The sequence below is a fragment of the Vibrio sp. ZOR0018 genome (assembly GCF_963865925.1).
Classification (GTDB): Bacteria; Pseudomonadota; Gammaproteobacteria; order Enterobacterales; family Vibrionaceae; genus Vibrio; species Vibrio anguillarum.
In genome coordinates this window covers 84,884-142,554 of sequence record NZ_CAWMCN010000099.1, presented here as the reverse complement: position 1 = coordinate 142,554, position 57,671 = coordinate 84,884, and the positions used below count along the sequence as shown (strand labels likewise).

Below are 57,671 nucleotides of genomic sequence, written 5' to 3'. Positions count from 1 at the left end.
GCGCCAGCGGATTTGGCGCTTCGACGGTTGTTACCGCAACCTTTGGTTTTGTTGCCGTAGCGCGCATTGTTGAAAAGTTAATTCAGAAACATAAGGTGTAACGTTAATGACTCCTTTTCCTGCCTCCCCCTTTGGTCGTGAGATTAGCGCTGATGACATTGTGGCGACCATGCAAAATTTTACTGGCTGGGAAGATCGCTATCGACAAGTGATCCAGTGGGGGAAGTTATTGCCCACGATGCCTGATGCTTTGAAATCGCAGCAAGTCAGTGTTGCAGGCTGCGAGAGTCAAGTATGGTTAGTGGGGCAGGAGCACCAAGGAATATGGTCTTTCTGTGCCGATTCGGATGCGCGGATTGTGCGTGGTTTAATTGCTTTAGTCCTTGCTGCGTACAACGGCAAGACCTACGCACAAATTCAAGCGTTTGATGTGGATGCTTATTTTGAAAAAATAGGCTTGATTGCCCATTTAAGTCCTTCACGTGGTAATGGCCTTAAAGCCATTGTCGATAAGATAAAAAATATCGATCCAAGCTGAGCATCTCCCCCTTTTGATGAAAGGGGGAATTATTACAGCATATCAACCGCTTTAGTGATGGCGGCGATCAACTGTTCAACCTCTTGTTCGGTATTGTAAATACCAAACGAAATTCTCACTGTGCCAGTTAACCCGAGCGCATCCATTAATGGGTGAGCGCAGTGATGGCCAGAGCGAACCGCGATGCCTTGCTGATCGAGTAAGGTGGCTATGTCTTGATGATGAACGCCATCCATCGCAAAACTGAGAATACTGGCATTCGGTTGATAGCCGATCACGCGAATATCATCGAGCTGTTGCAGGGCTTGATAAGTGCGTGCTTGCAATCTATGCAGGTGAGTTTCTACGGCCATTCGATTGCAGTTTTGTAACCATTCGATTGCTTTGGCAAGGGCTATCGCCCCTGCGACATTCGGTGTGCCTGCTTCAAATTTCCCCGGTAGTTCGGCAAATGTTGTGCCTTCAAACGAGACTTTTTCTACCATCTTGCCGCCGCCATGCCATGGAGGCATTGTTTCAAGCAGCGCTAATTTTCCGTACAGAACGCCAATGCCAGCGGGAGCGTAAAGCTTGTGCCCAGAAAAGAGATAAAAGTCGGCGTCGAGTTCGCGCACGTTGACGGTTTCATGCACAATTCCTTGCGCGCCATCAATCACGACCACAGCGCCGACTTGGTGCGCCAGTTTAATCACGGTTTCAATCGGTTGGCGCGTGCCCGTCACGTTGGTGGTATGGGCTAGGGCGACAATTTTGGTTTTACTCGATAATCGTGCTTGAAAAGCCTCAAGATCAAAGTGGCACTCTGGCGTGATGGGGACTTTGACGACGCTTGCTCCGGTTTGAGCCGCGACGATTTGCCAAGGCACTATATTGGCGTGGTGTTCCATTTCACTGACCAGAATCTCATCACCGGCTTGCAATGTATTGCGTGCGTAAGTCTGCGCGATCAGGTTGATCGCTTCGGTCGCTCCGCGAGTCCAAATAATCTCTTTACGAGATGATGCGCCAATAAATTGAGCCATAGTGTCACGCGCCGCTTCAAAATCGCTGGTCGCTTTTGCTGTTAAGCGATGGCTACCACGATGTACATTGGCATTTTGCGTACTGTAGTAATGGCTAATGGCATCTATCACCACTTGCGGCTTTTGCGTGGTAGCGGCGCTGTCTAGATAAATCAGAGTCTCGCCATCCACGGCTTGATTGAGCGCGGGGAATTGGTCGCGAATGGTCTGCACGTCAAACATTATTGCTCACCTAACTTGTGATAATTCAATGCTGCCTGTGTCACCATTGGCTGTGCAACTGACCATGCGTGTGCTTTACCTGAGAGTGATATGATGATCTCCATCGCGAACTCAAGTGCTGTTCCCGGCCCTTGGCTGGTGATTAATTGATGGTTTGTATCGATGGTTACGCGTTGATCCCGCCATAAATCAGTGGGGATATGATCGCGAAAAGCTGGGTGCCCTGTCATGATCGCTTGCGGGAAGAGCTGATGATGTTGCAAAACTAAGGCTGGCGTGGCACAAATAGCCGCCAACCATCGACCATGGTTATGCTGTTGCTTGAGCATTTCGATTAGCACTGGATTGTCACGAAAGATCTCAGCGCCTCCAACGCCACCGGGCAGCGCAATCACGTCAAACTCTTCATCGATCACATCCAGCAGTTTACAGTCTGCGGTTAATGTCACTCCGCGTGAGGCTTTCATCATCAATTGCCCGTCGAGATTAGCACTGGCAACCACGACTTGATAGCCAGCTCTGACCATCATATCAATCACGGTGATCGCTTCCATCTCTTCACAGCCCGTTGCTATCGGGACTAAAATTCGTTTACTCATTGGCTTTTCCAGCTGTGTTCTATCTGTTGAATGGCGTGATATAGCTTACTATTTTCTGGTGTTGCGAGCTGATGTTGCTCTGCTTTCTTCAGTAAATAGCCCGTAATAAAGTCTATCTCAGTCTTACGTTGATAGAAAATATCTTGATGCATTGACGAATAATTCTCTGCTGTGGCTTGAATCACCTGCTTAACCTTAGCAAGCAGTGATGATTGAGTGATCGCAAAGCCTTCAGCGCTCATGACATCGGCGACTTCTGCAACAATATTTTCCAGCGGCCGTTGGAAGCGTTCATCGGCTAACTCACCATTGCGACATTGCTCTAATGCGGTGAGCGGGTTAATCGCGCAGTTAATTGCAAGCTTATGCCACAGTGCTTCTTCAATCGTGTTATTCCACATTACGTCTGGCAATGTATGCTGTAGTACATCCACTAGAAACTGACACTGCTTGCCTTGGGCGTTGTAAGCCCCTAATTGAGTTACGCCTTTGCCAGTATGCAATACTTGATTCATTGACGGCTTGAGTGCACCGTGCGTAGTGGTTGAAAGCACAATAGGAAAGTCATTCAGTTGATCCTGCATCGAATCAAGCGCGCCCATGCCGTTGTGCATCAATAGTAAAATAGTGTCACGATTGAGTGTCTTCAGCTGTGGAGTGAGCGCTTGCTCGACTTGCCAAGCCTTAACAGTAATCAGTAAGAGATCGGCATGGCAGAGCGCGCTGTGATCATTGTAGGGCAGGGTAATAGACGCCTGTTTATCTAAAGCAATGGAAAGTGAAGATTGAGGTTGTCTGCCCCATAATGAAACGCGGTGTCCAGCAGCATGCAGCTTTGTCGCCCAAAGCAACCCAACCGCGCCCGGCCCAAGCACGACGATATTCATAACACCTCTCCATTGTTGACTTTGCGCCAAGGATAATGAGGTAGAAATGGAAAGCAATAAAAATGGCGCTCGAGAGCGCCATTTAGCTAAAAACTTAGGTTCGATTAGAACTTGTAAGTCACAGCTAGGTAGTGACCAAAGCCAGTTGACTTGAAGCCATCAGTATCTTTGATACCGTAGATATCTTTGTAACCTTTTAGACCGTAACCCACAGCAAAGCGGTCTGAGTGCCAGTAGATACCGTTAAACATAGCACCGCCATCGTTAGATGTTGCGTATCCTTTACCTGTTTCCATACCAAATTGGTAATCGATGTAACCTTGGTAAGAGATAAATGAGCCGTTTTCAAAGAAGTAGAAAGGCTTGAACCAGTTGGTTGAGATTTGGAAACCATTCCAATCTTTCTTATTTGAATCGTAAGTACCGTACAGGTTTAAACCTACTTTACCTAGCCAAGGCACATTCACATCAGAGCCAAGGCCCACTTTTTGAGTGTTAACGCCAGACTTACCACCCCATTCCATTAGCGTAGAGACATACAACTCTTGCACTGGCCCGAAAGACAAATCTTTACCTGTAAGTGCATCTAGTGACATACGAGGTGCAAATTTCATAAAGATTTTTTCTTTACCTTCTTTGTCACTGCTTGGGTTGCTTAGCAGGTTAAAGATATCAACGTAACCGTACAGATCAAAAATCCCTGAGCGGCCGCCAAATTCCATCTCTAAGTAATCATGTGATGACTCACCTGGTAATTCATCGATTGCAGCCATTAGGTTAAATTGCATCCATTTGTAATCGTTTTTATGGATGTCGCCATCTGAATAGTCAGCGGCCATAACTGGAGCAGAAGTTGCAGCCATTAGGCCTAGAGCTAGAAGTGATTTACGCATAAGGGGGACTCTCTATGTTTTGTCATAATTCAGCACACGTATATTTCTGATGTGCGTTCAATTGGCCCGAATAATAACGATAAAAATCTCAATTAAAAGTGATTGCGAATGCAAAAGTGAACAAATTTGGTGACTTAAGTCACGATAATGAATATTTGCGCGGAACTAAATTAATATTTCGTTCGTTTGCATCTTTAATGTGATTTTAATCACTTAAACGTTTGCTTTGGTATTGTTTTATGCAAATCGATAAACCAACATTTTTAGTTAGTGATCGTTTTGTAATCTTCAACGTATTTATTGACGGGCATGATGAAGAGTGATGAATGATGAAGAAATTGATGCTGTTTCCTTTAGCTTCAATCGTTTTACCAGAAGGGAAAATGAAGCTACGGATCTTTGAATCAAGGTATAAGAGGATGGTCACTCAATCCAGCCAGTCTGACTCTACATTTGGGATTTGTTTGATTGATAACAAAAAAGGCAATAAAGCAAATCAGTTATCTAAATTTGGGATGTTGGTTAAGATTGTTGATTTTGAAGCGCTCGACAATGGGATGTTAGGATTAACCGTGATGGGAATGGAGCGCTTTAAAATAGAGTCAGTAGTGAGCGAATTTGATGGCCTGCGAGTTGCTCAGGTCACGTTATTGCCCAGTTGGCCAGTAAGAGATTTAGAACCTCACGAATGGTATTTAAGCCACCAGCTGCAAGCGGTTTATCAACAATTCCCTCAGCTTGGCGAGCTCTATTCGCACTGTTTTTTTGATGATGCCAGTTGGGTGGCGCAGCGATGGCTAGAGCTGCTCCCTATCTCGATTCAACAATTTGATGATTTAATGAAGCAGGATGACGCGCACAGTGCGGTTGACTTTTTATTGCAGGTAATCGAAGTCTCACACTAACTTTGAAAGCGTGCAGTAAACTTAAACGAGAAGTCGCTCTGTAGTAGTGGCTTTGTATAAAAAAGAATACGACGAGTGATCGATGTATGCATTACTCACGTATAAAGGTTTATGGCTACTGTATGCCAATAACAACGGTTACTCCTAAAGGAAGAGCGCAGCATGAGCAGTGATTCTCAGCATAGTGTGTCGCTAAGCCCAAGCTACACCAAGCAAGACTGGGCTGAATGCATGGAACGTGTCAAGCAACGTGATAAGCAGGCGTTTGCCTTAGTGTTTCGTTATTTCTCTCCTCGCTTACAACAGTTTGCGTTTAAGCATGTAGGCAGTGAGCAAGTGGCGTTAGAAATGGTGCAAGAAACCATGACCACGGTGTGGCAGAAATCTCACCTATTCGATAACCGAAAAAGTTCGCTTTCGACGTGGGTTTACACGATTGCACGCAATTTGTGTTTTGATCTCCTGCGTAAGCAGCGCGGACGAGAGTTACATGTTTATGCCGATGATATTTGGCCAGCTGACTACTGCCCACCTGATTTGGTTGAACATTATTGTCCTGAACATGACATGTTAAAAGAGCAAATATTAAAGTTTGTGGCGTTGTTGCCTGAAGCTCAGCAAGCCATCGTGAAGGCGGTGTATCTTGAAGAACTGCCCCAGCAGCAGGTTGCGGAGATGTTCAATATTCCTCTCGGTACTGTCAAATCGCGTTTACGACTAGCCGTTGAAAAACTTAGACATTCTATTCAAGCGGAGCAATTATGAGCCACCATCCAAGCAACGAAGTACTGCAGCAGTATGCCAATGGTTCAATTGATGCGGCGCATGGCATTATGATTGCCACTCACCTTGAACTCTGTACTCAGTGTCGTCAACAGGTTCAATACTTAGAAACTCGGGCCGCCGAAGCATTGCTGAGCCAATCGTTGCCGCAACAAAGAATGGCCGTTTCTAATGATGATCATTTAAACCAGATGTTTGAAACGATCACGGCGCTGGATACTCTACACCCATCGACCTTGCGTAAGCCTGAGCCGATAGAAATTAAAGTCAATGATCGCGTTGTGATGCTGCCTAGTACACTGAGCCAACTGATTCGTTTTAAAGGCGAGTGGCGCAGCTATGGTGGTAAAGTTTTTAGTGCCCATCTAGATATTGCTGAAGACTCTCGCATGAACCTGATGTACATCAATCACAACGTGCAGATCCCTCAGCATACACACAAAGGGGTTGAGTCGACCTTGGTGCTCCATGGTGGCTTCAGTGATGAAGATGGGCATTATCAAGTGGGTGATTTCATTCAAAGAGATGCGAGTATTAAACACAGCCCTTTTACCAAAGTGGATGAAGATTGTTTATGCTTAACGGTGCTAACTGAGCCGATGCTGTTTACGCAAGGTGTTGCGAGAGTGTTTAACTTATTTGGTAAAGGTCTCTATCCGTAGTCCATAGCAGGCACATCAAATTAAAAAAGGTCGTATTGTACGACCTTTTTTTCATCTAACGCTTATCAATGCCTTGCTTGGCAATATCATCGATGTCTCTCTGCCGAGCTTTTTGCAGTAAATCAGCAAAATAATGGCGCAGTGAGTAGAGCATGATAAGGCTTGGTACTACCATCAGTGCGGTAATAATAAAGAATAGTGACCAATTATTGAGATAGTCGACCAACTCCCCGCTAAAGGAAGCCAGCGTGGTGCGGCCAAAGTTTCCTAGAGAGGCCAATAGCGCATATTGCGTTGCTGAAAATGCCTGCCCTGTTAACACAGTAAGAAACGAAACAAAGGCCACGGTGGAAAACGCAGTGGTAAAGTTATCGACAATTATGGTCGCCAAGAACAGATGCTCATTAGGGCCAACTTGAGCGATCCACGAAAACATCAAATTACTGGCAGACATCGCGATGCCACCAATCATCAAGCCGCGAACAATACCAAATCGCACGTTAAACATACTGCCAATCAAAGTGAAGAATAGGGTTGCTCCCCAACCAATTAACTTCGAGTAGTGGCCAATTTGTTCGTTGCTAAAGCCAATTTCTTTGTAAAATGGAATCGACATTCGGCCAAGAAAAGCTTCGCCAATCTTGAATAAAAAGACAAACAACAGCAGGGTTAGTGCTACTTGCGCGCCATTGCGTTTGAAGAAATCGAGAAATGGTTCGATTACGGTAACGGTGAACCACGCGACGACTTTCGAACCAACTACTTGATTGTGTCGCAGCTCCGCTTGATGCTGTAGTGCTTCGCGATGTGTTTTTGGTTCGCCCACCAAGAGCGTGAAAAGCATTAACAGCCCGACACAGAGTGCCATGCCATAATAAACGGCATTCCAACCGATACTATCGGCGTTTACAAAAGCGAGATAGCCCGGCAGAGAATATCCAGTCCACCACCCCATGATGGCCATGGCGGAGGCTTGTGGCAGCTTATTGGCTTGTGATTTGGGGAAAGTATCGATACGAAAAGCATCAATCGCGATATCTTGAGTGGCAGAAGCGATCGCAATGCCCAAGGCAAGCATTGAGGTAAACATCAAATTTTGGGCTGGATTGACACCCGCAATCAGCAACGTACAGATCAAAATGATCGATTGGCACAAAAATACCCAACTGCGGCGTTGACCTAATAATGGCGTCAGAATGGGTAATTTGACGCGATCCACCAATGGGGCCCATAGAAAATTAATCGCGTAAACTGCGAAGACACTGCCAAAATAACCAATAGCAGCGGTGGTTAAGCCTGCATCTTTTAGCCATCCTGACATATTTGAACCAATCAAAACCCACGGAAAACCGCTCGAACACCCCATCATAAATACCCACAATAGGCGTTTATCAAGATAGCTACGGATAGTTTCCATCCAAGTGAGAGAGGAGGAGGTTGATGGCATACAGTGAATCCTTGTCAGTAAAGCAGCTTAGGTCGAAAGGCGACCCAATAAAATCAAACGCCGATAAATCGGCGTTGGTATGGTTATTGTTCTAGTGTGACATTCGTAATAACGATTGGTTCGATGGGAACGTCTTGCATTCGCCCTTTCGTGCTGGTCGGCTGTTGAGCCATTTTTTGCACAACATCAAACCCTTGCGTGACTTTACCAAAGACTGCATAACCCGGTGGGCGAGCGTTGTAGTTGAGAAAATCATTATCGACCAAGTTAATAAAGAATTGGCGAGTAGCCGAGTTAGGATCATTGGTACGGGCCATTGCGATCGTCGCGGTGTCATTAGTCAACCCATTGCTCGCTTCATTTTTGATGGGAGCGTAAGTGGTGAGTTGTTTTAAATCCGCATCAAATCCGCCGCCTTGTGCCATAAACCCTGGGATAACGCGGTGGAACTGGCTGCCAACATAACTGCCATCTTCAACATATTTTACGAAGTTTGCGACAGTCGTTGGCGCTTTCTCTGTATTAAGTTCAACAGTAAATGACCCTAAGTTCGTCTCAATTAGGACGTTGGGCGCCGAAAACGCAGTGCAACTGACGAGCGCTAATGTCGTAACGAGAGAACGTAACATTAAAATCGCTCCTGTAAATAACCATTAAGTTCGCTGTCATTGGCAATTTCTTTAAGTACCAAGTTCATGACATCGTTGAGTACCATTTCAATCTCATCATTTGAAGCGCTGAGTGTACCGGAACGTTTTGCCGTTCCGTTGAACGTTTTCACCAATTTGCCTTTTGGTGTTTCCGCGGTGATTTCAAGCGTGACACTGCCATCCATTTCATTCGACATGACGCTGTGTTTTACCGTCACTAGTGCTTCTGCAATTTCAACGGTGACATTGTTTTCGCTGTTCACTGTTAAGCGATAGCCTTGAGAGCTAAATTGTTCTGCCAACGCATTCTCAACCGCAATGCGAACATTTTGTTTGGCATGAATTGGCTCAATATTAGAGCGGCCACTATCCACTAAAGCCACATATTGCGCCGATCGAACATCTTTGCTAACCAGAGTAAAGGCTTTATTGTTGACGACCGTATTTTTGCTGGTCGTTGCAGTAGGCATAAAGTTGATTTGCTGTTGCTGAGGTGCGGCACAAGCGGTGAGTAATGCGATTGAGGCTGCGAGAACCAGTTTTTTCATGGTCATTTCCTTTCTTATCCTTGCCTATTTAGTTGCTTGTAAGATAACAAATTTATGGTTGGTCGCGACAGTTTTTACCTGCCCTTGGCCAAATAATCTTGCTAGTTTTACATCGTAGCCGAGGTGGCGATTGCCGATCACTAATAATCGTCCCCCTTTTTTAAGAACATGCTTTGCATCACAGAACATCTGCCAAGCAATGTGATCCGTGATAGCTTGTTGTTGATGGAATGGTGGGTTGCACAATACTAAACAGCTACTCTCTTGTTGAAAACCATCTAAGCAGTTATTCGCAATGCATTGAATATTGCGATCTTCTCCTAAATTCCCCAGCAAATTTAGCTTTGCAGACTCGACGGCCATCAAGCTTTCATCAACGCAGGTCATGCGTACTTGAGGATTGAGTTGGCCCATCTTGATTGATAACACCCCGTTGCCGCATCCAAGGTCGATGATGTGCTGTAACTTAGGATCTTGTGGAAGATGCTGTAGAAAAAAGCGTGCGCCGAGATCCAATCCCTCACCTGAGTAGACATTCGGCAGATTTTTTAGACGGATGGATTCGCTTTCTACGGCCCATTCAGTTATGGGTTCCACCGTTTCAATCGGTGATACGTTCGGTGCTGAAAAAACGAGGCGGTGTTTTTTCCATGCAAGAGAAGTGCTTGTTGAACCTAAATACTTTTCAAATAAGTTTAAGGTTGATGTGTGGATCTCTTTCGCTTTGTTGACCGCTATCACAGGGCAATCTTGGGCAAGGGACTGACGGAGTTGGCTTAATTGCCAAACCAAGTGGCGATTGCTCTTGGGCAATTGAAAAAGCACCAGATCGACCGATTCAGGGATGGCATCCATTGTTGAGAGCAATTGCACGTTGCGGCACTGATTGCGCTGAAGATTGTTTAACGTACCTTGTTGCGAAATAAAAGAGTCGCTCATCATGGTGACGTGATGCTTATCTGCAAACCAACACGATAGAGCGCCAAAGTGATCGTTTAAAATAAGGATGCGTTTGCCTATTGCTAAATTCAACGCTTCAATATGATTAATCATATATTCATCGCCCGCATCCCAAGCTTGTAATGTTTCGTTTGAACGATGTGGGAAACGGTGCAAGCTCAACGTTCGATCATGCAGTGCCAACTCTGTTTTCATAATTTTTTATAGGTCGTAGTGAGAATTACGGATGCATTGTCTCAAATGGCGTAGAAACAAGGAACCAAAACCTTTCGCTATTCTATAAGGCTAGTTAAACTTAAATCTCTTTACACTCGTATATGTTCTCATGCTCTTATTTGAGGAAGAAAGGCAACGGTATGATCCAACCCATAATCGAACAAAAATTGCATCAAGCATTTCACCCTGATTATTTGAAAGTCGAAAATGAAAGCTACATGCACAATGTGCCTTCAGGATCGGAAAGCCATTTTAAAGTCATTGTGGTGAGTGACAGTTTTGAAGGAATGCGTTTGATTGGCCGTCACCGACAGGTTAACCAAGTGTTGGCAGAAGAGTTAGCGAACCACATTCATGCACTCTCGATTCATACCTACACACCACAAGAGTGGCAGGCGCAAATTAGTGGCGTACCTGATAGTCCTATGTGTATGGGCGGTGGAAAATAACTCGTTCAGAGCCGTCTGAATATGCTGTTCTCTTGTTCTGTTTTTGAGCGGAATGTTAACAGTATTTAAACAAATTGACGAGATGAACAAGTTGAGAGAAATTGTTTTAGGTAGTGAATAAAAATAAATACTCATAAGGGGTAAGGAATAGGTTATTTGTGCGATGCTTCAAAGTTATGACTATTCGCTAGCCTTTATGATTCAAATCCTTCCAAATAAAACGACTTATCAGAGGATTGGTCATGGCATCAGGTTCCGAAAAAATGCTAGACTATTGCACCTAATGGATCTCATACCATACTTGTGATGAGGTTATTAAAAGGATGTTGCGGTTCTGGCGTTTAAAACAAGCCAAAATCGGACACAGAAATGTCGTGTCTAAGGCTGGTTTAACTTTCATTTGGCCTCTTATCAAGAACGACCATGAAAGATAAACAAGCCTTGAACTTACGCAATTAAAAGAATCTTTTTCCCGATAAAATAGTGCAAGTGCGTATGATTACAATAAAAAGGGGTTTGGACCTTCCTATTGCAGGAACTCCTTCCCAGGTGATTAATGATGGTAAGACCATCACTAAAGTCGCCTTGCTTGGCGAAGAGTACGTTGGCATGCGTCCTACCATGCATGTTCGCGTAGGCGATGAAGTAAAGAAAGCTCAAATTCTTTTTGAAGATAAAAAGAATCCGGGTGTTAAATTTACTTCACCAGCAAGCGGTAAGGTTATCGAAGTCAATCGTGGCGCCAAACGTGTCCTACAATCCGTTGTGATTGAAGTGGCAGGTGATGAGCAAATCACGTTCGATAGCTTTGAAGCTAGCCAACTAGCAAGTATTGACCGTCAAACGGTTAAAACTCAGTTAGTTGAGTCTGGTCTTTGGACTGCGTTGCGTACTCGTCCGTTTAGCAAGGTTCCAGCAATTGAGTCTTCAACTCAGGCTATTTTTGTGACAGCAATGGATACCAATCCATTAGCGGCAAAACCTGAGACGATCATTAATGAGCAATCTGAAGCATTCGTCGCTGGTCTCGATATCCTTTCAACTCTGACTGAGGGCAAGGTTTACGTCTGTAAATCTGGTACTAGCTTACCACGCTCTTCACAGCCAAACGTTGAAGAACATGTGTTTGATGGCCCACACCCTGCTGGTCTTGTAGGGACTCACATGCATTTCCTCTATCCAGTAAATGCAGTCAATGTGGCGTGGAGCATCAATTACCAAGACGTGATTGCGTTTGGTCAATTGTTCTTAACCGGTGAGCTATACACACAACGAGTGGTGTCGCTTGCAGGACCCGTGGTCAACAAACCTCGTCTTGTCCGTACTCAGATTGGTGCTAGCCTAGAAGAGTTAACGGATAACGAATTGATGCCGGGCGAAGTTCGTGTCATCTCTGGTTCTGTACTTTCTGGTGTGAAAGCGGCGGGGCCTGTAGCTTATCTTGGTCGTTACCACCTCCAAGTATCGGTTCTGCGTGAAGGTCGTGACAAAGATTTTCTTGGTTGGGCAATGCCTGGCAAGAACAAATTTTCAGTCACTCGCTCTTTCCTTGGTCATCTATTCACAGGTCAGTTGTTCAACATGACAACCACAACCAATGGTAGTGATCGTGCGATGGTACCTATTGGTAACTATGAAAAAGTGTTGCCACTAGATATGGAACCAACGCTCCTACTTCGTGACCTATGTGCAGGTGACATCGATAGCGCTCAACGTCTCGGTGCCCTTGAACTGGACGAAGAAGATCTCGCATTGTGTACCTTTGTATGTCCTGGTAAATACGAATATGGTCAGCTACTTCGTGAGTGCCTAGACAAGATTGAGAAGGAAGGGTAATTTTCATGGGCCTTAAAAAGTTTCTTGAAGACATCGAGCATCATTTTGAACCTGGCGGCAAACATGAAAAATGGTTTGCCTTGTATGAAGCAGCCGCAACGCTTTTTTATACGCCTGGTTTAGTTACAAAACGAAGCTCACACGTTCGTGATAGCGTTGACCTCAAACGCATCATGATCATGGTTTGGCTAGCGGTATTCCCAGCGATGTTCTGGGGTATGTATAACGTTGGTCACCAATCGATTACTGCACTTAACCATCTGTATTCTGGCGCTGAATTGGCGACAGTCATCAGTGGTAACTGGCACTATTGGCTAACTGAAATGCTTGGCGGTACATTAAGTACGCAAGCCGGTTGGGCAAGTATGATGCTGCTCGGTGCGACTTACTTCCTACCTATCTACGCCACGGTATTCTTGGTCGGTGGTTTTTGGGAAGTGCTGTTTTGTATGGTGCGTAAGCATGAAGTTAACGAAGGTTTCTTTGTAACTTCAATTTTGTTTGCTCTGATTGTTCCACCCACACTGCCTTTATGGCAAGCCGCTCTAGGGATTACCTTTGGCGTGGTTGTTGCCAAAGAAATCTTTGGTGGTACTGGGCGTAACTTCCTAAACCCAGCATTAGCCGGTCGTGCTTTTCTATTCTTCGCCTACCCAGCACAGATCTCTGGTGACGTTGTTTGGACAGCTGCAGATGGTTTTTCTGGTGCAACGGCGCTAAGCCAATGGGCTCAAGGTGGTAACGGTGCTCTGATCAATAAGGTCACTGGCGAAGCCATTACTTGGATGGACGCATTTGTTGGTAACATTCCTGGCTCTATCGGTGAAGTATCGACGTTAGCACTGGCGATTGGCGCGGCATTTATTGTCTACATGGGCATTGCTTCATGGCGCATTATTGCAGGTGTTATGGTAGGTATGATTGCCATATCAACGCTGTTCAATGTTATTGGTTCAGACACAAATGCAATGTTTAATATGCCTTGGCATTGGCACCTAGTACTTGGTGGCTTTGCGTTTGGTATGTTCTTCATGGCAACCGACCCAGTATCGGCTTCATTTACTAACAAAGGTAAATGGGCATACGGTATTTTGATTGGTGCAATGTGTGTGATGATTCGTGTGGTTAACCCAGCTTACCCAGAAGGTATGATGCTGGCGATCTTATTTGCGAACCTATTTGCACCTTTGTTTGACCATATTGTGATTGAGAAGAACATCAAGCGGAGACTAGCACGCTATGGCAAGTAATAACGATAGCATTAAAAAAACGCTGTTTGTTGTTATCGCATTGAGCTTAGTGTGCTCAATCATCGTATCGACAGCAGCGGTTGGCCTGCGTGACAAGCAAAGAGAAAATGCGGCGCTGGACAAGCAGAGCAAAATTCTGCAAGTCGCTGGCATTGAAGCGAAAGGCAGTAAACAAATCGTTGAGTTGTTCAATAAAAGTATTGAACCACGTCTGGTTGACTTCAAGACGGGTGACTTTGTTGAAGGCGATGCAGCTAACTACGATCAACGCAAAGCAGCGAAAGAAGCCTCTGAATCGATCAAGCTGAGCGCTGAACAAGATAAAGCGAAGATCCAACGTCGTGCGAATGTTGGTGTGGTTTATCTGGTGAACGACGGCGATAAAACCAGCAAGGTGATTCTGCCTGTACACGGTAATGGTTTGTGGTCAATGATGTACGCATTTGTGGCTGTAGAAACCGATGGTAATACCGTTTCCGGCATTACTTACTACGAACAAGGTGAAACTCCGGGATTGGGTGGTGAAGTTGAAAACCCATCATGGCGTGCTCAATTTGTTGGCAAGAAATTGTTTGATGACAACCACCAACCTGCAATTAAAGTTGTGAAAGGTGGCGCTCCTGCCGGATCTGAGCATGGCGTTGATGGACTTTCTGGCGCAACACTGACCAGTAACGGTGTTCAACACACTTTCGACTTCTGGTTAGGTGATATGGGCTTTGGTCCATTCCTAGCAAAAGTTCGTGACGGAGGTTTGAACTAATGTCTAGCGCAAAAGAGATTAAAAAGAGCATTCTAGCGCCAGTGTTGGATAACAACCCAATTGCACTCCAAGTGCTTGGTGTCTGTTCTGCCCTTGCGGTAACCACTAAGTTGGAAACGGCGTTTGTTATGACGCTAGCCGTTATGTTTGTAACGGCTTTCTCTAACTTATTCGTTTCGTTAATTCGTCACCACATACCTAACAGTGTGCGTATTATCGTTCAGATGGCGATCATTGCTTCATTGGTTATTGTTGTTGACCAGATCCTACGTGCTTACTTATACGATATCTCGAAACAGCTATCGGTATTCGTAGGGTTGATCATTACTAACTGTATCGTAATGGGCCGTGCTGAAGCATTTGCAATGAAGTCGGCACCGATTCCTTCCTTTATCGATGGTATCGGTAATGGTCTGGGTTATGGTTTTGTATTGATCACTGTTGGTTTCTTCCGCGAACTTCTTGGTTCAGGCAAGCTATTTGGAATGGAAGTTCTACCTCTTGTGAAAGATGGTGGCTGGTATCAACCTAACGGTTTGATGCTGCTAGCACCTTCGGCATTCTTCCTAATTGGCTTCATGATTTGGGCGATTCGCACGTTCAAACCTGAACAACTAGAAGCGAAGGAGTAAGGGCGTTATGGAACATTATATCAGTTTGCTTGTTCGATCGATTTTTATCGAAAACATGGCACTCTCTTTCTTCTTGGGTATGTGTACATTTCTTGCTGTATCTAAGAAAGTAAAGACATCGTTTGGTTTAGGAATTGCGGTTACGGTTGTTCTGACCATTTCAGTACCAGTAAATAACTTGGTTTATAACTTGTTACTTAAACCAGGTGCATTGGGTGAAAATATTGATCTTACATTTCTAAATTTCATTACCTTTATCGGTGTTATTGCCGCATTGGTACAGATCTTAGAGATGATATTGGATCGTTTTTTCCCACCTTTGTATAACGCGCTGGGCATTTTCTTACCTTTAATCACAGTGAACTGCGCCATTTTTGGTGGTGTATCTTTCATGGTTCAGCGTGATTATAACTTTGCTGAATCCGTCGTTTACGGTTTCGGTTCGGGTGTGGGGTGGATGTTAGCGATTGTCGCTCTTGCCGGTATCCGTGAGAAAATGAAATATTCAGATGTACCTCCGGGTTTACGTGGTTTAGGGATTACCTTCATCACTGCGGGTCTAATGGCGTTAGGCTTTATGTCTTTCTCTGGTGTTCAACTGTAAGTCGGGTAAACCGCAACAATTAAGGAATAGTCAATGGACATTATTCTTGGTGTAGTGATGTTTACCCTGATTGTTCTAGCACTCGTTTTGGTAATTCTATTTGCTAAATCTAAGCTAGTTCCAACAGGCGACATTACAATTTCAATTAACGGTGATGCAGATAAGTCTATTGTGACTAATCCAGGTGGCAAGCTACTGAGCGTACTTGCAGGTTCTGGTGTCTTTGTATCATCGGCGTGTGGTGGTGGCGGCTCTTGTGGTCAATGCCGTGTAAAAGTGAAATCTGGTGGTGGTGATATTCTTCCTACTGAACTTGATCACATTACTAAAGGTGAAGCTCGTGAGGGTGAACGTTTAGCGTGTCAAGTGGCTGTGAAAACAGACATGGATATTGAACTTCCTGAAGAAATTTTTGGTGTTAAAAAGTGGGAATGTACCGTTATCTCTAACGACAACAAAGCCACCTTCATTAAAGAGCTTAAACTTCAGATCCCTGATGGCGAGTCAGTACCTTTCCGTGCTGGTGGTTACATTCAGATCGAAGCGCCAGCACACCACATCAAATATTCAGATTTTGACGTGCCAGAAGAGTATCGTGGCGATTGGGACAAATTTAACCTGTTCCGCTACGAGTCAAAAGTTGATGAAGATATTATTCGTGCTTACTCAATGGCGAATTACCCTGAAGAGTTCGGTATTATTATGCTAAACGTGCGTATTGCTACGCCGCCGCCTAATAATCCCAATGTGCCACCGGGTCAGATGTCTTCTTACATTTGGTCACTGAAAGAAGGTGATAAATGTACTATTTCTGGTCCATTTGGTGAGTTCTTTGCCAAAGATACGGATGCAGAAATGGTCTTTATCGGTGGTGGTGCGGGCATGGCTCCAATGCGCTCACACATCTTCGATCAGCTTAAGCGTTTAAAATCTACCCGTAAGATGTCTTATTGGTATGGTGCGCGCTCTAAGCGTGAGATGTTCTACGTTGAAGATTTTGACGGCCTTGCAGCTGAAAACTCGAATTTCGTATGGCATTGTGCGCTTTCTGATCCAATGCCTGAAGATAACTGGGATGGATACACAGGTTTCATCCACAATGTATTGTATGAAAACTATCTGAAAGACCATGAAGCGCCTGAAGATTGTGAATACTACATGTGTGGTCCACCGATGATGAATGCGGCTGTGATTGGCATGCTGAAGAACCTTGGTGTAGAAGATGAGAACATCCTTCTTGATGACTTCGGTGGTTAATTCACTGAAGTAAGTAAAACCCATGGCTGGCTCTGATGAGTCAGCCATTGTTTTTTTAGTTTTAGTTTTAGTTTTAGTTTTGCCTTGTGGCTTTGAATTCCAACTCAGTTAACATAGAAAATAGGTGTAGGAATTTCTTTTCTATAACCACTTCTTTTCTATATTCACTTTCATTTTTAGGAGTAAACAAGTGAAAAAATGGCTTGTTGCGTTAGCTTCTCTATTCATCTTGGCGGGTTGTGAAAAATCGGTTGAGCAAGTTCATCTCAGTGGCCCTACTATGGGCACGACTTACAATATTAAGTACCTGAAAGCTGAAGGTATCCCTAGCTCGGAGGCTCTTCAAAAGGAAGTTGATCGGTTATTGGAAGAAGTGAACGATCAAATGTCGACCTATCGTAAAGATTCCGAGCTCAGCCGTTTTAATCAATATCAAGGAACGGAACCTTTTACGGTTTCTTCTCAAACCGCAACCGTGGTGAAAGAAGCGCTGCGTCTTAACGGTCTTACTTTAGGTGCATTGGATGTCACTGTTGGTCCTTTGGTTAACCTATGGGGTTTTGGCCCTGAAGCTCGTCCTGATGTGGTGCCAAGCGATGCAGAATTGGCTGAGCGTAAAACCAACATAGGCATTGAGCATCTTCGCGCAACCGACACTACGTTAAGTAAAGATCTTCCTAATCTCTATGTGGACCTTTCAACTATTGCGAAAGGATGGGGAGTCGACGTGGTCGCTGACTACATTCAATCACAAGGCATTGCCAATTACATGGTTGAAGTCGGTGGTGAGATGCGCTTAAAAGGCGTAAATCGAGAAGGCGTAGCTTGGCGAATCGCCATAGAAAAACCGACAGTTGATGAACGTACCGCTCAAGAGATCATTGAACCTGGAGATCTGGCAATTGCCACTTCAGGTGATTACCGCAATTATTTTGAGCAAGATGGTGTGCGTTATTCTCACATTATCAATCCAATCACTGGAAAACCCATCCATAATAAAGTGGTATCAGTTACCGTTTTGGATGCATCTTCAATGACGGCAGATGGCCTAGCGACTGGATTAATGGTACTAGGAGAGACGAAAGGTATTGAGGTTGCAGAGCAATACAATATTCCTGTGTTCATGATTGTGAAAACAGAACAAGGTTTTGAAGAGATTGCCTCCAGCGCATTTAAGCCATTTCTAAATAAAAAGTGAGTTAAGTTATGAATACTTTTTTCATTACATTCAGTGTATTTCTGTGTGTCATTGCCGCGATGGCCGTTGGCTATGTCTTTCAAAAGAAAGTAGTCAAAGGCAGCTGTGGTGGATTAGGTGCTGTTGGCATTGAAAAAGTGTGCAATTGCCCAGAGCCTTGTGATGCACGTAAAAAACGCGAAGCTAAGGCCGCAGCAAGAGCTGAAAAGTTAGCGCATTGGGAAAAAGATCGTATCGCCTGAGCTACGATTAAAGAGCCTGTTTTGTGCAGGCTCTTTAATTTTTAAAAGCAATTCATTTCAATCCATAGAAACCAAGAATATACTGTTCATGTATACAGTTCTTTGATGGTTTTGAATTGGAAAATAAAATCAAAAAAATTATCCATATTGATATGGATTGTTTCTAAACTCTGATGTGTTAACTTAAAGAAAAATTTGTAAGTATTTTTATTGTTTACTACCTTTTACTTGTGGGTGGTAACGTAATGGTAAAAATGTATGCAAAGAACAAATGATGAAACTCATAACCAGCACTGGATTTATCTTGATGATAACGACGTGCCACTTCTGTTACCTTGCCTTTATAATCGTTACACCACCTTGAATGGACTTTCTGTTGTCCATGAGAAAGTAAAGAACCCTGAGACCGAACAATATGACTTCCAATTCAAGGAGGTTGAAATTGGTGAGGATGCTCAAAATGTCAGAGGGGAAAAATTGGGCGTTTTCCTTGAGTGGTTAGAAGATTATGGGAAAGGAACAGATCACCCCCTACTTACACTCGATAACCATACTGCTCTTCCCGCTGAATATATGAATACATTCATTAATGACCATCTAGTTCATACGATGGAAGCTAGTGAAGTTGTCGTTAAACGAGCGGTAATGTCATTAGAGAGTTATTACAACTGGCTGTCTTACTTCTTTGATATGTCATATAAAAAAATCTTTATATATTCAGAGAATAGAGAATTAGTTCGCTCCAATAGCAAATCAAAACTCATCATAAAATACCTACTTCCAGCAACGAGAGAATTGCTTTACGCCAATACCGATACTCTTTTGGAGGGCATTGTTCTACGCAATGGTGGAGAGCTTGGTTGTCGAACCAAAGAGAACCAAGGGTTTTACTTAGAAGACTTTAAGGCTGATGGCTCTATTCAAAAAGGCTTATTGAGCCTTTTCAAAGATATGATGACTAATCCTGATAAAGAGGAATTTGAGTACCACCTAGCTTCTTTTCACGCAAAATATGGTTCAAAGAGAAAGCTTTACATTGAACGCTCTCACCTTAATTTAATGAAGCGTTATTATGATTTGGAGCGACCAAAAACTGAGAGTAATCAGTTATTGGTATCCAACTCTACTAATGACACTTTTGGTAAGCCCGTAGGTAAGCAATACGGCACTCAACTTTTTTCTAGGGTGTTAGAGAAAGTTCGCAAATTAATGCAAGAGAATCCAGAAGCTTACTCAGGCTACCAAGAGTTGGGTAAAGCGCTGAGTTACCACCACCTAAGACACTCATTTGGCACTGATATTTTCTATGAAGGTTGCCAAAAAGCAAGGAAATCATACGAATCGATTACCACGGAATCTGCGGTGTATATTGAAACTGCAAGACGCTTAGGACATAAAGTAGATAGCAAGTATTCAAACCAAACCACTAAAGTGTACATTCATGCTTGTGGGCAGAGAGAGAAGTTACTAAGGGAGGTGGTTCATGGATGATTTAGAGGAATTTTCAAGCGCTGAGATAGAAAAGGCGTTATCAAGTGAATTTAAGAAAAATCAACCTATCACATCACTAGAGTTGCCTTTCTCTGTTAGATCTATTTCTATCCCTAAACTAGAGCAAGGTAGTGCTGCCTATATTCTATCCATGACCGATACCGAGGACTCCGATAAATCGATTATCTACAAGGCAATGATTGCGGCTTATAACTACGCCTTTTTTGATAAAAGCGCTGCGCTTTCTGCAAAATATTACTTTTCGAGCACAGTCAAACCATTTATTGCATGGATTAATGCCTACAAAATTGAAAATCGTTACGAAATACTAAAGCGTTACGAAACCGACCGAATGGATGAGTTGGAGAATCATGGGGGGGTAAGCCCAATATCAAAGTTAAAGAGTGTATTGGGTTATGCCATTGAGTCTGAATCATTAAGAGAGGAGTTAAGTAGTGATGAGTATGGTTATCTTATTGAACTTCGTAAAACAAAACAGACCCCTAATTTGAATAAGTCTCAAAAATCCATTGCCAGTTATTTCGGTGCATTAGACTGGTTAAGAAGAGACGATATTGGTATTGGAATTGAGCTTTATTCCGCTCTCGCTTCCCCAAAACTGGCGGTGAGTTCATTAAGCTTAACCGCAGCTACTGTCATTCTTGAACTGAAAACCTATAAAGATGAACTACAAACGCTGATTAGGAGTATTAAACCGCAGTTAAGTCCTTGGTTAGTTATTGAGTCAAAGGATAAAACTAGTGAGAAGCGTAAAGCAGTCGGTAATATCATTTATTTGATGTTGTCTGCTTACCACAAGCAAGATAATCCATCGAATGCACTTAAAGCAGCACTGGGGACTTTCATTCTTTCTAATTCAAATAGTTTAGCTGCCTACAGTACTATTTCTTCTGCATTAAAGAGTCAGGATGAGTGTGATAGCCTTTTTCTGAATAAAGAACGTGACAAAGCGAAAGTTAATGCGAATTTCATAAAATTGCATTCTTCTGCATTACTAGATGGCCCTCTTCTCTCTCTCGAATGGATAAAGAGGGTCTTAAAGGATGATTCATCAAAAGCACTGACTAATGTAGAGAGGTTAATGTTTGCTTGGCTGATGGCAAGCTTAACTGTGCAACCGACAGACATACCTAAGCTGACGCATTCTGGTTTTAGATTGATGAAAATTGGCGGGAGAGTGACCAATATTGAGTGTGAGTATTTTAAGGGGCGGTCTAAAGTGTTTCATACAACCCGTTCTTTATCCGCTCGAACACCAGAAGGTAAGGCGCTTTTAGCACTACTAGAGCAGCAAGATGAAGGCTTACCTTTCTTTGTTAACCAAGTCTTGGTGATTAGTAACACAAACAACTCACTTTTAGGTGTTTTTAATGAGCTACTGCAAATAAGCGATTTGTCTGAAAAGCTTGAAGCTGCACACGAAAAACAGCAGCTACCCAATTTAACGCCTCAAGCAATTTGCGCCCTGATTTCCCACGGTATCCATCCTGAAAATGTTATTGAGAACCCAAAAAAAATAACGATAGGAGAGAGGCGTAAACTAGTCGCTCAATCGCAATCACCTTGTCAGAAACATATTTTTGGTCTTCAAGCTATTAAAAATAGTGCGGTTCATGCATTTAGTGACCCATACACCTTGAATTATCTCATTAATCGTAATTCCCATTCGAACCAAACTGAGAAAGTAAGCTACTTAACCGAAGAGAATGAAGAGTGGATGAATAGCTCTGGTCGAATCACTCGTGAGGTGATGCTGGATTTGATTCATAATGTTTTTAACTTAAATTTTAAGCCTGAGAATGAAAAGCAAGTTGCAGCATTTAATAGTGAGTTCATGGCGGTCACAGATTTGATTGCATACAAGCATGAGGAAATGAATGCAAGGCTTAGAGTTGTCACAGGGCAAGAAAAAGGGCGCGTTAATGAAGTGGGCGTAATGGCGTTGAGTGACCAAAAAGAAAACGAAGCATTGTCGCCTATTTATGTTTCAGATGACCCTATTACTGTGTTGAAGATGCATAATTATCTCCATGAATTCAAAAAGAATTATAAGAAGCTCCTTTCTCATAACCCTGACCACTTATTTAAAACCGTGATACCGACTGTGGAATGGTTAGAAGATACCCTACCTAAGATGAGTAAAGCGTCACAACGTAAAGGTCGGGAGCAGTTTGACTTAATGATAAAAAATGATGTGGTAATGAGCGTCTTTCATTCAATGTAGGGGGAGTTATGGCACCAACAGTATTAAAAAATCCAATTGATAGTTTTTGGTATGACCAGAGTTTAAAGCTGACCGCTAACCCATTTTTCATAAGTGATAAAGGCGATGTTTATTCTGACACTTGGCAATTCAAAGCTAAACGCAATGGCAGCACCACAACGTTAGATTTCTCATGGTTTGATTTGCCTGCTTTTAACCATGAATCCATATTAACCTATTTAAAGGATGGGTATGACTCCCCTTTAAATGCGAAGGAATATGCAAAATTAGTATGTCTGAGTGTTATTAGTCCTACGAGTTTTGAATACGCTCTTCCTGCTTATCAAATGATGTTGCATCTTTTCGCCTTCCTTAAAGAGAATGGCGAAACAAGCCTTACTGCATCGTTGTTGGAATCTTTTTGGACATCGTTTATGGCGAGAACGGTCAACCAGTATGGATTTGTGAACCGTATATCTACGCCTTCTTATCGAGGGTCACTAGCACCATTTCGGTTTCATACAATAAGAAACAATCTCAAAGCTCTGGGTGTGGTTGGTGTTATTGATTTCTCTCTAACACAAAAGAAAATAGATAAAAGCTTAGATGAAATTTGTCAATCACAATACAGCACAACGCTCTCTGAGTTTAAAAAAGGCGGTAGCTTGAACTTTCTTGGGCTTGAGTTGGGGCAGTATTACGTTGACTATCTTAAACAGGTTTATCAAAACGACTTTCTGTACACCACCGTATGTAGGTTGGTATTTGAGAGTATCGGCACTAAATATGGGATGAAGAGCTTAGATAGTAGTCCATCGAATTCCCTTCGTGAAGTCATGCTAACAGCAGTATTAGAGAGTGTTGAATACAAGTCGACAGCCCATAGGGCAGGGGTTAACTTTAATGCTCTTACAGTGGAAGTGAAAGATGCGCTCTTTGAAGAGTACTCGAAGCGATTTGAATTGGTAACGTCTTTAAAAGACCAATCCATTGAAGCGTTAGTTATTGAGTTAGGGTTATCCTCTCGAAGTGATTCAGTGGAATTAATTCGAATATTAATGCTGCAAAAATACTTAGGTTTGGAGGGACATAAGACCCCGAATGAGGTATGGCAGGGCTACTTGCTTTCATTAGATAAAACCTTTTTAGAAGCTGAATCGTTAAGCCAATTATCCGTAGATGATGTATACGGAAAAATGCAAGCAATTGTATCTGAAAAAATATTGGGGAGAGGGCAGTTTCTTACTGATATTGGCGCTTGGGCAAATAAACAATTGTCTAATTCAGAGTTAAAAACGTATGAAAGCTTTAAAGTAATTTTGAATATTCCACTTTATGCGATGACTAACCTTGTTGTGGCTTGGACAGGCTACCGACAATCGGAGTTTGGTTTTCCATTGAAGTCCATACAGTCTGAAGCAAACTTGGATATTCTCGATAATGCTCACGTTCCATTTCGCTTCAAGCTTAAGTGGTTTGTCCCTAAAACGGGCGGTTCGACAAAAATCAATCGAGAAGTTACCTCTCAATGTTATCAAGTTGCTGCGCAATTAAATGAGGTGTTTGGGCATGAAGGTGATGAGCCGTGTCTGTATTCTTACGCAGGAAACGCTAAAAAAGATAGAATTAATCAATCAGGGACATACATTAATAATAGAGTGAGTGCTAATTGGGAAGGCTTTGTCAGAGCGTATCAACCTTTTAATGATGTGATTAAGCTCGATACCTTAAATAGCAAGCACACTACTCAGTTGACGATTGATGAGCAAAAAGAATTAGAATTGCTGTCAGCCAAATACAGTATTGGCAGTGCGCGTTATAAGAACTTGCTTTCTTGTGCTCAAGAGGTGAAAACAGATTGGTTGCGCCTTTCTTGCTCATCACTTAATGGAGGTAAAGCTCAAAAAGCACTGAAAGCCTCTCTTATTTTATTCTCTAAAGGTAAGCCTCTTGAAAATACAAAGCATCAAGAAATTATCGAAACTTATCTTTCCGATGAAACTAAAGCACTACTAACTAGTGGCTCAGTGGATTTGAAGGATAAGAAAACAATGATGGATATTTGCTCTGAGTTATTAGAAGGTGTGCGCTATCCTTCTCCTCACGCTTTTCGTCATATATGGGCTGAGTCAGTTCTCACACGCTATCAGGGTGACGTGGGCGCGGTCATACGCCACCAGTTTGCTCACCTAGATAATTCTTTCTTCATGGCGTATCTAAGAGATAAAAATGCTAGAGGGTTAATGCAATCAGCGAAGCAGCGTTACCTAAACTCATTGGTCGAGTTGCTGATTATAGAGTCAGAGCAAGTTGGTGAAAAATACGTAGGCGGTCTGGCACAGTTCGTGAAAAAAGCGACATCATTAACGCAAGTGAAAGATGATAATGGAATACTTGCTCTAAGAGAGGCGTTAAGTGGTCGTCTCATTGATATTCAGGTGAATACTTTCGCTACTTGTATTCCTCGTGATGGTGCGGATTCTAGAGCTAAATGTTCGAAAATGGGGTCGTTAAACCCACAAGAAGCCAAGCCTGAGTTTTGTCTGAATTGCACCAATGCACTTATCACTGAGGGTAATATCAAAGGGATATGGCAAGTGATTCAACCAATGGTAAAAGAGGCGTTACAGGAACACGCTTTTGGTTTTTTGTTAGAGGCACACCTACCAACACTCAAATCAAGCTGGAAGCGCATTAAAGAGCTGAGAAGTGAAGAGAACGCTGTAAATGTCGATAAGATTTTAGCTGCAATTACCAAAGCAATGAATGCTATAGAAAGTAAGGTTAAGGAAGAGGAAGAACTCTATGCATAATTATGTTGATTTAGATGAACTTATGTCGGATGAGTTTCTGGACTCGTTAGATGATGCCTCTACCGAACCAGTTCAGAATGAACAACCAGCATGGGTTATTGATGATCCAGAGCATACAACCCACAAAGCTTACCATGCCATTCTTGATTTGAAGAAGGAAGCTGAAGAAGCGATTTCAAGCTTTGGTGAGGTAGCAACAAATAAGACTAAGAAATTCTACCAAATTAAAAAGTCTAACGTAGCCAAAGTCGTTGGTCGGTCAGCACAAAGTATTTTTAATGCGTCCTCATTCAGTAAAGACATTGATGCCTTCTTTGATGATGTTAATCAAGAACTTTTAGAGATGCATGAGCTTGAGCAAAAGAAGCAATTAAAAAGAAAGAAAACGGGCATCAGAGTTAATAAAAAAGAAGTTATTGTTCAAAGTCACCAATCTTTAGAAAAAAAGTACAACGAACTTAAAGCTCGAAGCGTCAAAGAAACATTGGATTTAGCCGTTGCCAAGATGCCTTTGGATTTGAAAGCAAAAATGGGACTTATGTAAGTTGCAAGTCGTCAAAAAGCAACATCTGCATTACAAATTGATGTATCTGTCTTGGGCTTAATCTTCATCTGGAATCAAATCATAGATAGAACATTTGAGTGCTTTAGATATCGTAAACACCTTCTCTAAAGTCACGTTTTTTTCACCGCGTTCAAGCACACCAATATAGTTCAAACTAAAGCCGCACTGCGCAGCCAGTTCTTTCTGTAAAAGACCTGTTTTTTTTCTTTGTTTTGCGAGTTTTTCACCAAACTCAATCGCAATCTTATTCTTCATTCATTCTTGTAGAAAAGAACAAAACACACTATAGTGTGTTTTGTGATTGTATTGTCACACGGTCAAGCCAGTTTGCCGCTGATACCTTGACTGTATACCTACCCACTGGCAACTGATGGGAGTCAGACCAGTGGGTTTTCATTTCAAACACTATACTGCACTATACACGTAATGATGAAACAAGTTGATTTTATAAGGCTCATTTCGAGTCATCTACCATCTACTTTTTCAACAAAAGAACTTTTGTTGGTACTCACGAAGCTATTTCCAGAAAAAAGCGAACGAGACATGCGTAAATGCATGCATAACCACCTGTATCGTTTAGAAAAACAAAGATTGGTGAAGCGTCTTAACCCGAAAGGTACGGTCAATGCTTCTTTCGAACCCCTTTTTCCATTTGAACTACAAAAATCCATTGACCTAGAAGATGTTGGTGAGATCCTTAGTAGCATTGATTCGCACCGTGAAAGGTTAGAAAAAGACAAAGTTCTTATATTGAAAAAGCAGGAAATCCTAGAGCGACTAAAACGAGAACACCACTCGTTCAACCCCCAGATAAACAGTAAGCTATTGGCATTAACTTCAGATTTAACAGAGAAAAGTCTTGAGCTAGAAATCATTGGTGAATTATTGAATGAGAGTGAAACTCAGATCATTCAAGAGCTGTCACCAGCCAATAAATGTTGTTATGAACCTCTGAAGGTGTAACACATATAACGATGACCATATAAGACATAGTTAAAGCTCTTATCAATGCCAGCTTTGAGAATCAAGGTGGCATCGTCACTAATGCCCACAGAGCAAGCTTTGTTTCAAGACTGATGTCAAAGCACTACAAAGCGATTGGTAGCGCAAACACGACCATAGTAGACAGAATGGTGACTTCTATACTGATACATTGCCTCACTCAATTGACTCATTGCGTCATTTAAGTGGGCTGGTCATGAGAAAACTGATTATTTATCAGTACCTTAAGTGTGGTGGTGTGGTGGGGGTTAAATTCCACCTCTTTGAAAACCTATATATTAAGTTCTTGTGTTTTCTAATGTTCTTACCTAGTCAACTAAACCTCTTAATCCTAGCTATGACTGATTACCCCTTTGCGCGGGTAAAATTAACTTTAACCCCCTAAGGGGTTAAAGTGCTAATATCCTCTGTAGGGGTTAATTGACATGGTAGGTAGATATGCTCATAACAAGTCCTAAGCAATTAGGAATATATTTACGTGATGTGCGCAGGAATCAAAGGCGCAACCAAACCAAAGTCGGAGATATCGTCGGTCTAAAACAGACAACTGTATCGAAGCTTGAACGTGATCCTGCCTCGTCCAGTATCGAAAGTCTGATGCGCCTGCTGTCTTCACTAGATCTTGAGCTACATATTAAAGACAAAGCTGTAAGCCGTGAAAAGGCAAAGCTTCGTGATCCTGATGATTGGTAAAATCCTATAAAACAAAGCCAACTGTATAACTAAGTTGTTCTCTCACAATCATCATCGAATTAGCAAATCGATGGTCACGCGACCAGTTTATTTTTGCCTAAAAATGTGTCGGCATCGCTGGTTACTCAGATTTGAACACGTGATTTCGAAATACTTGAACTAGTGATGGGCAAATGACAAAATCAGCGCCTGAGCGGCGCGTTCTTAGTCCACGCTAATAAGTCAATGAATTTGTTTATAATTCATAAAAGTGTGATATAGTTAACGTAGTTGACTAGAGCATATTGGTCTGAAAGCGCTACCGATGGTCGCATCTGTGCCACTTACGAAATCACTGACTACGTAAAGGCAGAGGCTTGTCTGACAGCAAGCTACCCATTGACTAGCAAGACCCAAAGAGAAGGCACTTCAACATCAACTACAACCAAGAAGGAATCGAGCATGAAGAAATCATCTAAATCTCTGAAAAAACTTGGTGCAGTTGCTGGCTTATCTTCAGCGTTACTAGGGGGTTTTGAACTACAGGTTCAGACCAATGTGTTTTAGTCTTCATCTACCGAGATAAAAATCCTGTCTGCATTCCATAATTCAATGACTTTCTGAGTGTTCCAGAAGCACTTGCCAAATAAGATGAATCTCGCACCCCCTAGATCACGTCTTTCAGTTATCTTAAAAGTGTTTGAGAGCTTATCTTTTATTCTGTGCATACAGAAAACACGGGTTTACCCGTGGATGAATGCCAATTCCAAAATTACAGCGTAAGTTGTTTGTAATTTTGGTCAACGCTTTAGCGTTGTAATAGTAAGTTCCACGGGCATGCCCGTGGGTATCTACGTCTTTTGATCGGAATTCCCACATCATCACAGTCGGTAGGGTTTAACCATTCAAGGTCACTAGCTCATTTCTGTCCATCAGCGTGCTGGCGAGACCTAGTTAACAAAGGTTTGCCCCTTTTCGTGCTGGCAACTAGGAAGGGATCCTTCTCGGTTGCTTTCCAGTTCTAAGAAACACTTAGTCATTGCGTCCTCAGTAGCTCTAACGAGCCTATGCCCCATTCTGAACTAGGACTGCTCTGTACCTCATTTCTATATGAGATTCTTTGACCTATTCTTTCTTATGCTACAAAGTGTCTATGGCTTTGGTGGCAATCCATTTCTCATTGGTTTAAGGAGTACGGGGTGAAGATTACAAAATTGACGTTGAAAAATTTTCGTGGTTACAGGGATGTGTCTGTCGATTTTGATGAAAATTTTAATGTGATAATTGGTAAAAATGACATTGGTAAATCTACGATTCTCGAAGCATTAGAGATATTTTTCAATAATGATACGGTGAAAATAGATATTAACGACCACAACGTTCATGCGGCTGGTCAAGACTTCATGTCAATTCAAGTCTCCTTCAAGCCTGAAGGTAAGGAATACACGATAGATACCGTACCAACAGACCTGAAAAAGGAACATCTTCTAGATAGTGACAACAACCTATCTATAAAGAAAGTATGGGATTGTTCAAAAGATAAACTAACGGCATCATCCCTAAAAACGTATCTAGTTGCCAACTACCCAACAGCATTTGACTCACCTCTGATAAACCAGAAAATTGCAGATTTAAAGAAACTTCTAGATGGCTATAAAGACCAGCTTGATGTCAACGAAGTCAAGAAGCATAAAAGCTCTTCCATCCGTCAAGCAATATACGGTGTTGAAAATCTGAATGATTTTTCTGTTATAGAAATCCCAATTGATAAAGAGGATGGGAAGAAAATTTGGGAGTCATTAAAGTTAGACTTGCCGCTGTTCTTTATTTTTCAATCTGATCGTGCAAACAAAGACTCAGATAAAGAAGTTCAAGACCCTCTTAAAGCAATAACAAAAACAGCTATTAGTCAATTAGAGGCTGAGCTTGAGGATGTAAAAGAGCAAATTAGAATCAAAGCTGAACAATTAGGACACAATACATTGGCAAAGCTCAAGGAAATGAGTCCAGAGATTGCCGATGTTCTTTCTCCTGAGATGACCCACAAACCTTGGGAGTCATTATTTTCGTTCTCATTCAACTGTGACGATGGCATTCCGATCAATAAAAGAGGGAGTGGTGTAAGGCGGTTAATTTTGCTTAATTACTTCCGTGCGGAAGCTGAGCGTAAGAACTCAGAAGAGCGTAACGTTATCTACGCAATTGAAGAGCCCGAAACATCACAGCACCCAACATGGCAGGTTGAACTTTTTAATGCTCTTGTAGATCTATCGGAAAATTCTAATACTCAAGTGCTGATTACTACGCATAGCCCGTCTCTGGCGGGGCTGGTGAATACAGATAAAATCCGATTTGTTGATCGAGTAGACGGCTCCACTATCGTTCGTAAAGGGAGTCAAGAAAACTTGGAGGATATTGCCAATACGTTAGGTATGTTACCTGACGTATCGCTCTCAATAGATAACTTAGGAGTGCAAACGATCCTTTGTCTGGAAGGGCCAACTGATGTTGAGTTCTTTAGTCATATGGGCAAACTATTCGATCTAGACTTGAAAAATGATGACCGCATATTAACGATATTCTTAGGCGGTGGCACTTTAATGCATTGGGTTAATAACAACTACTTAGCTAAATTGAATAAGCCCGAAGTTCATATATATGATAATGATGTATCTAAGTACCAGCTTGCTGTCGATCAAGTTAACCAGAGAGAAGGCTCTTGGGCTACATTAACCAATATGCTAGAGGTAGAAAATTATATTCATCCTCGCTTGTTTAAAGAAGTTTACCCTATTGACGATGACTTCATTGACTTAGTGGATGGTTGGGAAAATGAATGGAAACATAAGAATATTCCAAAGGATTTATCGATATTTTTGAAGGAGCTAAAGGCTGCGGGCAATAATGAAATAGCTGGTGAAGGCGCAGGATCGATAAAAAGGATTCTATCCGAAAAAGCAGCCCCGCTTGTCACTGTCGAGGATCTCAGACAGCTTGGAGCTTATGAAGAGGTCTATGGTTGGTTTGATAGGATAAAAGAGAACCTCCAATAGATACTAGCGTTAAGGCTTCAAGATACTTTTTCTTACCCTAAATAAATACGTTAGTTCATTTGCACTAACGTATTTCTGCCCCATTTCACGTTAAAGTATTTACTCAGTCCAGAGCAGGCTCGTAGTTTTTCCTTAGAATATGTAATGTGACCTGCCATAGATTCAGGCAATATCAATTTATAGGATCTCATCGTCATCCCAATCCCAGTCAATTTGGGAAATATCACGGGAGACTTTGTGTAAATACCACCAGATCAAACCGACAATAGAAAGGATTAAAACTATAAATAAAAGCATATCATACCCTTAGAACTTGCATGTGACGTAACTACAGGGCTTACCACGGCAATTGAGTGCCATCGTAGACAAAAAATGAACCTGAATGCTTAAGTTTTAAATTGTCGATAACATTAAGCATGCCTTTAACACTCTCTTCTACTGTTACCTTGCCATCCTTTCCGCCCATATCGGTTTGTACCCAACCAGGATGAATTGCCATAGTCTTCACTCCCACTTCGGATAGCTCACAAGCCAGAGATTTAATTATTTGGTTGAGGGCGGCTTTTGATGCGCGATAGCTGTATCGACCACCAGAGCGGTTGTCATCGATGCTAGCGAGTATTGAAGTCATCCCAATGATGGTTTTATCTTCACCCGCAAGAATGTTATTAAGCAAAGCCTGCGTGATTAACATGGGCGCAATGGTGTTGACGTTTAATACATTTATCCACTCCTTTTGCCCCATGTTGCCTAGGCTTTCACATTCATCTCCGCTCACTCCTGCGTTATGAATAAGTACATCAATGGCGATGCCCGCAAATTTTTCTGTCAAAGCGAGAATATGGGACTCATTACTCACGTCGAGCGGATGAATACAAATGGTTGGATAAGTTTGTGCCAAGAGAGACAATGCCTGAGCTGTGTTGATGTCGCGGCAGCATGCAATCACACACCACCCACGCTGAGCGTATTGTTTAACAAGCTCTAGGCCTAAGCCTCGATTGGCGCCAGTGATAAAAACCGTTTTCATTGTGAGCTACCTAAGTTGATTATAAGTAAGAGTTAGCTGGTCAATGCCGAGCCTTGACCAGCTTTTAACCATTGTCGTGATACTTACTTCACAAGTACGTTTGCTTCCGACAAATGAACTTCTGTACGTTTATCAAGACGTCCACTCATTCGAGTAAGAGTGAGCGCAACGATCACTATCACGGCTCCAATCCAAGGGGTATGCATTAAGCCCATTTCTGACACAATCATACCGCCTCCCCAAGAGCCAAGCGCAATACCCACGTTAAACGCCGCAATGTTTAGACCAGAAGCGACGTCTACCGCATCAGGAGTGTATTTTTCAGCTAGTTTAACCACATAGACTTGTAAACCAGGAACATTACCGAATGCAAAGGCCCCCCAAACTAAAATAGTCGCTACCGCTGCTATAGGGTTAATGGCCGTAAAGTTAAATACAACTAATACGGTGGCGAGTCCTGCAAAAATAATCGTCAGTGCTTTTATTGGCCCCATCTTATCGGCCATTTTGCCGCCCCAAATATTACCAATCGCTACTGATACGCCGTATACCAACATAATTAGGCTGATTGCATTGGCGCTGAATCCTGTTTCCTGTTGCAAAATCGGCGCAAGAAAAGTGAAAGCGGTAAAGGTACCACCGTAACCGAGTGCTGTGATGGCATAAACCAGTAGTAGTCTTGGTTGCGTTAACACTTTTAGTTGTGATGACAGTTTAGCGGCAGCAGGCTGTTTTAGGTTGCTTGGCACCAATAAAGCACTACCAATCAAGGCAATCAGTCCTAACAGCGCTACAATCAAAAACGTCGATTGCCAACCAAAGGTTTGGCCGATGTAAGTACCAAGCGGCACGCCCGTTACTAATGCAACGGTTAATCCTGTGAACATAATCGCAATCGCGCTGGCTGCTTTTTCTTTAGGTACTAGGCCAGTCGCAATTGTGGAGCCGATTGAGAAGAACACACCATGGGCTAAACCAGTCAAAATACGAGCAACGATAAGGGTGTTGTAACCAGGTGCTTGCCATGCCAATAAGTTGCCAATCACAAACAGTGACATAACAGTAATGAGCACGTGCTTACGGTTCCACTTTCCCGTTAGCGCGGTTAAAACAGGTGCGCCAATCGCAACACCGAGTGCATAAAGGCTCACCAGCAGCCCTGCGGATGGTAGTGAGACATTTAAGTCAGAAGCCATGGTCGGGATCAATCCCACGATCACAAACTCCGTTGTTCCGATAGCAAAGGCGCTGAGCGTCAATGCGAGAAGTGCTAATGGCATATCATTTACTCTCTTTTGTTAGGTTCTAGTACACAGCAGCGAATGTGCTTATTAACGTGTCGCGCTGTCGTGATTTGATGGAGGGATTTTGCGTGGAAATGTCGTTGCAAAAAATAGGTTATTTAACAAATAATATTTGTTATAAATGCAATAATTAAAGCGAAACTGTAGAGTAAATGGTAGGCAAGCATGCGCACGAAATCGGACGATTTAGAAATTCTACTTACTGTCGTTGATGCTGGCGGATTTACTTCGGCAGCAGAAAGTCTCGATATACAGGTGGCACGCGTATCACGAGCGGTGAGTAAGGTAGAAAGCCAACTTGGCGTGACGATATTAAACCGAACCACAAGACGGATTGAATTAACGGATGAGGGGCGGCAATTCGTTGAGTCGGTAAGAATAGGGCTGATGCAGTTGCAGCAAGCGGAAGACGAGATCATATCCCGTGGGGAATTACCCAAAGGGCGGCTGCGTGTTGATGCCGCCAGTCCATTTGTGTTTCACCAGTTAGTTCCACTCGTTCAGCCATTTAATCAAGCCTATCCTGATATTGAGTTGGAGTTAACTTCTAATGAAGGTTTTGTTGATTTGCTAGAAAAGAAAACCGATATCGCTATTCGTATCGGTGCATTAAATGATTCAACTTTACATGCAAGGCCTCTTGGCCGAAGTTTACTTTACATTGTTGCTTCACCTGATTATTTATCAAAGCGCGGCTTTCCGAGTAAGAGCAGTGATTTGGAACATCACGATACCATCGGATTTTCAACACCAAAAACACTCAACGAATGGCCTCTGAAAGGATTTTCAGGGCTGACACCCACGCTGACCTCAAGTAACGGTGAAACGGTGAGACAGCTAGCATTGATGGGAAATGGAATCGCCTGCCTATCAGGCTTTATGGTGAAAAAAGATATTGCGGAAGGAAGATTAATTGCGTTGTTAGAAGGTGAAAAAATCGGCAACTCAGGCAGGGAGCAAATTAATGCGGTCTACTATAAGTCTTCTTCTGTTGCCAAGCGGATTTCTGCTTTTATCGATTTTATTCAGCCGAAACTGGATCTGTAAATCGTTCCAAGCGAGGTCGTTGCCGACCTCGCTTTTATATCGATTTTATTGTATCGGTTGACCAGTATGCAGCTCTAAGCCACCAGAAATAGGTAGGTTGATACCATTGCATGAGCTTGATGCATCAGAGGCCAAGAAGTACATTGCTTCAGCGACTTCCTCTGGCGTGCAGATCCTGCCTAGAGGGTTGGCCTGATTAAATGTGTCAATCACTTCTTTGGCGTTGGCAAGAAACATTGGAGTAGCGCAAGCGGCAGGACATACATTGTTTACTCTAATGTTATATTTTCCATAATCGAGTGCCATCGCTCGGACTAAGTTAACAACTGCTCCTTTTGCTGCATTGTAGGCTGCCATCTGATGATCCCCATTCAGCCCTGATACTGAAGCAGTATTTACAATGGTCCCTCCACCTTGTGCAATCATGTATGGCACAAAGTACTTACTCATCAAAAATATCGATTTCACATCAACATCAAACAATAAGTCCCAATCTGTCTCTGTTGTTTGATGTAGTTCACCACCACGCCAAACTCCAGCATTGTTGATCACGCTGTCAACTTGTCCAAAGTTGTCAATTGCAAACTCGGCGACCTGCGAGACCTGTGATGCTTGAGTGATATCACACTGTTGAAAATAAACCTCAGTAAAACCTTGGCTTTGAAGTTTCAAACATTGCTGTTGCCCGTGCTCCTCATTGGAGTCTATCATCAGAACGCGCCAATGCTTTTCTAGAAACAACTTACTAGCCGCTAACCCCATGCCAGAAGCTGCGCCAGTAATCACCACCGTTTTCATCTGGGTCTCCTTATTGACGAGCTGCAAGTTGTGCAATGGCTTCATCGGCTTCAACGGTCGCTCCTGCAACCCCGATAGCCCCAATGACATTACCTTGCTCGTTACGAAGTATCACACCACCACCAAAGGAAATAAGTCCTCCATTCGTGGCTTCAAGTGTATAAATCGCACCTCCAGGTTGTGCGATCGCACCAAGCTCAGCACTATTGGTTTGGAAAAGCGCTGCTGTTCTGGCCTTTTTTATTGCCACATCAATCGCGCCGAGCAACGCATTATCCATGCGTTCAAAATGGACTAATAATCCAGCCTGATCAACGACACTGACACAGATGTTAAATTCTTGTTGTTTCGCTTGTTGTATAGCTACCGCAGCGATCTGTTTTGCTAAGTTGAGAGAAATCACAGGCGTCTCCTAATTATGATCGTGAATGACGGGATTAGTTTAATTAGATAAATCCTAGGAGGGATGCGATTCGTGGGAAAAGTAGATAAGATTCGATAATGTCGAATTACTTCAGAAATACTTGAGCGAAATGACGCAATTTTGCCTCCGTGAGTTCATCAGCAGCACCACTTAAACCCGCAGCCGCGACAAGATCACCATTCATATAAAGAGGAATAGCCAAACAGTGCAGCCCAGGCTCTGCTTGTTCTAGATCCAATGAAAATCCTTGTTGGCAAATCTGCTCAATTTCCATCTCTAAGCATGGTGTTAACGCACCTTGCATTCTTAGTATTCTTTTTAGTTGAGGGTTAAAAGAAACAAATATTTTGCCAATGGCAGACTCAATTAAACTTTCTCGGCGTCCTCTTGGGCTGCGTATCGTCAAGGGATTATCTTTTTCTATTGCGTCGATATAAAGGTACTCATCAGCCCCACTTTGGATTGCGAGATAAGCTGTGTTATTGGAAAGCAGTGCCATTTTCTTTAGAAGTGGGTAAAAATGGCGACGAACAAGTTCGTCCCGTTGTTCGAGTGGCTTAGATAGCTCTCTCAGTCTTAAACCGAGTTGGTATGTTTGTTTGGTACGTTCTACATAGCCTAGTTTGACTAACGTTGCGAGCAGCCCATATACGGTTGTTTTCGCTAATTTTACTGATTGGGTAATGTCTTGCAGAGACAGTGGCGATTCTGCGAAAGAGAGTGTTTCTAAAATCATGAAACCGCGCTCCAACGACTGAATGGTTTTGCCCTTAGTATCCATATTTCTCCTTAACAACAGTGATAAGTGAAGGTGCCTATAACTCGTTTTAGACAAACATATTCGCCAATGTCCCATAACACAAGGCAATGGAAGCATGCTTTATAGTGAAGCTATATTCAGTTATCTCTTTTTCATTGATCCAAATTATTGCAATTTTAACAACTATCATTTGTCTTTGTTGCTATCAATGTAATGCGTTGAGTTTGTTAGTATCCCTCTCAAGAAATAAGAGGGCTTATTATGTCTAAATCACTTTTTCAACCTATCCAATTGGGGTCCTTGACACTCAAAAACCGCATCGTCATGCCACCGATGACACGCTCCAGAGCAACTCAACCTGGGGATGTCGCTAATGACATGATGGCGACTTATTACGCTCAGAGAGCCAGTGCAGGTTTAATTGTCTCCGAAGGAACACAAATTTCCCCAAATGCAAAAGGCTATGCGTGGACGCCAGGTATATACACACCTGAGCAGATTGAAGGCTGGCGTAAAGTAACTCAAGCAGTGCATGCAGAAAATGGCGCAATTTTTGCTCAGCTGTGGCATGTAGGTAGAGTCACTCACCCAGATAACATTGGTGGTGATCAACCGATTTCTTCATCAGCGTTAAAAGCGGAAAACGTAAAAGTATTCGTTGATAATGGCAGTGATGAACCTGGTTTTGTTGACGTCGTCCAGCCTAGATCAATGACAAAAGCGGATATTCAACAAGTCATCGCAGATTATCGTCAAGCGGCATTGAATGCTGTTGAGGCAGGCTTTGATGGTATTGAACTGCATGCGGCGAATGGTTATTTGATCAACCAATTCATAGACTCCGAAGCTAACAGCCGCAGTGATGAATACGGTGGTAGCCTGGAAAATCGTCTTCGTTTTCTTGATGAAGTTGTTGCAGCATTAGTTGAAGCGATTGGCGCTGACCGTGTTGGGGTGCGTCTGGCTCCTTTGACTACCTTAAATGGTACGGTAGATTCGAACCCTATCGAAACTTATACCGCTGCCGCTGCGGTACTAAATAAGCACGGTATCGTTTATCTGCATATCGCTGAAGTCGATTGGGATGACGCCCCTGATACGCCAGTTTCTTTCAAACGTGCCTTACGTGAGGCTTATCAAGGCATTTTGATTTACGCAGGTCGTTATAATGCGGAAAAAGCGGAGCAAGCCATTGATGACGGACTGGCTGATATGATCGGCTTTGGTCGCCCTTTTGTTGCGAATCCTGATCTTCCTGAACGTCTACTTCATGGTTACCCGTTCGCAGAGCACGATCCAAACACCTTGTTTGGTGGCGGTGAAAAAGGGCTTATTGATTACCCAACGTATAAAGCTTAAGGGGGAAGTATGTTTAAGGTATTTAAAGGTCACGGACTCGAGACTAGCAACCGTATCGCTATGGCGCCGATGACTCGTTCACGCACGTCTCAACCTGGTGATGTACCAAACGAGATGATGGCAACCTACTACCGTCAACGTGCTAGTGCTGGCTTGATTGTCACAGAAGGCGCACCTGTCTCAGCCGTTGGTCGGGGCTACTCTATGACGCCAGGCATTTACACAGAAGAACACATTGAAGGCTGGAAGAAAGTGACTCAGGCTGTTCATGAGGAAGGGGGTAAGATATTTATCCAACTCTGGCATGTTGGCCGTCGTAGTCATTCCGATATTTCAGGTTCACAACCCCTGGCACCATCAGCGATAAAGATTCCAGATCAGGTCTTCGGCCCATTACCTGAAGGCGGGTTTGGCATGGTGGAGACCCAGCAGCCAAAAACAATGAGTGCAGATGAAATCCAAGCAACCATTGCCGACTTTGTTCAAGCTGCAAGAAATGCTGTTGAAGCAGGGTTTGATGGTGTTGAAGTACATGCTGCGCATGGTTACTTGTTTGATACCTTTTTACGCTTAGAAAGCAACCAAAGAAGTGATCAATATGGTGGCAGCCAAGAGAATCGTATGCGCTTTCTGGTTGATACGTTACAAGCACTTACCGAGGAAATTGGTGGGGAAAGAGTAGCGGTTCGTCTGTCTCCTCATATCGGAGAGGGTTTTGCTGGGGATGATGTTGAAATTGTTCCACTAACGTTAGCATTGCTGGAAAAACTACAACCGATGAACCTTGCGTATGTGCATTTTTCAGAAAACATATCACGCTATGTAGAGGTGCCTGAAGAGTTTCGCCAGCAAGTACGCCGAATATACTCTAATCCAATCATGGTTGCAGGAAAGTTGGCCAAGCAATCTGCCCAACAGTTGCTAGATAAGCAGTATGCTGATTTCGTTGCCTTTGGTACTCCTTTTGTAACGAATCCAGATTTAGTCGCCCGATTTGCTCATGATTTACCATTGGCCGAGTTTGATGCCGATGCTAGGTTAACCTTGTATGGAGGCGGAGCCGAAGGCTACACCGATTATCCAACTTATCAGGCCTAATACACTAGGTACCAAGGACGATAACTCTTTGGTGCCTAACCTTTTCATTAAGCGAGTGGAAGTGATATGGAACCCTATCGAATTTGGCAATATCAAACTGAGACACACAGTCTTGTTTTAGGTAAGGCTGAAATACCAGCTTTAGATGACAGCGAGATCTTAGTACAAAACAAAGCGATTGGTATTAACCCTGTCGATTGGAAATTTATTAAAGCCAACCCTTTAAATTGGCCGAATGGTCATGTTCCAGGTGTTGATGGTGCAGGCGTCGTCGTACAAGTAGGGTCTAAAGTTGACACAAGTTTGATTGGCCGTCGAGTGGCATATCATGGTTCACTAAATCGCCATGGTAGCTTCGCTGAATATACGGTTTTGAACGTTGAGCGAGTGATGACACTGCCTGAGGGCCTATCTTTTGAACTTGCTGCGGCACTGCCTTGTCCGATGCTGACTGCATGGCAGGCATTTGAAAAAATTCCATTAACCCGACAAAGAGAAGTGCTTGTCGTTGGTTTTGGCGCGGTGAATAATTTGTTATCCCAGTTCCTTGTCAATGCTGGTTATGTGGTTGATGTTGTCTCAACTAGTCTGGGCGAAGAGCGAGCCAAAAGGTTAGGTATTCGCCACGTTTATCGAGAGCAATCTCAAATCGACATGAAATACTTAGCCATTTTTGATGCGGTGAGTGGGGAAAATGCCGCCCATTTAGTGCCACTGTTAAGAGCGAATGGACATATTGTCTGCATTCAAGATCGTATTGCTAAACCCATTGACCCTCCATTTACACGCACTATTTCTTACCACGAAATAGCCCTTGGAGCGTTACATAATTTTGGTGATAAAGATGATTGGCATGCATTAATGCAAAATGGTGAAGCGCTGCTTGAGCGTATTTCAAAAGGCAGTTTTGACGTTAGTTTACCCGTATATTTTAAATTCGAACAGATGGCCGAAGCGTTGGAGCACAGCGAACTTATGAAAACAAAAACGGTCATCGCCTAGTCGTATTTTATATCCAAATAGCTTCACATTAAATGAAGCTATTTGACTAAAACTCATTCTCAATCGCTTAAAATCATGATTTCATAATCGGACTTTGAAAAATGAGCATTTTGATAAGCTCTAACAGCCGTTCTGTTGTCTTTGTGAACATATAGGCGCAGCTCTAAGCCATTTTGTTCCTTCATTTCATGTTTTACCGCATCCAAAAGCAATGACATATGACCCTTGCCTCGCTGTGATTTGGATAAGAACATGCTTTGAATCCACCAGTAATAACCAGCGTTCCAGTCGCTCCACTCGCGAACCGCAGAGACACTCCCTACGGGAGTGTTGTTCTCATCAACTAAAACCCAATAGGTAGCAATTGAAGGGTCACGAAGCGCGACTAGAATGCCCTTTTCAAGTGTTTCTGGGATCTTAATGCTCCCCTCTGCCTCTCTTGCTTCTTCAGCAGTGAAGTTAACAAGGTAGGGTAAGTCATCTAAAACGGCTTTTCTTACTTTCATCATAGCCCTCAAATTTATCAGTGGTTTCTACAGGTTATCAAAGAATAATTGCTTAGAACATACACGGTATGTCCGTTGTGACTAGGTGAGCATGGTAAGAGCGCCGCTTAGAAAATAGCGTTTAAGCATAGCCATCTAAATTCAGAAACGAAGGGGTTTTCACGCCAATTAACTACCAATAATAAGGATTGTCGATAGCAGGTAAGCATGTTGGTTTGCCCACAACGTGAGGGATTACTTCACCAACCAAAGATTGGGCAATCCATCCTTCAGGGTAGGATAAGCCTAGCGGAGCTTGAACTACGTCCTGACTGATTGGAGCGAATCCTATTTTTGAGTAAAAGTTGATATCCCCGTAAGTAATGGCAACGGTGACGCCTTTTTCTTTCAGTGTCGCTAACCCAAATTTGATCAATCCTTGACCTACACCTTGCCCATGGCAATCTGTTGCAACGGCCACGGGAGCTAAAAGGAATATGTTTTCACCATTTGGAAACGATAGGCGAGAGAAAATAATGCTACCGACAATGCGTTCACTTTCATCTTGAGCAATAAAAACATAAAGATCCTCATCTTTGGTTGGTAAAGTGAGAAAGTCTTCCACGAGTTTCGCAATTAATGCACCTTCTTCTTTACCTTCTGAATCCGAAAATGTGTTATTGAACAGTGTAATGATTTCTTGAGCTTGTTCTTGTTTGTACAAAGCGTATTTCATATATCTATCTCTAGTTTGCAATTTTTTAAAATAAAGTACTGATAGGTAAAGTCTTTTGCGGCACTGCGCTCGTAAACTGAAATCTCTTTCTTAATGTCCAGTAACGCTTGGGACGCAGGCATAACAGCTTGTAATTCCTCAACTCGGCTTTGCAGCGGTTGCCAGTAGTTTTGCCATGCATCGACGCCTAATGAGAAGTGTTCGATCATTTCGTAGCCATGCTTTTTGAACAGAGCGAGCCGTTTAGGTATCGATTGAATGTCTGGGTAGTCTGCCAGCCAAAACTGTTTTGTCTCTTCGTCGGGAGAGTCAGTGAGCCAAACCAAATCACTCACCATCAAGACGCCATTGTCTTTCAACAGAGGCTTCCATTGTTTTAGTGCGTTCTCCATTCCCATAATGTAGACGCAGCCTTCCGCCCAAATGGCATCAAAACTCTTTGCCTGAAATGGCAGTTCCGTCATAGAGGCACAAACAGGAGAAATCCGCTCATGTAACTGTGCATTTTGGATTTTTTTATTGAGCTGTTCGATGGCAATAGGCTCATTATCCACGGCGGTAATGTGCGCGGTACTGTTATCGGCTAGCAGTAATGTTGAGGTGCCAGTGCCGCAACCAATGTCTAAAATATCGGTCATTGTCTGAGGAGACATTAATGAAATCGCTTTTAAAGAGTCCTTGTGACTCCCTGTCCCCCATCTTTCTAATGTTGCAAAGACAGTCATAAAGTCTTTCATGTAACTCTCGTGTTCGTTCATATCTTTTGATAGCCACTTTAATCGGAGCGCTTCTTTTTCACTGTAACCCTGCGTACTTAACCAGTTTAAGTAAGCGCTAGGCGCACTTTGACTAAGAGAGTAATGTAACTCTCTTTGTGGACGCTCCCCAAGTAACGCCAGTAGCAACTCACGAGCCTGGATTTTTTTATCAATTTCATGGTTGAGTTGCGTCAGCCGATTTTCTAATAAGCTTCTACTTAACTTCGCGACTAAGCACTGTTCGCACTCTTTCAATGAGAGTCCTGCGCTTTGAAGTTGCTGAATCAAAAACAGTCGTTGCAAATCGTTTTCGTTGTAATAGCGATATCCATTGTCAAGACGCTGACCGTTAATCAGCCCTAACTTCTCGTAATAGAGTAAGGTGGTGCGAGAGATGCCAGCCTTTGCTGCCAATTCCGAAATCAAGTACATGTGAGATTTGACCCAAGTGTTCTTAGTATTTGGATAGTATGAACTGTAGAGTATTAGACAGGTCAAGTAGACTTGTTCGAATTTTTCACCCACAGTGGCAGAAGTGAGATGATGGTGGTGAGGACTGCGGATGATTTTGAGATATTAGTCGGTAGCTAGTAGCCAGTTTTCAATACCAGAACTTATTTATGAATAGCTAAATTAGCAAACTCCCTAAAACAGAATTGTCCAAAAAAGAGTTAGTTTCTATGTAGAGCAAGTTACTAAGATCTAATGTTTAATACTTGAGCTAATGGATAGACAAAAAGCAATGTAGGCCCCAGCCTCAAGATTTGCAATGAGCTAACTGATGGTGAAGTTAGGTTAATTGAATAGGCTAGTTTAGTTGAGAGCCAGTGTAACTATGTGGAGACACACCCATTAGTTGAGTGTGTCTCCATATTAATGATTCAGGTTATGATAACGCAGCTTTTTGATAAAGAGGCATAATCTCTTGATAAACCTGATTGTAAAGCTCTGGTTTTAACAGACTGTATTTGTCAGTCATAGTCAGCGTTTTAAACTGATTCGTTTCTCTTTCTAATGAAACAGAGCCGATAATTAGTTGACAACTAGTTGATAGACCATCAATACATAAATCGAATAGCTTTTTCGTTGTGCGCGGATCTGGATCTTGCTGTTTAGGCGAGTCAATTACCACTGGAAGCATAGGGCTTGTCGATTTGTCTTCTATTGTTTTGAGAAGAGCATAGTGATAAGCCAATATTGCTCTTGGAGCACGACTGCCTGTTTCGCTCTTAGAAATCGGACCATATTGAAGAATAGTTCCAACTTTAGGATCTTTGATACCTAACTCAGTTTGTGCAAACTTCAGTGACTCTTTAAACTTGTCATTGATTTCTTTTGCTCGTTTCTTATCTTCGAACTTTGCTATTTCTTTTGAAAGCTTAGTTCTAACAACATCCAATTCACCAATTTTTTGCAGCAATTCATTAATTTGCTCATCGAAAGTCACCTCAACCTGCTTACTTGCCTGAGAGTTAATAACGTCCTGAAGAGACAATTGCTCTTTGACTTCCTGAAGCATCTCTTTGAGTTCTGAGCTTAGTCTTTTAGCATTTTTCAAATCTTCTTTTATTTTAGTGATTTGATCATCATATACAGACTTTTGCTCATACAACTCTGGTATGATTTGCAATAGCTTGTCTCTGTGTTCAAGTACCGCATACCTCGCTTCTAAGCCTGCTGATGGTGGCAAGGAATCTATATTATTTTCGTCGAGCTGTCTTTTCGACTCTTCGATTTCTGCTACTAGTTCATCCCGTAGAGACAATACTTCAATAAGCTTAATTCTGTATTCTGTCTCTTCTTTATGTAGGTCTTGGCACTTGTGAAGAAAGCGCTCAAGCAGCTCTTCATAATATTGTACATCCACATCAAAAAGTACTCTTCCAAATGACTCTTCGAATCTCTTCTTAGCTGCCTCTAGAGCTTTTAACGTCGCTCGGATTTCAACAAGATCGATATCAATTAAATTAATCTTTCCTTGTAAAGTGTAATATTCCTTTGGCTTTACACCAGTATGAAAATTCAAGATATTATTTTGCCAGTCCTTATACATTGCCAAGCTGCTAAATGAATCTAAAACTTTTCCCCAACCGTTATCTTGATCAATATAGTAAGGAAGATAGAGACTTGCTGGTTGTGCTTGTCCCTGAACCAAATTACTTTTTGTCACAAGTTCCAAATTGAAATCAAAAATATCACGTACAGTTAAAGCAATATCTGTGCGAGAACTAGAGGTCACTAAGTGATGCTCTTGTCCTTCTGTTATATCGAAGATGGAAATACGTTTTTCGTGGCGAAGAAACGCGTAGTCACGATTACTGACACAAATAACAACTTTTGAAACAAAGTCATCTTCTTTCCACTTTTTATCCAGTCGAATATCGGCACCTAATGTATGATATAGACTCTTAATAAAGCTAGATTTACCTGTGTCGTTCTCACCTGTAATGATATTTATGTCAGGTGAGAACTTGAAAGAAAACCCTTTCTTATCGCGAAGGGATAATATATGAGCACTTTTGAAGTAGATGCTTTTCATTCTTCACCTCCCTCAAATAGCTTCTGGATCACTGAGTAAACAACGATACATTCTTTCTTCCCTGACTTTAGAGTCAATGCATAATCTGGACAAAGTGCATCAATTTTGTGCATAGTTTCAGTCACGTATAGTTTCAAATCCGAGTGGACACTCGCCTCATCGTAAAGGCTAATTGCATACTCTAGATATACGGTCGATGGATTTTTTGTGTTTTGGTTAAGTTCGATGCAAACTTGTGAGAAAGTGGCTTGCAGTATAATAAGCTGGAGCGATGTTTTGCCAAGATCAGTGAATAGGGGACTCGCTTTGTTCCAATCGGGCTTTAAACTATTACTTACATTCAAGGAATCAAGTACACCGTTCAACGCTTCTGATGAGAAACCTTTTCGAGAGATAAGATCTGAAAAATCAATAATATCTGCGGATTTTACCTTGGATTTGTCTCGACACGCCTGTTCAAGCAAAGATGCTAATGCATTGACACTCAGGTTAGTACTATCGCCAAACTTCTTGCTAAGGAAATCGCATAGTTTACCTTTTAGATGTGTAATGTGGTCATCTAGGCTTAATGAGGATTGGACAAATCGCATGACAGAAAGATCGATACTGGAGTCATCAAGCTCTACTTGATCTTTGATTGCTTTCTTAAAGCTCGTCTGATGCTCTTTTTTGACTTCATTTGCACCAAAACAAGACTTACCACCGTTTTCCTCACACAGATTGAAAGAGGCATTAGTAACAAAAAGTAGCTTAGGTGAATATTCGGCGAAATTCTTATAATGAATAAATAACTTACCAATGATCGATACGGGTTTCTTCTTAGTACTACTACTCAGAATTGATGCAGTCCAGTGTTTTTCTCTTGTTTTTACTTGAGCAAATGTGAGGTCTGTTGGGGAAACTTCGTCATCAAGAATAAGAACATCATCATGATATTCGAAGATAAACACATAGTTCTTTTCATCTAGTTCATATTCCAGCATTTGAGACAACGCCCAGCAAGTTTGATAGTCAAACCCACGTTGAGCAATCTCACCGCCTCTTTCAGACTGTGGAATACTAATCAAAGCTTCAGCTAAACCCATATACTCCCTTATGTTTAGTTCAATGGACTCACGTAATCACATCATTAATTCGATTGAATGCAAATAGTAGCATTAGCACGAACTATTAGGTAACAAATTCTGATAGTTACGAATATGTGAACTGCAACATCAAAACAGGAAAGCTAAGTAAGCGACTTTGTTTATACTTAAGTTGATTCATGCTTTATTAATTTAAGCTATGACTCTAAACGATTTCTGTCCAAAACGAGTTTGTATGCCCCCAGTTTTTGTGTGATCAGTTTTTGGGTTAGCAAGGAAACGCATAACCCTCGTCTTCTAGTATGTTGCCATATGAGAGAGCCAAACAAGCCTCAGATTCCCATTAAGCGTAATACCTCTAGTAATTCCCGCTCTTTGCTGTTGGTTGAAGAAAGTAACGGCTCGAATGTTACTTGGGGAAGTAACGCTGCCCGTGTCTATGAAGACGGTTTCGGAGGGAGTCTAAGAGTATTTGATGAGCTTCGGCTTGGGGCATTTAGGAAAAGGATTGTTTCGGCTTTTTCATCTATATAGTTGAATAACTGCATCGTCAGATTCTTTTGCTAGAACTGGATTTGAATTGCTATAATGCTGTGCAAATATACAGTTAAAGGTGTTGAAAAAGGTTTATGCACTTAAACCATTCAAAAACATCGATTAAAGTATGCGAAAAATAATTCACATTGACCTCGACAGTTACTATGTCTCTGTAGAAGCAAGGGACAACCCCTCTTTACGTGGAATTCCTCTAGCTGTTGGAGGGAAAAATGGTCGCGGCGTTATTGCAACTTGTAGCTATGAGGCGAGAGCTTTTGGTGTGCGTTCGGCTATGTCTACAGCAAAAGCGTTACAACTTTGCCCAAGCTTAACGGTAGTGCCTGGAAATATGGAAAAGTATAAGGCGGTATCTAGGCAAATCCATGAAATATTTAGACGGTATACTGATGTAATAGAGCCACTATCCTTAGACGAGGCGTATTTAGATGTCACTGGTTCTAAGCTGTTTCAAGGTTCAGCAACTTTAATTGCAGAAGACATACGTAAATCTATTCAAACTGAATTGAACTTAACGGCTTCGGCAGGAGTTTCCCCATTGAAGTTTGTTTCTAAAGTCGCTTCAGATGTGAATAAACCTAATGGTATATGTATTGTCCCACCTTCTGAAATCCAAACTTTTATAGACGAATTAGAATTAGGGAAAATAAATGGTGTTGGGAAGGTGACGTTAGAGAAATTAAACAAACTCGGCTTGTATAAAGGGGAGGATGTTAAAAAATTCGATAAAAACACTTTAATTTCAAAATTTGGCAAATTCGGGCATACACTTTGGCAAAGGTGCAATGGTATTGATGATAGAGATATTGTTGTCGAAAGGATAAAAAAGTCAGTAGGGGTTGAACGGACATATTTAAATGATATTCATAATTTGGATGAATGCATACTTGCAATAAAGCCTTTGTATGTCGAATTAGAGCAAAGGTTAGAAAAAGCGCTTGCAGATAAAGTGATCACGAAACTTGGTGTAAAGTTAAAGTTCAATGATTTTCAACAAACAACGGTTGAACATAAGCATGATGAAATGGATATGCAGTTTTTTATCAACTTATGTGAAGAAGCCGTTGCTAGAAGTCATGGACGAAGTATACGTTTAGTCGGATTAAGTGTTGGTATTGAACCCAAGAAATCAACCGATCAATTACAACTCCCTTTGTGATTTTTGTAAGTGAATTTTTGGACGAAATGCCCATTTTTTACATAAATTTGTCAGATTTTTTTGTAAGGGGCTTTTGTAAGTGAAAATTTGCATCTAAACCTTCGTCATAAAAGCGCTTTCACTCACTCAGTCAGTCAAACTTACATTTTTCACCTAAGGGTTGGATGCCGCTGCGGTAGAAATGCGTGATAACCCCGAATATAGGCATCGCCCTCTAGCCGTTGGTGGTCATGAAAAGCAGCGTGGTGTGTTAAGTACTTGCAATTATGAAGCGAGGAAATTTGGCGTTCGTTCCGCCATGCCGACCGCTCAAGCTTTAAAATTATGCCCCAATCTGCTGGTCGTTCCGGGGCGGATGTCGGTATACAAAGCTATTTCCATTCAAATCCGACAGATATTCGAACGTTATACTTCCATTATTGAGCCGTTATCATTAGATGAAGCATTTCTTGATGTGAGTGATTCACCGCTATGTCAAGGAAGCGCAACATTGATAGCTCAAGCCATTCGCCATGATATTCACAACGAACTTCAACTGACCGCCTCTGCAGGTGTAGCACCTGTAAAATTTTTGGCTAAAGTGGCCTCTGATATGAATAAGCCTAACGGCCAATTTGTAATACCACCCGATAAAGTACAGCAGGTGGTCGATTCATTGCCGCTAGAGAAAATACCCGGTGTCGGTAAGGTTAGTCTGGAAAAGTTGCACCAAGCGGGTTTTTATAAGTGTGAAGATATCAAGCTAACGAACTATCGAGAGCTACTTCGTAACTTTGGCAGATTAGGCGCTTCACTATGGAAGAAAAGTCATGGAATTGATAATCGCGAAGTCGTGACAGAGAGGGAGCGCAAATCATTAGGTGTCGAAAGAACATTTAGTCAAAATATCTCAAGTTATGAAGAGTGCTGGCAGGTGATTGAACATCATCTCTATCCAGAGATAAAAGCGAGGTTAGACAGAGCGAGTGTTGATGGTTCGATTGTCAAACAAGGGATCAAAGTCAAGTTTGCCGATTTTCAACTTACGACGATTGAGCATCTTCATCCACAGTTAGAGCTCAATGATTTTCGAACCCTTTTGGAGAATATTTTGTTGCGGCAAAATGGGCGAGAAATTCGCTTACTTGGTTTACAGGTGATGTTAAAGCCAGAAATGCTCAATAAGCAGCTCAGTTTTTTTTAAATTAGTGAAACAAACTAACATTTATGTCATTAAATTGACGGTTTTTAGGTTGAAATCATTTATATTGCTAGCGAGAAATACTAACTCATCAAATATCCACGCCTGATATGGTTAGTCATAAAACGATCGATGAGAGAAAACAATGAAAAAAGTAGTGTTAGTCACTTTAATGTTGTTGAGCTCCCCTTTGTGGGCAGCGCAGTGCCGAGTTGATGTGAACCATGAAGTTCACCTTGATGGTGATAAGGTTGAAATTCTCAAAACGAGCACCGACACTGTTTTGATGGATACACAGAACAATCTTTATATCCGTGGTGAAAAGATGGAGCTCGACAGTGACCAGAAAACGGCCCTTGAGCAGTATAGAGAAAGCATGAATGCTTCATTGCCTAAAGTAAAACAGATGGCGAGTGATGGCTTAGCGTTGGCGAATGATATTTTGGATGATGTTGCGAAAAGTATTGAATCTCCCAACGCCTTCGATAGCGCCAAGCAATCCATAGCCGCTTTTTTTGCCAATATTGAATCTCGTTATTACAAAGATGGTGAGCTGGTTCTCCCTGCGCAGACTTTTGAATCAATGACGCAAACTTGGGCCGATGATTTTGAAAAAGCGAAAGCTTTATTTAACAAAGAGTTTATATCCGGTGCCTTCGATGCCCTTTCACTGAAAATGAGAGAAGAGGGTGGCTTAAACATCACAAAATTGACCGATACAATGGCGGACTTAAAAGTTAAGTTAGCCGAGCGAATTCAAGAAAACGCCGCCACAATTCAAAAAGAGAGTCGTGATTTTTGTGAGTCTCTTAATGATATGGTTGAGCAGGAACAACAACTGCACCAAAAAATACCAGTATTAAAAGATTATCAAGTCTTTACCATCTAAACTTAAAGAGCACATTCGGTGCTCTTTATTTGTGTCTATGATGTTAAGTTAATTTACTGGTATGGATGTTGTTTAATAATTTTAGTTTGAGACGGTTAACAGCATTAGTTTCAATAGCCTTCGTTGTGCTGTTTATTTTGTGTTATCTGCTATTTAAGTTTATGTGGTCTTATGATCGCGCCGTTGAAGATGCTCTTTCCTTGCAACGAGGTGAGGTTAACCGAGTTCGAACTGTTCTTAATATGCAAAAAACGGACATGGGGGCATCATTGGCTGATTATGCCGCATGGAATGAAATGGCCGATTTTATTGCTAAGCCTAATGATGATTTTATTCGCGACAGTATTGGTACTCACACCTTTGAATCCAAGTCATTAGACGGTATTTTTATTTTTAATCCAGATGTGCAATTAGTTTGGGGCCAGCGCTACGACTATGAGACTGGCCATGAAGCCAGTTATGATGCGATTCGATATAATTTTGGTGATATTTTAGCGGACGCGATGAAAGCACCAAAAGATTTCATCAAACCGAATCTCAGTTTTATCGTGATAGACGACAAACCTTTTATCGTTGCAACATCTCGGGTTTGTAATAGTGACGCAAAGGAATGCGACAAAGGTTATTTACTTTTTTTAAAAAGGATCAGTGGACAGTTTATCAATGAGCTTGTGATTGCAACTGGGGTGAATGTGGAAGTGATGCTGATCAAAAGTCTTAATGATCAAACCGTTGCCGCGCCAAATGAAGATAATATCTCTTACCTTGAAATGCTTGATTATCGCAATCGTCTTACTGTGTTGATTAAAGTAAGTCATACCGTTAAAGTCCCACCGTTTATTCAATGGCAGGAGCTGTCTGGGCTTGCTTCATTCTCTATCCTAATGTTTTTCTTGAACTTAGTTGTAGCGAATAAAGTAGTCAAGCCAATCAATGATGCCAATCAAGTACTGGATCAATTTAAAGCATCGGGTGGAAAGATGCCTAGTGAGCGATCCTTCATATCGAAGGAAATGAAAGAGTTTTCTCGTACGATGAACCAAATAGTATGGGAGCTGGAAACCAGTCGGCGTGAACTAAAATGGCAATCAGAGCACGATCCACTCACACGTATTGCGAACCGCCGTCGTTTAGAAAAGGTCTTTAAAAGCTATATCGTTGATTATCAATTTAGATATATCGTATTGTTTTTGATCGATATTGACTATTTTAAATTGTTCAATGATCACTACGGCCACTTAGAGGGTGATGAAGCATTGAAATCTGTTGCGACCAGCTTAAAAAAATTGGATTTTGGCGGTGAAAAACTGGTTGCTCGCTTTGGTGGAGAAGAGTTTTGTGTAGTTTTGGCGAGCGACATCGAAATTGATGGTCAAGCTTATGCTAAACGACTGATCGAATCGGTTGAATCACTGCGCATTACCCACCAATTTTCCCCGGCTAAGAAGACGCTTTCAATTAGTGTTGGAGGGGTTGAAATTGATACCCCACAGTTGAATCACTATCTAGATTTCTTTCATGTGGCTGATAGAGCACTTTATGCAGTCAAAGCACAAGGAAGAGGTCGTTATCTCGTGCAAAAATTCACCTCTAATCTCCCGTTAACATTGCCTGTTCAATAATCTTTACGCAGTAAATTCTGTTTATTTTTGCAATGCTTGTTTAATAAATAAGCAGTGGAATTGCTCTATTTGATTGCCTGTATTACCGTACTAGCTAACTAGTCTATTGATATTTGTGTGAGTGGTATGACACAGTCTGATTCTCGTGAACATTTTGGTTCACGTCTTGGTTTTATTCTTGCGGCGGCGGGTGCGGCAGTTGGCCTAGGTAATATTTGGGGCTTTCCAACCCAAGCGGCAAGCAACGGCGGCGGCGCATTCTTATTGGTTTATTTGGTGATGATCATGGTCGTTGCCTTCCCTATGTTAGTGGTTGAAATGGCGATAGGCCGTTTTGGGCAAGCAAACCCTGTTGATAGCATGCGCTCATTAACGCCTCATCCACTAGGTAAAATGGTCGGTGGCTTTGTCGGTTGGATTGGTTTGAGTGTTCCGAGTGCGGTACTGGCGTTTTACAGCATCGTCGGGGGCTGGCTAATCTGCTTTTTACTCGGTGCGATGACAGAGTTATTGGGTTTTGTGGAAATCACAGCTTGGTTGAAAGGGTTTAGTGTTGAGCGTAACTTATTCGGAACCTTAGTGTTTTATATTTTGACGATTCTAATCGTGCAAGGTGGTGTTAAAGACGGGATTGAAAAATGGTCAACGCGTTTAATGCCTGCATTGTTTGTACTGTTTGGTGTGCTGTTTGTTTACATCATGATGCAAACTGGAGCGATGGAAGGTTTACAACACTATTTAGTCCCTGATTTTTCAAAGGTGTTTGACAGACATCTCTTACTGGCGGCAATGGGGCAAGGTTTCTTCTCATTAACCATTGGTGGCTGCTCGATGTTGATTTACGGATCTTATCTGAGTAAGCAAGAAAACCTGCCGAAGATGGCACTAAATGTGACTTTAGTTGATACCGCCGTGGCTTTCATTGCTGGCCTTGTTGTGTTGCCTGCGATGTTTGTTGCGATGCATAAAGGGGTGGAAATCTATGCCGCTGACGGTTCTTTACTAAATTCAGATACGCTCGTTTTTACCGTGTTGCCATTGATGTTTGATAGCCTTGGTTGGATGGGGCAGGTGTTTGCTATCGTATTTTTCACTTTACTGACGATCGCCGCGTTAACCTCTTCTATCTCTATGCTGGAATGCCCTGTAGCCTTAGTCAGCGAGCGTTTTAATACGAAACGCGCACCAACAAGCTGGGTATTAGGCGCGTTAATTGCGCTAGTCAGTGTCGTTATTGTTTATAATTTTGGTGCGCTATTTGGCTTAGTGGCAACGGTTGCGACGCAATATTTGCAGCCGACAGCAGCGCTGATGTTCTGCCTATTTGGCGGTTGGGTATGGCGTCGTCACGCGAAAGTCAAAGAGTTAGAACAAGGTTTCCCTGAGTTCCAATTGGGTTGGTTTGGTAAAATCTGGCCTTGGTATGTGAAATTTGTCTGCCCTGTATTAGTGGCTACGGTGATTTGGGCTTCGTTCGGTTAATGAGTTACTTTCTTCATCCCACTCATGCTTAAACATAATAAAGCCCTTTGAATAAGGGCTTTATTATTGAACTTATGTGTCTCTATTGTTTAGACTTATCGACTATTTAGACCATCGACGGTGGCATCAAGTGTCCCGTGGTCAGAGGTTCTAAATCGCTGTCTGCGACCTCTTCAATAAAATCGCCCACGACTTGCTCAACCATCTCATCGCTTTGCGAGAAGTAGGCGAGATGGAATACGGCATCTCCTTCATTAACAAGAGGCAGAGTTTGTTGGCCAATCACAATACCACCCTTATTGGCTCTTAATTCGACTTCGACATGACCAAGCGGTGAGTTGATATAGGCAAGCACTTGTCCTTTTTCGACCTTGTCGCCAAGCGTCACTACAGTGCGCAAGATGCCATCGCTTTCGGCTCTTAGCCAACTGGTTGATTTTGCGATGATCGATGTCGGTACTGCCTTGCGACTTTTGCGCATCATACCAATGGCTTGCATGGTGCGTTTCACACCGACAATACCCGCATTGATGGCAATAGGTTCAAATTTTAGCGCTTCACCTGCTTCATAAGTTAATACAGTGATGCCTGATTTCTCTGCTTCACTTCTGAGCGAGCCATTACGCAGTGGAGAGTCGATGATCACTGGGGTTGCAAATGCTTGGGCAATACGCAAGGTTTCAGGATTAGTGAGATCGGCGCGGATTTGTGGCAAATTCGTGCGATGAATAGCACCAGTATGCAGGTCGATGATGTAATCACAACGTAAAGCGACTTGGGAAAAGAAAGTATGTGCAATGCGAGAGGCGAGGGAGCCAGTTTCACTTCCAGGGAAACAGCGATTGAGATCGCGTCGATCAGGAAGGTAGCGAGATTTATGAATAAAGCCAAAGGCATTGACGATGGGGACAACAATCAGTGTCCCTTTTAGTTTTTGCGGGTCGATGGAGTTGATCAGTTGACGGACTATTTCAACGCCGTTCAGTTCATCACCATGGATGGCGGCATTGACCATTAAGGTTGGGCCAGTGGATATTCCATTAATGATTTCGATAGGGATAGAGAGTGGCGAGTGTGTATAAAGCTTAGCCGCTTCTAGCTCCATTGCCTTGCGCGTTCCTGGGGGAACTGAATCCCCCAGGAAATGAAATGCTGTGTTTTTCCTAACCTTTGCCACGTGTTTTTGTCCCTTTCGTTGCCGCATTTTTTTCAATAAATTCGACAATCAACCCGGCGATATCTTTACCAGTAGCGGCTTCAATACCTTCAAGACCTGGCGATGAATTGACTTCCATCACTAATGGGCCACGTTCCGATCGCAAAAGATCCACACCCGCAACATTGAGACCCATAATCTTCGCCGCATCGATAGCCGTCTTACGTTCTAGAGGGGTGATTTTTACCAAAGAGGCCGTTCCGCCGCGGTGTAGGTTAGAGCGAAACTCACCATCGGCACCTTGCCGTTTCATGGCTGCGATAACTTTGTCGCCAATAACGAAACAGCGAATATCGGCGCCACCAGCCTCTTTGATGTACTCTTGCACCATGATATTGGCTTTCAAGCCCATGAACGCTTCGATCACACTTTCTGCTGCTTTGCGTGTTTCCGCTAACACTACACCGATGCCTTGAGTTCCTTCAAGTAATTTAATTACTACCGGTGCTCCTCCGACCATGTCGAGTAAGTCTTTGACATCATCGGGTTTGCTGGCGAAACCAGTAATTGGCATACCAATGCCGCGACGAGACAATAGCTGCATTGAGCGAAGTTTATCTCTGGAACGGCTAATAGCCACAGATTCATTGACGGGATAAACCCCCATCATTTCAAATTGGCGTAATACCGCAGTACCGTAAAACGTAACGGATGCACCAATACGAGGAATGACTGCATCAAAACCCGCTAACTCTTCACCTTTAAAGTGAATTTCGGGTTTTTCAGAATTGATATTCATATAGCAACGCAGCCCATCAATCACTTTGACTTGGTGGCCACGGCTTTTACACGCTTCAATCAGACGCTTGGTTGAATACAACGAAGCATTACGTGACAGAATACCAATTTTCATTATTTGCTCTCCTCGAAAGCGATTAAAAACGATTTAGTTGGATTAACTAAAATTCGACGGTGCATTGCGGTGCGACCTAATAGCATACGAAAACCCATATTTTCGCGATTGGTTAACGTTATTTCAATGGGCCAAGTTTGGCCGCCCAAACTGACGTCTGATTGAATAACGTAACGTGACTCTTCATGGCCACCGGAATCACGGACGATTCGTTCATCAATGACTTTAGCTTCGCACACTGTGACCTTGTCATTATTGCGCTGCACAGGGTGGATCCAAAAGCGAACCCAAAGAGTCTCTTCCTTGATGAAGCTCTCTACCTTAAATGCGTGTAAGCACGACGTGCGGGCTCCGGTATCGACTTTGGCATTAATTTGCTCAATACCTAACCCTGGAAGGCTGAGAGTTTCTCGCCATCCGACAATCATTTCTTCTTTCATCGCAGTTTCAATATTTTTGGAGAATGTAAGACGCCGCTAAGGAGTAGCCGCATCCCCGATACAACTTTTAAATGGTGTTATCGCTTGAAGAGAGTGTGCTGAATAACTCTAGGAACTTCAAGGGGGCGAACTCTAGCAGTCACAAAAAATGTGCGCTAATGAAATTAATTTGCCTTATCGATAAAATTAATTGATAGAAAAAGAGGTAAGGATTGATGCCGAATTCCGCTGTCAAAGCAAGATATTCATCAACTTGCTATTACACGCTGGTTGAAGAATTCGACATCAGAGTGGGTTAAACTTTCGCTGGAATATGCTCTAGTAGGGCAACCATTTGCTCCCAGAAAAGGTCGACTGTGTCGATCTTCACTTTCTCATCCGGTGAGTGAGGGAATTTAATGGTTGGGCCAAACGAAACCATATCCATTTCTGGGTACGGTTTTTTGAAAAGACCACATTCTAGACCAGCATGGATCACCATGATATTCGGTTTATGACCGTAAATACCTTGGTACATGTCTCTGAAAATAGCCATGATCTCTGAATCGGCATCTGGTTTCCAGCCCGGATAAGCACCAGTAAAGGCAATTTCCGCATTCGCTAGCTCAGCAACGGATTTGAGCATGCTTTCAACCTGTTGGCGACCTGAATCAATCAGAGAACGAATAAGGCATAACACAGTCACAGAGTTTTCTTGTGTGGTAATCACACCGACGTTCAATGAGGTTTCAACCACGCCTTCAATTTCATCGCTCATCCGGATCACACCGTTTGGACACGCATTTAATGCGGCAATAAAACGTTGTTGATCAACAAGAGCGAAGACATTTTCCGCATTGTCTTGCGGGTTGTTGAAAGTGACAATTCCCGTTTCGACGCGTCCAAGCTCTTCTTTCACTAGCTGGGTATAGGTGCTAAATAGCTCATCCAGTTTTACCCCATTTTCGGCAGGAATGGCCACGGTGACAAACGCTTCTCGAGGAATGGCGTTACGTAGGCTACCACCGCGAAACTCGATCAAACGTAAATCAAGTTCTTGTGCGTGACTAGCAAGAAAGCGAGCCAGTAGCTTGTTAGCATTCCCACGGCCAGTATGGACGTCACACCCAGAGTGACCTCCTTTTAACCCTTTCAAAATCAATTGATGTGTTACGTAACCAGCAGGCATGGCTTGTCGTTGGATATTAAAAGTCATTGCGCCATCAATACCACCAGCACAGCCCATATATACTTCGCCCTCTTGTTCTGAATCAGTATTGAGCAGGATCTCTCCTTCTAACCAACCCGCTTCAAGGCCGAAAGCACCTGTCATACCCGCTTCTTCATCAATCGTCAGCAACACCTCAATAGGACCGTGCTTGAGCTCTTTTGACGCGAGAACAGCCAAACATGCTGCCATACCCATACCGTTATCGGCACCTAAAGTGGTTCCTTTGGCTGTTACCCATTCGCCATCGATATACGGTTGGATAGGATCCTTAGCAAAGTCGTGCTGCGTGTCTTCGTTTTTTTGCGGCACCATATCAATATGAGCTTGTAGAACCACACCTTTCTTATGTTCCATGCCAGCTGTCGCTGGTTTTTTTATGAAAACGTTGCCGGTTGGATCTCGGCGTACCGCTAAACCCTGCTCTGTCGCCCACTGGATGATGTGTTGGGCTAAGGCTTCTTCATGCTTAGACGGGTGAGGAATGGAACAGATTTTATCGAAAAATTGCCATACGGGTGCCGATGACAATTTACTGATTTCAGAATAGAACTCAGACACGGAATACTCCTTTTATTCGAGCTTGCCAGATCATGAACAGGCGAAATGTTTCTTTGGTAGCGATATCGACTAGATCTGAGCATGACTTGTAGTGGTGGACAGCATACCACTCTCGACAATCAGCGAGTAGCCTCACCGCTTGAGAATTGTTTTATTGGTGTCACATTAAATCGACTGTAGCGTATAGAAGAGATGACACAATCGGCGATGAGATTCTTCCCCTTACCGCCTAATAATCATTTTTTGCTGATATTTGTGTAATTTAATTACCTAAATCTGTTGATGCAGATCATTAAAATAAAATTATGTGATTTTTATCACGCTAAATATTGTAATTTAATTTCTTGGTGGTATATTTGTAACCAACTTCGAAAGCGAAGAAAAAATGCTCAAAGGATGAGTCCGTTTATCGCCTCCATGGAACCGAGAAATCAAATTTATGTTCAATTGATTTTATAAGGTGATAGTTATGAAAGGTTTACCATCAGCAATGTTCTGGACAAACAAGTCTGTTTACACTGGCAACTTTGCTTACCCAACAAGCTTTGGTTATTAAGACTTTAAGCATGTTATTTGAACTGTATGTTCACCCCCTAGATATTGGAATTTTTTTGTAGTCAGTTTGGCTAAAATGATTCGCCGCCACCTCAGATGAGGTGGCGTTTTTTTATCTCAATGTTCAGCACTTCCTTTACGGCTACGGCTCAACGGCAACACGATATGGAAATCCGCTTTTTCTTTTTGAAGAAATGAAGCGCGACTAGGTTCATAAGCCATTAATAAAAGCATATTACAGCCTTAATTCTATCTGGAATTTGTGATCTGATCTCTCTATAATCCACAGCCAATCGATTACGCAACCGTTTACTTTTTACCCTTATAGGACTCGATCATGCTCGAAAGGCTATTTAAACTTAGTGAATATGGCACAAACGTGCGCACTGAGGTTATCGCAGGAATAACGACATTTCTCACGATGGCATACATTATCTTTGTTAACCCTGCGATCTTAGCGGATGCCGGCATGGACCGTGGTGCAGTATTTGTTGCTACGTGTCTTGCGGCGGCTATTGGCTGTTTCATCATGGGCTTTGTCGCCAACTACCCAATTGCGCAGGCTCCGGGTATGGGGTTAAACGCATTTTTTACTTACGCCGTTGTGCTCGGCATGGGATATACATGGCAAGTTGCGCTGGCGGCGGTATTCGTTTCTGGTGTGCTGTTCATTTTTCTTAGTATCTTTAAAATCCGTGAGTGGATCATCGGTTCGATCCCGATGTCATTACGAACGGGGATCTCGGCCGGTATTGGACTTTTTCTTGCCTTTATTGCCCTAAAAAATGCAGGTATTGTGGTTGATAACCCTGCAACTTTGGTTTCTGTCGGCGCAATTACTTCTCTTCCTGCTGTGCTCGGTGCGATAGGTTTCTTCCTGACGATTGCTTTGGTTCATCGTGGTTTAAAGGGTGCCGTAATGATCGCGATTCTTGCGGTTACTGGCCTTGGTTTAGTGTTTGGTGACGTTCAGTGGCATGGCATTATGTCGGCACCACCAAGTATTGCGCCAACTTTTTTGCAGCTTGATTTCTCCGCCATTTTTGAAGTGGGTATGATCTCAGTGGTGTTTGCGTTTCTGTTTGTCGATCTATTTGACACGGCTGGCACCTTAGTTGGCGTGGCGCAAAAAGCAGATTTGATT

54 protein-coding genes (2 of these 54 running past the window's edge) are annotated in these 57,671 nt (G+C 42.6%); 31 read left to right on the top strand and 23 right to left on the bottom strand.

Annotated features, from left to right (window positions below):
• Nucleotides 1–101: the 3' portion of a tRNA cyclic N6-threonylcarbamoyladenosine(37) synthase TcdA gene (gene tcdA / locus AACR75_RS07135; RefSeq protein WP_047689375.1), read on the top strand. Its footprint begins 709 nt before the window's first position; the window shows 101 of its 810 coding nt (coding positions 710–810); its start codon lies off the left edge, out of view; it ends in the stop codon at nucleotides 99–101.
• Nucleotides 102–106: 5 nt separating this feature from the next.
• Nucleotides 107–538: a cysteine desulfurase sulfur acceptor subunit CsdE gene (gene csdE, locus AACR75_RS07130; RefSeq protein ID WP_017046572.1), complete on the top strand. Its 432-nt coding sequence runs from the start codon at nucleotides 107–109 to the stop codon at nucleotides 536–538.
• A gap of 32 nt (nucleotides 539–570) precedes the next feature.
• Here csdE and csdA read toward each other — a convergent pair whose 3' ends face one another.
• From csdA to AACR75_RS07110, 4 genes are all read right to left on the bottom strand, one after another.
• Nucleotides 571–1,782: a cysteine desulfurase CsdA gene (gene csdA / locus AACR75_RS07125; RefSeq protein ID WP_047689373.1), complete on the bottom strand. Its 1,212-nt coding sequence runs from the start codon at nucleotides 1,780–1,782 to the stop codon at nucleotides 571–573.
• The gene (locus AACR75_RS07120; protein WP_017049729.1) at nucleotides 1,782–2,381 is read right to left on the bottom strand and encodes a DJ-1 family glyoxalase III; all 600 of its coding nucleotides are present in this window, start codon (nucleotides 2,379–2,381) and stop codon (nucleotides 1,782–1,784) included. The genes csdA and AACR75_RS07120 overlap by 1 nt, the downstream gene beginning before the upstream one ends.
• Complete coding sequence (gene panE, locus AACR75_RS07115; RefSeq protein ID WP_047689370.1) at nucleotides 2,378–3,268, bottom strand: 2-dehydropantoate 2-reductase; 891 nt, start codon at nucleotides 3,266–3,268, stop codon at nucleotides 2,378–2,380. The genes AACR75_RS07120 and panE overlap by 4 nt, the downstream gene beginning before the upstream one ends.
• A 104-nt stretch (nucleotides 3,269–3,372) precedes the next feature.
• On the bottom strand, nucleotides 3,373–4,161 hold the full coding sequence (locus tag AACR75_RS07110; RefSeq protein ID WP_047689368.1) for a nucleoside-specific channel-forming Tsx family protein: 789 nt from the start codon (nucleotides 4,159–4,161) through the stop codon (nucleotides 3,373–3,375).
• Between the two features lie 329 nt (nucleotides 4,162–4,490).
• On the opposite strand from AACR75_RS07110, the gene AACR75_RS07105 reads away from it, so the two are divergent.
• From AACR75_RS07105 to AACR75_RS07095, 3 genes are all read left to right on the top strand, one after another.
• Nucleotides 4,491–5,066, top strand: a complete 576-nt coding sequence (locus tag AACR75_RS07105; RefSeq protein ID WP_197056799.1) for an LON peptidase substrate-binding domain-containing protein — start codon at nucleotides 4,491–4,493, stop codon at nucleotides 5,064–5,066.
• A gap of 162 nt (nucleotides 5,067–5,228) precedes the next feature.
• Nucleotides 5,229–5,831 (top strand): RNA polymerase sigma factor, encoded by a 603-nt coding sequence (locus AACR75_RS07100; protein WP_047689363.1) that lies wholly within the window; start codon nucleotides 5,229–5,231, stop codon nucleotides 5,829–5,831.
• Nucleotides 5,828–6,511, top strand: coding sequence for a ChrR family anti-sigma-E factor (locus AACR75_RS07095; RefSeq protein ID WP_017044032.1), 684 nt, complete (start codon nucleotides 5,828–5,830; stop codon nucleotides 6,509–6,511). Before AACR75_RS07100 ends, AACR75_RS07095 begins: the two co-directional genes overlap by 4 nt.
• Before the next feature lie 55 nt (nucleotides 6,512–6,566).
• Here AACR75_RS07095 and AACR75_RS07090 read toward each other — a convergent pair whose 3' ends face one another.
• From AACR75_RS07090 to AACR75_RS07075, 4 genes are all read right to left on the bottom strand, one after another.
• Nucleotides 6,567–7,958 (bottom strand): AmpG family muropeptide MFS transporter, encoded by a 1,392-nt coding sequence (locus AACR75_RS07090; protein WP_026029152.1) that lies wholly within the window; start codon nucleotides 7,956–7,958, stop codon nucleotides 6,567–6,569.
• Between the two features lie 83 nt (nucleotides 7,959–8,041).
• Nucleotides 8,042–8,587 carry a peptidylprolyl isomerase gene (locus AACR75_RS07085; protein WP_013856167.1) on the bottom strand — a complete coding sequence of 182 codons (546 nt, stop codon included), beginning with the start codon at nucleotides 8,585–8,587 and terminating at the stop codon, nucleotides 8,042–8,044.
• Nucleotides 8,587–9,156, bottom strand: coding sequence for a YajG family lipoprotein (locus tag AACR75_RS07080; protein WP_026027920.1), 570 nt, complete (start codon nucleotides 9,154–9,156; stop codon nucleotides 8,587–8,589). Before AACR75_RS07080 ends, AACR75_RS07085 begins: the two co-directional genes overlap by 1 nt.
• Nucleotides 9,157–9,180: 24 nt before the next feature.
• Nucleotides 9,181–10,311, bottom strand: a complete 1,131-nt coding sequence (locus AACR75_RS07075) for a methyltransferase (RefSeq protein ID WP_047689360.1) — start codon at nucleotides 10,309–10,311, stop codon at nucleotides 9,181–9,183.
• Nucleotides 10,312–10,472: 161 nt separating this feature from the next.
• On the opposite strand from AACR75_RS07075, the gene AACR75_RS07070 reads away from it, so the two are divergent.
• The 13 genes from AACR75_RS07070 (at nucleotide 10,473) to AACR75_RS07010 (ending at nucleotide 25,635) form a co-directional block, all read left to right on the top strand.
• On the top strand, nucleotides 10,473–10,781 hold the full coding sequence (locus AACR75_RS07070) for a BolA family protein (RefSeq protein WP_026027643.1): 309 nt from the start codon (nucleotides 10,473–10,475) through the stop codon (nucleotides 10,779–10,781).
• A gap of 495 nt (nucleotides 10,782–11,276) precedes the next feature.
• Entirely contained in the window at nucleotides 11,277–12,617 is a 1,341-nt protein-coding gene (locus AACR75_RS07065) for a Na(+)-translocating NADH-quinone reductase subunit A (protein ID WP_026027642.1), read from the top strand.
• A 5-nt stretch (nucleotides 12,618–12,622) separates the two neighbouring features.
• Nucleotides 12,623–13,867 (top strand): NADH:ubiquinone reductase (Na(+)-transporting) subunit B, encoded by a 1,245-nt coding sequence (locus AACR75_RS07060; RefSeq protein ID WP_013856172.1) that lies wholly within the window; start codon nucleotides 12,623–12,625, stop codon nucleotides 13,865–13,867.
• Nucleotides 13,857–14,630: a Na(+)-translocating NADH-quinone reductase subunit C gene (locus tag AACR75_RS07055; protein ID WP_047689357.1), complete on the top strand. Its 774-nt coding sequence runs from the start codon at nucleotides 13,857–13,859 to the stop codon at nucleotides 14,628–14,630. The genes AACR75_RS07060 and AACR75_RS07055 overlap by 11 nt, the downstream gene beginning before the upstream one ends.
• Nucleotides 14,630–15,262: an NADH:ubiquinone reductase (Na(+)-transporting) subunit D gene (locus tag AACR75_RS07050; RefSeq protein ID WP_013856174.1), complete on the top strand. Its 633-nt coding sequence runs from the start codon at nucleotides 14,630–14,632 to the stop codon at nucleotides 15,260–15,262. The genes AACR75_RS07055 and AACR75_RS07050 overlap by 1 nt, the downstream gene beginning before the upstream one ends.
• Nucleotides 15,263–15,269: 7 nt before the next feature.
• Nucleotides 15,270–15,866: an NADH:ubiquinone reductase (Na(+)-transporting) subunit E gene (nqrE, locus tag AACR75_RS07045; protein WP_013856175.1), complete on the top strand. Its 597-nt coding sequence runs from the start codon at nucleotides 15,270–15,272 to the stop codon at nucleotides 15,864–15,866.
• 33 nt (nucleotides 15,867–15,899) lie between these two features.
• Nucleotides 15,900–17,123, top strand: coding sequence for an NADH:ubiquinone reductase (Na(+)-transporting) subunit F (gene nqrF / locus AACR75_RS07040; RefSeq protein ID WP_013856176.1), 1,224 nt, complete (start codon nucleotides 15,900–15,902; stop codon nucleotides 17,121–17,123).
• A gap of 190 nt (nucleotides 17,124–17,313) precedes the next feature.
• Nucleotides 17,314–18,321 (top strand): FAD:protein FMN transferase, encoded by a 1,008-nt coding sequence (locus AACR75_RS07035; protein WP_047689354.1) that lies wholly within the window; start codon nucleotides 17,314–17,316, stop codon nucleotides 18,319–18,321.
• An 8-nt stretch (nucleotides 18,322–18,329) separates the two neighbouring features.
• A complete protein-coding gene (gene nqrM / locus AACR75_RS07030; protein WP_013856179.1) occupies nucleotides 18,330–18,563 on the top strand; it encodes a (Na+)-NQR maturation NqrM in 234 nt (77 codons plus the stop codon).
• A gap of 258 nt (nucleotides 18,564–18,821) precedes the next feature.
• Nucleotides 18,822–20,054: a site-specific integrase gene (locus AACR75_RS07025; protein ID WP_031381286.1), complete on the top strand. Its 1,233-nt coding sequence runs from the start codon at nucleotides 18,822–18,824 to the stop codon at nucleotides 20,052–20,054.
• Nucleotides 20,047–22,299, top strand: coding sequence for a hypothetical protein (locus AACR75_RS07020; RefSeq protein ID WP_047689352.1), 2,253 nt, complete (start codon nucleotides 20,047–20,049; stop codon nucleotides 22,297–22,299). The genes AACR75_RS07025 and AACR75_RS07020 overlap by 8 nt, the downstream gene beginning before the upstream one ends.
• 8 nt (nucleotides 22,300–22,307) lie before the next feature.
• Complete coding sequence (locus AACR75_RS07015) at nucleotides 22,308–25,091, top strand: hypothetical protein (protein ID WP_047689349.1); 2,784 nt, start codon at nucleotides 22,308–22,310, stop codon at nucleotides 25,089–25,091.
• Nucleotides 25,084–25,635: a hypothetical protein gene (locus tag AACR75_RS07010; protein WP_047689347.1), complete on the top strand. Its 552-nt coding sequence runs from the start codon at nucleotides 25,084–25,086 to the stop codon at nucleotides 25,633–25,635. Before AACR75_RS07015 ends, AACR75_RS07010 begins: the two co-directional genes overlap by 8 nt.
• Before the next feature lie 57 nt (nucleotides 25,636–25,692).
• Here AACR75_RS07010 and AACR75_RS07005 read toward each other — a convergent pair whose 3' ends face one another.
• On the bottom strand, nucleotides 25,693–25,911 hold the full coding sequence (locus AACR75_RS07005) for a helix-turn-helix domain-containing protein (RefSeq protein WP_031381290.1): 219 nt from the start codon (nucleotides 25,909–25,911) through the stop codon (nucleotides 25,693–25,695).
• A gap of 288 nt (nucleotides 25,912–26,199) precedes the next feature.
• Here AACR75_RS07005 and AACR75_RS07000 point away from each other — a divergent pair, with 288 nt between their 5' ends.
• The 3 genes from AACR75_RS07000 to AACR75_RS06990 all read left to right on the top strand — a co-directional run bounded on the left by AACR75_RS07000 (nucleotide 26,200) and on the right by AACR75_RS06990 (nucleotide 30,383).
• Nucleotides 26,200–26,619 carry a hypothetical protein gene (locus AACR75_RS07000; protein ID WP_156117101.1) on the top strand — a complete coding sequence of 140 codons (420 nt, stop codon included), beginning with the start codon at nucleotides 26,200–26,202 and terminating at the stop codon, nucleotides 26,617–26,619.
• 477 nt (nucleotides 26,620–27,096) lie between these two features.
• Nucleotides 27,097–27,351 carry a helix-turn-helix domain-containing protein gene (locus AACR75_RS06995; RefSeq protein ID WP_025548549.1) on the top strand — a complete coding sequence of 85 codons (255 nt, stop codon included), beginning with the start codon at nucleotides 27,097–27,099 and terminating at the stop codon, nucleotides 27,349–27,351.
• A gap of 1,178 nt (nucleotides 27,352–28,529) precedes the next feature.
• On the top strand, nucleotides 28,530–30,383 hold the full coding sequence (locus tag AACR75_RS06990) for an ATP-binding protein (RefSeq protein ID WP_047689340.1): 1,854 nt from the start codon (nucleotides 28,530–28,532) through the stop codon (nucleotides 30,381–30,383).
• A 337-nt stretch (nucleotides 30,384–30,720) separates the two neighbouring features.
• Here AACR75_RS06990 and AACR75_RS06985 read toward each other — a convergent pair whose 3' ends face one another.
• Both AACR75_RS06985 and AACR75_RS06980 read right to left on the bottom strand, forming a co-directional pair.
• A complete protein-coding gene (locus AACR75_RS06985; protein ID WP_047689337.1) occupies nucleotides 30,721–31,413 on the bottom strand; it encodes an SDR family oxidoreductase in 693 nt (230 codons plus the stop codon).
• Nucleotides 31,414–31,496: 83 nt separating this feature from the next.
• Nucleotides 31,497–32,693, bottom strand: a complete 1,197-nt coding sequence (locus tag AACR75_RS06980) for an MFS transporter (RefSeq protein WP_047689334.1) — start codon at nucleotides 32,691–32,693, stop codon at nucleotides 31,497–31,499.
• A gap of 189 nt (nucleotides 32,694–32,882) precedes the next feature.
• Between AACR75_RS06980 and AACR75_RS06975 the strand changes: the two genes are divergently transcribed.
• On the top strand, nucleotides 32,883–33,764 hold the full coding sequence (locus tag AACR75_RS06975; RefSeq protein ID WP_047689332.1) for a LysR substrate-binding domain-containing protein: 882 nt from the start codon (nucleotides 32,883–32,885) through the stop codon (nucleotides 33,762–33,764).
• 45 nt (nucleotides 33,765–33,809) lie between these two features.
• On the opposite strand, the gene AACR75_RS06970 is transcribed toward AACR75_RS06975, so the two are convergent.
• The 3 genes from AACR75_RS06970 to AACR75_RS06960 all read right to left on the bottom strand — a co-directional run bounded on the left by AACR75_RS06970 (nucleotide 33,810) and on the right by AACR75_RS06960 (nucleotide 35,767).
• Entirely contained in the window at nucleotides 33,810–34,562 is a 753-nt protein-coding gene (locus tag AACR75_RS06970) for an SDR family NAD(P)-dependent oxidoreductase (protein WP_047689329.1), read from the bottom strand.
• A gap of 10 nt (nucleotides 34,563–34,572) precedes the next feature.
• Nucleotides 34,573–34,965: a GlcG/HbpS family heme-binding protein gene (locus AACR75_RS06965; protein ID WP_197056798.1), complete on the bottom strand. Its 393-nt coding sequence runs from the start codon at nucleotides 34,963–34,965 to the stop codon at nucleotides 34,573–34,575.
• A 106-nt stretch (nucleotides 34,966–35,071) separates the two neighbouring features.
• Nucleotides 35,072–35,767, bottom strand: coding sequence for an IclR family transcriptional regulator (locus AACR75_RS06960; RefSeq protein WP_047689327.1), 696 nt, complete (start codon nucleotides 35,765–35,767; stop codon nucleotides 35,072–35,074).
• A gap of 240 nt (nucleotides 35,768–36,007) precedes the next feature.
• Between AACR75_RS06960 and AACR75_RS06955 the strand changes: the two genes are divergently transcribed.
• From AACR75_RS06955 to AACR75_RS06945, 3 genes are all read left to right on the top strand, one after another.
• Nucleotides 36,008–37,105 (top strand): alkene reductase, encoded by a 1,098-nt coding sequence (locus AACR75_RS06955; RefSeq protein WP_047689325.1) that lies wholly within the window; start codon nucleotides 36,008–36,010, stop codon nucleotides 37,103–37,105.
• Nucleotides 37,106–37,114: 9 nt separating this feature from the next.
• Nucleotides 37,115–38,203, top strand: a complete 1,089-nt coding sequence (locus AACR75_RS06950) for an alkene reductase (protein WP_047689323.1) — start codon at nucleotides 37,115–37,117, stop codon at nucleotides 38,201–38,203.
• A gap of 66 nt (nucleotides 38,204–38,269) precedes the next feature.
• Nucleotides 38,270–39,205 carry a zinc-binding dehydrogenase gene (locus AACR75_RS06945; protein ID WP_047689321.1) on the top strand — a complete coding sequence of 312 codons (936 nt, stop codon included), beginning with the start codon at nucleotides 38,270–38,272 and terminating at the stop codon, nucleotides 39,203–39,205.
• A gap of 59 nt (nucleotides 39,206–39,264) precedes the next feature.
• On the opposite strand, the gene AACR75_RS06940 is transcribed toward AACR75_RS06945, so the two are convergent.
• From AACR75_RS06940 to AACR75_RS06920, 5 genes are all read right to left on the bottom strand, one after another.
• Nucleotides 39,265–39,714 (bottom strand): GNAT family N-acetyltransferase, encoded by a 450-nt coding sequence (locus AACR75_RS06940; protein WP_047689318.1) that lies wholly within the window; start codon nucleotides 39,712–39,714, stop codon nucleotides 39,265–39,267.
• A 169-nt stretch (nucleotides 39,715–39,883) separates the two neighbouring features.
• Nucleotides 39,884–40,426 carry a GNAT family N-acetyltransferase gene (locus AACR75_RS06935; protein WP_047101821.1) on the bottom strand — a complete coding sequence of 181 codons (543 nt, stop codon included), beginning with the start codon at nucleotides 40,424–40,426 and terminating at the stop codon, nucleotides 39,884–39,886.
• Nucleotides 40,423–41,616, bottom strand: coding sequence for a methyltransferase domain-containing protein (locus tag AACR75_RS06930; protein WP_047689314.1), 1,194 nt, complete (start codon nucleotides 41,614–41,616; stop codon nucleotides 40,423–40,425). The genes AACR75_RS06935 and AACR75_RS06930 overlap by 4 nt, the downstream gene beginning before the upstream one ends.
• A gap of 454 nt (nucleotides 41,617–42,070) precedes the next feature.
• Nucleotides 42,071–43,723, bottom strand: coding sequence for an AAA domain protein (locus tag AACR75_RS06925; protein ID WP_047689312.1), 1,653 nt, complete (start codon nucleotides 43,721–43,723; stop codon nucleotides 42,071–42,073).
• Complete coding sequence (locus AACR75_RS06920) at nucleotides 43,720–44,808, bottom strand: DUF4297 domain-containing protein (protein ID WP_025630216.1); 1,089 nt, start codon at nucleotides 44,806–44,808, stop codon at nucleotides 43,720–43,722. Before AACR75_RS06920 ends, AACR75_RS06925 begins: the two co-directional genes overlap by 4 nt.
• 664 nt (nucleotides 44,809–45,472) lie before the next feature.
• Here AACR75_RS06920 and dinB (AACR75_RS06915) point away from each other — a divergent pair.
• The 5 genes from dinB (AACR75_RS06915) to AACR75_RS06895 all read left to right on the top strand — a co-directional run bounded on the left by dinB (AACR75_RS06915) (nucleotide 45,473) and on the right by AACR75_RS06895 (nucleotide 51,695).
• Nucleotides 45,473–46,522 (top strand): DNA polymerase IV, encoded by a 1,050-nt coding sequence (dinB, locus tag AACR75_RS06915; protein ID WP_029847454.1) that lies wholly within the window; start codon nucleotides 45,473–45,475, stop codon nucleotides 46,520–46,522.
• A gap of 181 nt (nucleotides 46,523–46,703) precedes the next feature.
• The gene (dinB, locus tag AACR75_RS06910; protein ID WP_052190336.1) at nucleotides 46,704–47,705 is read left to right on the top strand and encodes a DNA polymerase IV; all 1,002 of its coding nucleotides are present in this window, start codon (nucleotides 46,704–46,706) and stop codon (nucleotides 47,703–47,705) included.
• 142 nt (nucleotides 47,706–47,847) lie between these two features.
• Complete coding sequence (locus AACR75_RS06905; RefSeq protein WP_047689302.1) at nucleotides 47,848–48,591, top strand: YggN family protein; 744 nt, start codon at nucleotides 47,848–47,850, stop codon at nucleotides 48,589–48,591.
• Between the two features lie 65 nt (nucleotides 48,592–48,656).
• Entirely contained in the window at nucleotides 48,657–50,213 is a 1,557-nt protein-coding gene (locus AACR75_RS06900) for a diguanylate cyclase (protein WP_052190335.1), read from the top strand.
• A gap of 126 nt (nucleotides 50,214–50,339) precedes the next feature.
• Nucleotides 50,340–51,695, top strand: a complete 1,356-nt coding sequence (locus AACR75_RS06895) for a sodium-dependent transporter (RefSeq protein ID WP_026027641.1) — start codon at nucleotides 50,340–50,342, stop codon at nucleotides 51,693–51,695.
• A 106-nt stretch (nucleotides 51,696–51,801) separates the two neighbouring features.
• Here the strand turns inward: AACR75_RS06895 and AACR75_RS06890 are convergent, their stop codons facing one another.
• The 4 genes from AACR75_RS06890 to AACR75_RS06875 form a co-directional block, all read right to left on the bottom strand.
• Entirely contained in the window at nucleotides 51,802–52,899 is a 1,098-nt protein-coding gene (locus tag AACR75_RS06890) for a succinylglutamate desuccinylase/aspartoacylase family protein (protein ID WP_088718002.1), read from the bottom strand.
• Entirely contained in the window at nucleotides 52,859–53,764 is a 906-nt protein-coding gene (gene rimK / locus AACR75_RS06885; RefSeq protein WP_010320145.1) for a 30S ribosomal protein S6--L-glutamate ligase, read from the bottom strand. Before rimK ends, AACR75_RS06890 begins: the two co-directional genes overlap by 41 nt.
• Nucleotides 53,764–54,204: an ATP-dependent zinc protease family protein gene (locus tag AACR75_RS06880; RefSeq protein WP_019282319.1), complete on the bottom strand. Its 441-nt coding sequence runs from the start codon at nucleotides 54,202–54,204 to the stop codon at nucleotides 53,764–53,766. Before AACR75_RS06880 ends, rimK begins: the two co-directional genes overlap by 1 nt.
• Before the next feature lie 295 nt (nucleotides 54,205–54,499).
• The gene (locus AACR75_RS06875) at nucleotides 54,500–55,972 is read right to left on the bottom strand and encodes an aminoacyl-histidine dipeptidase (RefSeq protein WP_013856186.1); all 1,473 of its coding nucleotides are present in this window, start codon (nucleotides 55,970–55,972) and stop codon (nucleotides 54,500–54,502) included.
• Nucleotides 55,973–56,864: 892 nt separating this feature from the next.
• On the opposite strand from AACR75_RS06875, the gene AACR75_RS06870 reads away from it, so the two are divergent.
• Nucleotides 56,865–57,671 carry the 5' portion of an NCS2 family permease gene (locus AACR75_RS06870; RefSeq protein WP_019282317.1) on the top strand. The gene runs 489 nt beyond the window's last position, so only the first 807 of its 1,296 coding nucleotides appear in the window; the start codon lies at nucleotides 56,865–56,867; its stop codon lies off the right edge, out of view.

Coding starts and splice junctions, on each gene's coding strand:
- csdE (WP_017046572.1), top strand. CDS start 107: ATGACTCCTTTTCCTGCCTCCCCCTTTGGTCGTGAGATTAGCGCTGAT.
- csdA (WP_047689373.1), bottom strand. CDS start 1,782: ATGTTTGACGTGCAGACCATTCGCGACCAATTCCCCGCGCTCAATCAA.
- AACR75_RS07120 (WP_017049729.1), bottom strand. CDS start 2,381: ATGAGTAAACGAATTTTAGTCCCGATAGCAACGGGCTGTGAAGAGATG.
- panE (WP_047689370.1), bottom strand. CDS start 3,268: ATGAATATCGTCGTGCTTGGGCCGGGCGCGGTTGGGTTGCTTTGGGCG.
- AACR75_RS07110 (WP_047689368.1), bottom strand. CDS start 4,161: ATGCGTAAATCACTTCTAGCTCTAGGCCTAATGGCTGCAACTTCTGCT.
- AACR75_RS07105 (WP_197056799.1), top strand. CDS start 4,491: ATGAAGAAATTGATGCTGTTTCCTTTAGCTTCAATCGTTTTACCAGAA.
- AACR75_RS07100 (WP_047689363.1), top strand. CDS start 5,229: ATGAGCAGTGATTCTCAGCATAGTGTGTCGCTAAGCCCAAGCTACACC.
- AACR75_RS07095 (WP_017044032.1), top strand. CDS start 5,828: ATGAGCCACCATCCAAGCAACGAAGTACTGCAGCAGTATGCCAATGGT.
- AACR75_RS07090 (WP_026029152.1), bottom strand. CDS start 7,958: ATGCCATCAACCTCCTCCTCTCTCACTTGGATGGAAACTATCCGTAGC.
- AACR75_RS07085 (WP_013856167.1), bottom strand. CDS start 8,587: ATGTTACGTTCTCTCGTTACGACATTAGCGCTCGTCAGTTGCACTGCG.
- AACR75_RS07080 (WP_026027920.1), bottom strand. CDS start 9,156: ATGAAAAAACTGGTTCTCGCAGCCTCAATCGCATTACTCACCGCTTGT.
- AACR75_RS07075 (WP_047689360.1), bottom strand. CDS start 10,311: ATGAAAACAGAGTTGGCACTGCATGATCGAACGTTGAGCTTGCACCGT.
- AACR75_RS07070 (WP_026027643.1), top strand. CDS start 10,473: ATGATCCAACCCATAATCGAACAAAAATTGCATCAAGCATTTCACCCT.
- AACR75_RS07065 (WP_026027642.1), top strand. CDS start 11,277: ATGATTACAATAAAAAGGGGTTTGGACCTTCCTATTGCAGGAACTCCT.
- AACR75_RS07060 (WP_013856172.1), top strand. CDS start 12,623: ATGGGCCTTAAAAAGTTTCTTGAAGACATCGAGCATCATTTTGAACCT.
- AACR75_RS07055 (WP_047689357.1), top strand. CDS start 13,857: ATGGCAAGTAATAACGATAGCATTAAAAAAACGCTGTTTGTTGTTATC.
- AACR75_RS07050 (WP_013856174.1), top strand. CDS start 14,630: ATGTCTAGCGCAAAAGAGATTAAAAAGAGCATTCTAGCGCCAGTGTTG.
- nqrE (WP_013856175.1), top strand. CDS start 15,270: ATGGAACATTATATCAGTTTGCTTGTTCGATCGATTTTTATCGAAAAC.
- nqrF (WP_013856176.1), top strand. CDS start 15,900: ATGGACATTATTCTTGGTGTAGTGATGTTTACCCTGATTGTTCTAGCA.
- nqrM (WP_013856179.1), top strand. CDS start 18,330: ATGAATACTTTTTTCATTACATTCAGTGTATTTCTGTGTGTCATTGCC.
- AACR75_RS07025 (WP_031381286.1), top strand. CDS start 18,822: ATGCAAAGAACAAATGATGAAACTCATAACCAGCACTGGATTTATCTT.
- AACR75_RS07020 (WP_047689352.1), top strand. CDS start 20,047: ATGGATGATTTAGAGGAATTTTCAAGCGCTGAGATAGAAAAGGCGTTA.
- AACR75_RS07015 (WP_047689349.1), top strand. CDS start 22,308: ATGGCACCAACAGTATTAAAAAATCCAATTGATAGTTTTTGGTATGAC.
- AACR75_RS07010 (WP_047689347.1), top strand. CDS start 25,084: ATGCATAATTATGTTGATTTAGATGAACTTATGTCGGATGAGTTTCTG.
- AACR75_RS07005 (WP_031381290.1), bottom strand. CDS start 25,911: ATGAAGAATAAGATTGCGATTGAGTTTGGTGAAAAACTCGCAAAACAA.
- AACR75_RS07000 (WP_156117101.1), top strand. CDS start 26,200: ATGCGTAAATGCATGCATAACCACCTGTATCGTTTAGAAAAACAAAGA.
- AACR75_RS06995 (WP_025548549.1), top strand. CDS start 27,097: ATGCTCATAACAAGTCCTAAGCAATTAGGAATATATTTACGTGATGTG.
- AACR75_RS06985 (WP_047689337.1), bottom strand. CDS start 31,413: ATGAAAACGGTTTTTATCACTGGCGCCAATCGAGGCTTAGGCCTAGAG.
- AACR75_RS06980 (WP_047689334.1), bottom strand. CDS start 32,693: ATGCCATTAGCACTTCTCGCATTGACGCTCAGCGCCTTTGCTATCGGA.
- AACR75_RS06975 (WP_047689332.1), top strand. CDS start 32,883: ATGCGCACGAAATCGGACGATTTAGAAATTCTACTTACTGTCGTTGAT.
- AACR75_RS06970 (WP_047689329.1), bottom strand. CDS start 34,562: ATGAAAACGGTGGTGATTACTGGCGCAGCTTCTGGCATGGGGTTAGCG.
- AACR75_RS06960 (WP_047689327.1), bottom strand. CDS start 35,767: ATGGATACTAAGGGCAAAACCATTCAGTCGTTGGAGCGCGGTTTCATG.
- AACR75_RS06955 (WP_047689325.1), top strand. CDS start 36,008: ATGTCTAAATCACTTTTTCAACCTATCCAATTGGGGTCCTTGACACTC.
- AACR75_RS06950 (WP_047689323.1), top strand. CDS start 37,115: ATGTTTAAGGTATTTAAAGGTCACGGACTCGAGACTAGCAACCGTATC.
- AACR75_RS06945 (WP_047689321.1), top strand. CDS start 38,270: ATGGAACCCTATCGAATTTGGCAATATCAAACTGAGACACACAGTCTT.
- AACR75_RS06940 (WP_047689318.1), bottom strand. CDS start 39,714: ATGATGAAAGTAAGAAAAGCCGTTTTAGATGACTTACCCTACCTTGTT.
- AACR75_RS06935 (WP_047101821.1), bottom strand. CDS start 40,426: ATGAAATACGCTTTGTACAAACAAGAACAAGCTCAAGAAATCATTACA.
- AACR75_RS06930 (WP_047689314.1), bottom strand. CDS start 41,616: ATGTACTTGATTTCGGAATTGGCAGCAAAGGCTGGCATCTCTCGCACC.
- AACR75_RS06925 (WP_047689312.1), bottom strand. CDS start 43,723: ATGAAAAGCATCTACTTCAAAAGTGCTCATATATTATCCCTTCGCGAT.
- AACR75_RS06920 (WP_025630216.1), bottom strand. CDS start 44,808: ATGGGTTTAGCTGAAGCTTTGATTAGTATTCCACAGTCTGAAAGAGGC.
- dinB (WP_029847454.1), top strand. CDS start 45,473: ATGCGAAAAATAATTCACATTGACCTCGACAGTTACTATGTCTCTGTA.
- dinB (WP_052190336.1), top strand. CDS start 46,704: ATGCGTGATAACCCCGAATATAGGCATCGCCCTCTAGCCGTTGGTGGT.
- AACR75_RS06905 (WP_047689302.1), top strand. CDS start 47,848: ATGAAAAAAGTAGTGTTAGTCACTTTAATGTTGTTGAGCTCCCCTTTG.
- AACR75_RS06900 (WP_052190335.1), top strand. CDS start 48,657: ATGTTGTTTAATAATTTTAGTTTGAGACGGTTAACAGCATTAGTTTCA.
- AACR75_RS06895 (WP_026027641.1), top strand. CDS start 50,340: ATGACACAGTCTGATTCTCGTGAACATTTTGGTTCACGTCTTGGTTTT.
- AACR75_RS06890 (WP_088718002.1), bottom strand. CDS start 52,899: ATGCGGCAACGAAAGGGACAAAAACACGTGGCAAAGGTTAGGAAAAAC.
- rimK (WP_010320145.1), bottom strand. CDS start 53,764: ATGAAAATTGGTATTCTGTCACGTAATGCTTCGTTGTATTCAACCAAG.
- AACR75_RS06880 (WP_019282319.1), bottom strand. CDS start 54,204: ATGAAAGAAGAAATGATTGTCGGATGGCGAGAAACTCTCAGCCTTCCA.